Genomic DNA, 57,671 nt, shown 5'->3' on the forward strand with positions numbered 1-57,671 from the left:
AAAAGTGATAAGTTTGAAATGCAGCTTACTGTATCTGAGTCAAAATATTTAATTTTATTTCTGTCTGTTGAGAACGAAATCACCTGCCCGTTTTCATTATGATTAGAACAACATGCAAAATAGAGAGCTATCAATGGATTAGAAGTTATATCCAGCAGTCTTGTTGGTAAACCATAATGTTGCATTCGTACTAGTTTATCAATCGTATGATTGTCTTCCCTAAATTCGTTTGGCCTTGCAGTAAGTATTTCACGTACCAGGTTCGATTCTGAAGCAAGATGCCTGTAATTTCCGTTTTCATTTTTCCTGTAAAGAGAGGCTACAAGCTCATATGAACTTTTGGAATGCCCACGATAAAATGTTGCGAGACCATTCTGAGTATTATCTCTTATAAAACCCAGGTAACCCGAAATATCATCAATAATCTGATACTTTTGTTTCTTTGGATTTATTCTGGCTTTCAATCGGTTATTATTCTTATCCAAACCAAGCCTGTCGAGAACATAATTTAGATCCTTATCTTTTACCGCCCAGTGAGTACGGCTTAATCCGAAAGAACCAAGATCAAGGACTTCTTTATACAATGCCGTTTTGGGACTTTTTATTTCTCCAAAATCGTGATTAATCTTGAAATAGAATAAAATATCATCGCCATCTTTACTTAAATTGCTTATTTCGCCAAGTCTGACCCGGATGTACCTGTTATTATCATTATCATCGTCCTTCATGTAGGTTTCGGTCATGAACAACACCGGTAGCTTGGCGAGCGCCTTTAAAGTAGCAGTTCTTACTGGTATTAACCTGCTATATAACTCAGTGGGGGTGCCTTCGAGCATTCGGGACATCGAGAAGCTGTCTTTGCCTTCATTTAGAACAGGATTCATACATGGCCACCGGTCAAAAATGTCCGGTTCGCCAGCCATAATCAAGTTAAACATCGTAATCTCCTGAATTCACGAACAAAAGCCAGATTATTCTTATCATATTCTTTCATTCTCTATGAAAGTCACATCGGTTGTCCATGGTTGTTTGTCTCTCATAAGTCACAAATTCAATGATGTTTGTTTTAATCAATTCCGGCTGACCGATAGGCTGAAACAATCAAATTACATAATTTTGCCCCACACAAACCCACCACCATCTCAAAGGCACTTGAAACATGCCATTTCTAGCGCCTGGAATGCCACTAATTCCCACCTTTACAGTTTGTTTCGTGTTTTTTTTCATTTTTTTAGCCACACACCAAAACGGGCTGTTTAAATCCACAGGATGGACAAAGGCATCCTTTAGCCCAATACTGATGACGAACCCCAGGTTCACATTTATGTTAAATCTCACTCCGTTAGAGGAATTCCCAGATGGGTAATGTAGTTAAATTTAAATCAAAGCAGGTAACTGCTAAACGTGATCCGTGGTGTTCGCCGCTCACACTGGCTGACGGCACTCAAATTTCGGGTGGTGCCGCACGCGAAAAACGCCTGAAGGCTGTCGGTGGAGTGGAAGAGCTGCTGCGTCAGACACTGGCCAACGCGTCTCACATTGCATCCAAGACCGGCTAACCCCTTGATAAGAGGTAAAAAATGGGATTTTTTGATAACAATACGCTCACCGGCAACATCGCCCGCATTCAGGAGATGAAGCAGGGTAAAGCCGGGAACAAGAAAATCAGCGATACCTTCAAAAAAGAAGGTATGGAACTTGAACCTCACCATATTAAGGCGTTATGTGAGGCAGTGCCCCAGCTGAAGAAAAAAGTTCTCAGGAAGAAAACGGCACAGGCCGTGATTTCCGAATGTGCAGCCAGCAGTACAGAACACAGTTCAGGAGGTGATTTTGTTCCTGAAGGAACCTGAAACCCTTAGCCTGAAAGGCAAATATCAGCTGGTACAGTGATATTTGCCTTTACCCCACCAGGTCTTAGTTTCTTCTCTTGTTCTGCGTCAAAAGTGTTATAGATCCGCACGCCCTGCCCTGCCCCGTTTTTTCCTTAATTTCCTGGATATGCCCCCTGCCATTACCTCCGACCACAACATAAAGTGGCCCGCAGCTGCGCAAACCTGAATTAGTCAGGATCGGAGGATCTTTTTGTTGCGTCAAAACTCGATATATACAAAAAAGTTACGCAAAGAGGATCTGCCGTCAGGTATTTATTTTCCGTGCAGCGGCCAGAATGATGATGCACAATACTGTACAGAGACACAGTTATCCGTGCCTGAGCCTGCGAAAAAAATTTCGTATACGAAAATTTCGATGCGTGCGGATTTTAAATTCTGAGGAAAATTCAGGGCTATGACTCAGCAGAATTCACGTAGCGCACTGCGCGATTTTTCAGGCCATGTGGTGATCGGGGACCAGAACAACGCATCACTCTGGCATCAGACAGACTGGAACCGGGCAATCACACTTCGCAGGATGGTGATCACCAGCGGCGCGGGCCCGATGTATCTTCTCGCACCGGAAGTCTCTGCCCTCCTCTGGTATCTGGAAGATCTCCGGCAGCTGGCATATTTCTCCACGCTCTGGAACACCGGCGCCAGGCCGAACGAGGGTCTCGCCCTCTCCCGCCAGGATTTTGACATGAATGCAGTTCAGCCTTTCGTTACTCTCAGAACGCTGAAGCAGAGAAGCCGCGGACGCGGCAGGCCATCGAAGGATGAAGCTGTTAAACGCTCGGTACCGTTGTTCGATCCAGCGTATGTGAAGCTCATGCGCCAGTTCTTTGCCACCTTTCCTACTGCAAAATCTGCGCCACTCTGGCCGGAGTCACATGATACGGTTGGCCGGTGGCTTAAGCGTGCCGTTGACCGCGCAGCTCAGGATGGCGTCACCTTTACTCTTCCGGTCATTAACCCGAAAACGCTCCGTCACAGCTTTGCTGTACACCTGCTTTATAACCGCGTGCATCAGCGTGAGCTGCAGGAACTGATGGGTCACAAATGTGCTGAGAGTACCCAGGTCTATACGCGTATCTTCACTCTCGACATTGCAGCAGGTAATCACATCACCTTCAGCTTCGACAGCCAGTCGGCCGTTGAGGCATTACGTCTGGGCAGTCAGGACTCATCGCTACTTTCCGGGTAACTGCGGCAAAATTTTCGTATACGAAAATTTGTTCCGCTGCCGCAGTACTTCCCCTGCTTTCTAACTCATATACCCTGGTTGGTTCTGGATTTCATCCCGCCTGATGTTCTTCGTAGCCGGTCCTCTTACGCCTCGCTGGTTCTCATTTCGTCTTGCTACTTTTTCGTATACGAAAATTTTTAGGTCTCATCCTTCTCGTAGCCACATGCTCACGGACATATCAGGCTCATCGGTACCGGAAGGAATATTGTAGTGCTGGTTTTCGTGTACGAAATTTTCATCTGGCCAGATAAATTACCTGGCCAGTCAGATAATCATAAGGACAGGTTAAAAACCCCTGAGCCTGGGTTTTCGTATACGAAATTCCAGATGATCAGAAGGAGGTAAAAAACGGAGGGCAAATCGGTTACCGTTCGCCTTCAGCAGTGCAACACCTTTATTTACCGGCGAAACATGTATGGACTGCATTTCTTTAGGAAATTGCAGATGCTTACGTGATCGTTCCGCCAGGTAGTGTCGTTACCTCTATAAACTTTCGTACACGAAAATTTACTCGTACTCATCCTTTTGACCTGAGCCAGTGTGTTGATATTATAAAGGGCAGGGAGGCGCGCCCCCTGAATTTTCGTACACGAAAATTTTAGGGTTAAAGCAGGGCAGGAGGGGAGTGTGTATAGCTTACCGTTCACCTCCATCAGTTCAGCTCAATTCATCGTCAATCAAAATTGAACAGCCAGCAATTTCCCCGGTAGGCCAGGCACTGCCGATATCATCCGTCAGGTTGTGCATTGCCTCTTTGTATCTTCGTACACGAAAATTTGCGGATACTTCTCCATCTGACTTGAGCCTGTATGATGATTTTATGAAGGGAAGGGTCGCGGGCAAACCCCGTATTTTCGTACACGAAAATTTTCAGGAACTTAAGCAGGGGAAAGAGGAGGGCGAACAGGTTACCGTCAATCTTTTTCTGTGGGATACGTTTTTCGTCAACGAAAATTTATATAGCGCAACTTTCTCAATCTTCCAAGACTCTTCCGTATCCATGCCGCCTGGTTGAGCTGAGTGCTCTCAGCGTTTTTCGTATACGAGAAATTTCCAAAATTATTAACGTTCAGCCAGATCATTGGAAATCATAAAAATGAGAAAGTGTATTTTAGCGCTAGGAAAAGTGATTAAGTCGAAATGCAGATTGCTCCTTCAATCCCGTACAAAGCGGCTATCTCATACGTTAAAACCCTACTCTTCATTACCAGTCATTAATGCCGAACACAGGGATCATTAAAAAGTTCTGGTTCTGTAGCTGGCCTGATATCTGCTATGAGATTACGCCATTCGTATTTATGGATATCTATGCTTTCTGTCATTATCCAAAATCTGAGAGTAATTCTTCACTACTGATTAGTCTTCAAAATGAGAAGTCAAAAAGGATTTACAGCTTATAACGCCATATAATAGTTTTTTCATGGGCCATAGATTTGATTCATATGATAGATATCATCTGTAAACTGACAGACCAAATGACTTTTACCACGTTGCAGTTATCTGAATTTTTTAATTTTAAATTCAGCATCAGCTCTATTATCCGTTATACTGCCAACATGCCGGTGCTGCTCAAATACCTTTCCACGGGGGTGGTTTTGTTGATGGGTTGCCCGGCTTTTCTGTTTTTAGTGAGCTTCTGAACTAACTCAAGAAGATGAAGCTGGCAGAGTAAGACCTGGATTTTCGTATACGAAAATTTGGGAGTAAAAAAATTCTCCTGACCTGACTGGCCAGGAGAACGTGCAGTATCAAACTGAAGGTTTCTGAAGATTGGAGCTATCAGGTTCGTTTATCATATCCAACTGATTATCTTCACTATTTAGCTGTTCCTCAAACCACGAAACGTGTGTGTCTCCGTTCTCCAGCCGCAGTTTTTCAGCGGCATCTTTGTATGCCATATGACTGGTATAAAACATAACGACAGATGAGTCCCAGAATTCTTCCGCTGCGACGGCACCGTTTTCCGGAGAGATCCCCAGAAACACTTTATACTTCTCCTGAAGCACGTCCTCATTACAGATACCTCGTTCAGCGAGATCAGCGAGATACGGTGTAAGTGTTTCCGTTAGAAATTGCAGTGCCTCCCCGTTTCTGAATTTATCCGCTACCGCCAGATCTTCATCCTCGAGGTAATAATTAAAGACGTGTGGCTTATTAAGTAAATCTGCATATCTGTCATGAAGCTTAGATAAAAGCGAATCGACCCTTTCAACATTATCTGGAGACGTTGTTAGAGACGCCGGTTCCGGGATATCAGTCACGGTGTTCGGCTGAAAAAAGCGGAGGAAATTGATTCGAAGATTCTCAGCTACTTTAAGCCGTAGATCTGCAGCAGTTAATTCGTCACTAAGTTCATTTTGCAAACGTGCTGAAGCAAGAACAGGCTGAAAGTAATCTGCCGGTGTTACTGGTGAAGACATAAGTAATTCCTTACAGGCTGTGAAGTGTTATCACACTATACGTATTGTATGGAATTTATGCTATCTCGGGGTTAACAAATAACGGATCAACTACTGTCATCATCTGCACATCCTTCAGAACGCACATTAATCAGACTGGATTGCCCAGAATCACCTCCCTCATCAACAGGATCTACTCCATTGGCAGTTACGAATACTAAACAAAAGCTGGGGGCAGTTATCTGATGTACACCATAATTAACGTTCTGGTCATACCCGGCAACAGCCTCCCGAAGAGGGATGACATCCTGTTTACTGGCCATCTTCATGGATATGACATGCTGATATCGAGCAACCGTCTGACGGCTGAGTGAAGTAGCCGCTGCGATTGCAGTCAGGGTGATTGAAGAACCAAGCTCCGTCAGTCTGGCCACGGCCAGTCGAATCTTTCCTTCCGTACTACTGCGGCGTTTCTCATGCGTCCTGGTTGCTGACAGTCTTTGTCTTTCCTCGATGGGGAGCGATTTATCCAGCCCCATCGCACCACGATGGCATCGTGAATTACCGGTGTAGAAATCCCACGTCCACCGTGACACGCTTTTTACCGTGGCATTGACCTGTGAAAGGGAAAGGTTGGCACTGAAGCCCCTGGCGCGGAAATTGTTATGGTTATGCGCATAGGCTGCGACCTCCTGCTGGAAGCGCTGATAGCTCGAGGATTCACGCATTCTGGCCACAATTGAGTAGGCGTAATAACGCAGCTCTTCAAACAAGGTGCAGTGACGGGAATGTGCCACGCTGTCGAGGTCCGGACCCTTGCTCCAGCTCCTCTGTGGTAATTCAACATAGTCAGCAAGTTCACCCAGCTCGAACTCGCGATCATGAATCTCAGTAGTGTCCCACCAGGGGTGGAAAGGTGTCTTGGCCACAGGCCCGGAATAGGCGACGTCTGCATCGAGCTTTATGGCCATAGCACGATAGATGGCTTTCATGTACTGCAGGGGACGGCTGCGGGCATTCTCTGTTGTGCAGACTGGGATTATTGCGTAGTAGAGGTGAGCATGACCGTTTTCACGGTTTCTGACGATGAAGTTTGGTGCCGGCAGCCCCTGGTCGTCCCAGATGTTCGCATTCGAATGGTCCAGATCGAAGATCAACCAGGACACCATTCCACTGCGGTTAACCTGCATATAGGGATAGCGAATGGCATATGCCACCGGTCGGACAATAGCGGCCGTTTTGTTGTCACTGCATCTGGGCAGGAACGGCGCTTCGCTCAGCAACCGTCGTGCAGAAGAGGAGCGGGACCACGCAGCTGGCTGAACGCTCATGGCGTTACATCCAGTACGCATAAAATGATAGTCGCCAGAGGCGGGCAGACCGTAGAGCACATTTCAGACGAAAAAATCATCATAAATCCTTTTTTAGGTGCGCAGAAAACTTGCGAGCCTTCAAAAGAGGAAGTAAGATGACAACACGTGCCTACCAGAGCATTGTTGTTGTTGATTTGTAGTGGACGTTACCAGCGCCAACCACGCGTCTATCTTACTTCCTCTTGAATCGGCTCGACAAACTAGTTGTACAAGACTTAAATACAGGGACTTTGTGTTACCAGCACAAAGTCCTTTGTCTTTTCAGCCCTGGACTTCATCTTCATCGATTATCTTAACTTTTACTTTCCTGAGTTCTCCGGTTTGCGAGGACAATGTATCCAGCGCATGAGCTGTATTTCTGAAATAGCGGGGCATCTTGTTCGCAGTTGAAAGTCTGATCGTCTGATTGAAGACAGTCACAACATCCACAACCTTTCGCTTTCTCTCATCGGATCGATCCGTTGAGATAATCACGCCAGAAACGCCACCTGAGATCGCCAGTTCAGTAAAAACCTTTAACTCCATGATTTTACCTTCCTTTGCGACATTTACTAATCATTTATTATCAGTATACAATGCCCGTATCGCAAGGTATTTTTAGCAAATTCCCGATCTTTTCGATCTGGTAGAAAATGAGTGCAAAATGAACAGTTCGGTAGCCAAAAATCAACTCGCTTCCCTCCGTAACAACCGGATACTTCGCCGTGCAATAATTCCAGGAAAATATCATATCGCGGCCAAACTAATGGCCCGCTCTCTGAATATCCCGGTCGGTGAAATCTACGATCAAGCCGTTGAACAATTTCTGGCTGCCCCTCCGGCTAAAGAGGACTTCATTCTCGTCGGCAGAAAAAACAACCCACCCAAGGTCAGCTTCTGGCTCAGCTCACACCTGAGTGAAAGAGCAAAAGCACTGGCTGAGTCTCTCGAACTCACCGAGCACGAAGTGCTGATTACAGCTATCAACGACTACGCCAGGAAGCATAATTTTGATCGTATTAAGACCGGAAAAGGGACTCGGTCCTCTAAAAAGGTCTAAAATTTCACGCAGTACATATAGCATGAAATGCCCTACAGGATCCCGTACATTTTTCAGCTTTACCTCCTTTAACGCTTAATTGCACTTAGAGTACACTTTTTCCTTTCGATAAATGCACGTTAAGCGCATCCTGTAGCCGCCGGAAACAGCACCAGAAGAACTCCCCCCTGAAACACATACCTTGCTCTGTATGAAATACAGGGCAGGGGAGGTGTTGGACAACCCGAAACGGGGCGTCAGATATAGTTTCTTAGAAAATTATTGATAGAAAATAGCAGGGTTTCTTTTTCGCGTTAATTACATATAATACGCACTACATGTAACTTTTGCGGCCACGAGAAATTCCTGATGGATGATTCACAAAATTCGAAAAAACGCCCCACTGAACAGCATCAATTAACGAAAACGTCGGAAGAAATCTCAGATATTCAGAGACTTCTTGATGAGGCCCGCGAGGCCGTTCTGTCTTGTCGACGCTTATCCAGGGCATCATTGATAAATACCGTGACGAATCTCTGCCTGGTCGTTCTCGTTGCGATCATGTTCATGGTAATTCAGACGCAGAAACGTGAATATTTTGCTACAAACCCCCAGGGGGGAATTACACCACTTGTTTCTCTGGATCGCCCAGTTATCACCGATGAAGGCGTAAAGCTCGTTGCGCGCGACTCTCTCTATATGATTATGAATCTCAACTTCGATACGTATAAACAGGATATTGAAAGGGGGCGTTCTGGCTTCACTGATGAAGGACTGGCAAATATTCTCCAGGCCATGAAGGAGGCCGGAATATTCGACATCATGAAGAAGTACAGAGTTAACTCGCGTACAGAATTTGGCCCCGCAGTAATTACTGCTAAGGGCATCAGTAAATCAAAAGTGGCCTACTGGAAACTTGAATACCCCATCACGATCAGATTCGTTGGTCAAAGCTCAGTTACAAGGCCTATGAACTTCACGCTGCTGACAACTGTGAAAGCAGTCGAACCAAATGTAAATCCCGCAGGTGTAGCCATTTCACAGGGAATTACCCGGCCTGTAAAAGATTCGGCCGTTAACTGAGCCAGATAAACAAGGGTGGTAATAATGAATTACAAGATAGCATTCGTGGCCACGCTACTGGGGCTCATTTGTCAGCCATTGAATGCGGCTGTTTCGTCTTCTGGCAATGTGTCAATTGTGGCCTCAGTGGACCCCACCGATTCAGCGGTTCCTTTTCCTGATGGTCCTGGGGCAGATAAGGGTACCGGTGACCAGGCACAGATGCGTACCACATTGAACAACACAACACCTGAAAGCGCCACATCTTCGCGGCGTTTCCCGGATCAGACGTCTTACGAGCCTTCACAAGCCGATTCTCAGGCGGCAGGCGGCGCGCCCTCACGTTCAGGACGTGGCGGTAATCAGCAGGAGATGATGACAACCAAGCAGGCCCTGATGGAAGGAATTCGCCCGGGAAATCTGTCCCCGGAAGACATACGCGAAGCATTGTCCGCCAGGGATGAAATGAGCGCCAGTATGAACACTCCTGTAATAAATGCGGTTCCGCAGATCACATCTCAAACCATCAGTCTTTCTCCAGGAGATGCGACACCAGTAGTCCGTGTCGCTCCCGGGCGGCCGACATATATTGTGTTTGAAGATATCACCGGTGCGCCATGGCCACTTGAGTACCCGCCGATAAATCACAGCGGGGCAAAACGTTTCTATGTCAGTGGCTTTGAAGATAAGCCTTTCGTGACTATTCAGCCCCTGGTCACATACGGGAACGGCGATGTCGGAGTGATACTGAAAGACTTGCCTGTGCCTGTTGCTTTGGTGCTGGCTAATGCAGAGCCCTCTTCAGCTGACAAAGTGTATAAATATGACAGCCGGGTGAATATTCGAATCCCGCGTCGCGGCCCCCTTGCGCCAGTCAATACGATCACCACAGTAAACAAAATCGCGCTCTCGGATCCTGAGCTGCAGTCACTGCTCGATGGTATTCCACCAAAAGACGCCAGCAAGCTTAAAACAGACAACAAACGAGTCTCAGTCTGGCGCCGGGCTGACAAGCTGTATGTCCGTTCTGTACTTGAGTCTCGCACCCAGTTTTCTAAGACGCTTTCCTCTGCAGATGGAACCCATGTCTATGAAATGGAGATTTCTCCATTCATCACGATGATGGAGCAGGGCAGCACTATCACGGTCAAAGTGGAGTTATAGATCATGGCCAAATCAAAAATGATTAAATCCATAATGGGTGGTGACAAATCCCGGAACGCATATATCGCCGGTGGTTTTTTTGCCTTCATCCTCTTTGCAATTGCCATCATGTGGATTGTCTCTGTTAGCTCTAAGCCCTCGGAAGAGTCAAAATCCCAGATGGCAAGAATCACAAGCCGCCAGGATATTTCTACCGGCGAGAACAAGGCTTATACCAAGCAAATAGAAACCTTCAACGCCAGGAAAGCTGAGGAAGCGACGAAAAGCGGCTCAAGCTGGATTTCCATACCCGCGTACTACGACATAAAAATTGATACGCCAGCCCAGCAAAAAGCCAGTGCTCCGGTTAAGCAAACCGTGTTTAAAGAGCCTGAGACCTCTCAGGTAGCAACCGGAATGAAACCTGCCAATATTGCTCGTCAGGAAGCACAGGAGCTTCTGGCGCAGCTTTCTACCTCGTGGTCATACTCTGAACCGTCTGATGCACCAGTCAGAACTCCTCCTGAATATGCACAACGCATCATGCCAACAGTAACAACTAACGCATCACTGAACGCGGCAGCTCCCGTTGTGGCGCCCACAATTGCACCTTACCGTCTGTATGAAGCATTTAAAGTCTGTCCGGCAAAATCCCTGGTCAAGCTTGATACCAACACCAACTCAGCGGTGCGTGCAACGCTCATTTGTCAGGAACTGGCCAATGCAACGATCTTCGCAGCCGGGTACAAGTTGGTAGGTGAGGACATTGATATGACGTTCACACTCATGACCTACAAGGGTGAAACCTACAAAGTTCAGGCTAAACCTGTTGATCTCGATACTGGCCGGTCAATGTTATCTGCAGAGATAAATAACAACTACTTCCGCCGCATTGTTGTGCCGGCACTGGCCAGAGCGACTCAAAAAGTCGGGAGCCTTTATGAGAACCAGTCAAACAGTACAACCTATGTCAGTAATGGCACGGTAGTAACAGACAGTTCCGGCAAGGTTGATGCCGATCAGGTGAGAGGGACGTTCATCGGAGGTCTGGCTGAACAAACGGCGAAAGTACTTGAAGCTGATAACGCGAGAGTACCCCCTGTCCAGGCGACACGGGATGAGTCGACTTTTGGGATTCAGTTCCTGTCCCCGGTAATGAGCTCAGACACTTTGGATAAAAGCAAACAATCCGCCCCTTCAGTTCCGCAACAGCCTGCAGCACAACAGCAGATGGACAGCCAGCGGCAGGTACTGCAGCAGAGCAACATGCTGTCGCCTACTCCGGCTTCAGAAAATGGACCTGTTTTCGGATCTGGTTCAGTGCAAATCAATTAAAAAAATTTATCCCAAAATTATCATTTAATAGGTATTATTTGTAATGAAAGCAAACAACGGTCCCGATGATACCAATGATTTCGATGAAGCATTTATGACTGATGATATTCCGGAAGCTGAGCCGGTAGTTCCTGAAGAATTGGTAGCTACCAGACCAGGCAAAAGCCCTAAAAAGGGGAGTAATCTTGTCCGTTACCTTCTCTACGGTTTTGGTGGACTGGTGCTGCTTTTCATTCTGCTCGTCCTCTGGGCGACAGTAACAGCTGACAGTTCAGACACAGCCGGACAACAGCAGGCTTCTAACGAATCTAATATTGATGCGGCTGCAACCGCTCCGGCCGCTTTAGTTCCAGCAAAGCCGGTCGAGCACGAGCCTCAGGAAGATGATATTGAGGACGTAGCACAGCTCAGGGCGCAGCTTAAAGCTGCACAGCAAAACACAGCCATCAGGGATGAGAAGTATAAAGCCCTGGCAAGTGCGTACGTACAGCTTCAGGCTGATTACAAATTACTTCAGGAAAATCAGAACAAAAATATCGGGAGACCTTCGACTAATAAACCGGAATATGATGTCCTGCCGGTGCTTAAAGGTGTCTCTCTTGTCTCTGTTTATGATGGATACGCTTTTGTGAAGAAAGGGAACACGGTCTATTCAGTTAAAAAAGGAGATAAAGTCAACAATGCTATTGTGATTGAAATTGATCCTGTTCTCAGGAAGGTCATTACGGCCAAAGGAGTAATTCAATAATGGAAGAGATGTCGGTTGCGTTTATAAACCTTATAAACAATATAACTGAACCTTTCTGGCTTCTGCTCGGTGCAATAGGAGTAACGGTATCCCTCATATGGGTGGTAGGTCTAGGTTTTAAAATGAAGCGAGGTACAGCACCAGGGGCTACTGCTGTGACCCCCGGAGAAATTATAGGCGTACTGGTCATTGCTTCCTTTATTGGTAATTATGCAAGCTGGCTCAGCTCTTTTAGTCAGAGCGCAGGGCTTGGCGATATTTCATTTGGTGTGCTTTCGTATGTTGATGAAGGAGGGAATCTCGGTAAATTTGCGGGCGTTATTAACGCCGCTCTTACTTTCGTTTCAATGATGGGAGGACTTTTCGGAATGAAAGGTCTTTATCTGTTAAAACAAAAAACAAGTGGTGAAGGTAAAACTGGTGATCTGGGGATGCAAGCGGTAACTCACATAATCGGTGGGGGCTTTTTAGTCCAGATTGCTCAGTTACTATCAGCATTCGCAAACAGCATCTAAATATACCCAAAGGATAATTTCATGTTTAAAAATAGCAACTCAAAATTAAACGCAGCACTTAAAATTACTGCACTCTTTGTCATTACCTATCTGACCTTATCCGCGCCAGCAAGTGCGGCAACTACGTTACAGGAAATTTTAGGCAAAGCCAAAGATGTGCTTGTGAGTCTTAAAGATTTCCTCATCTACTTAGGTTACGTAATGGCAGTTCTTTGTATTATCGTGGGCGCATTCAAACTGAAAGCTAAATCAGATGGGGACCAGCAAGTAAAAGTTGCTCACGTTGTAATCCTTTTTGTTGCTGCCATTTTATTCGGTGGTGGTGCGTTTTGGGTTCAATCAACGGCAGACTCCGTTGGTGTAGAAATCTCTTCTGGCATTTAACTTTATTGGCCCGGATCTCACATATCCGGGCCTGGAATTTTTAACATGGCCAAACGACTGACAGCAGATGAATTATTCAGGGAGTTTGCCACAACGGATTCTCCTTTTGAAAAATGGCGTTTATTTAGTCATATCACAAATGAAGCCACTTTCATTTTTCTACCCAACCACCTGCAGAAGAACCTGTGCAATTTGCAGTTCGGCATTTTTGAAGAATTACATAGCAGTGACACCAAAAAAGTAAAAGCTGCTCAATCGCTGATGAAATGGCTTTTATCTCACCAGGCCATTGTCAGGGAACATTATGAGAGCGCAAGTCCGGCCGCGGTTTATCGCGCACTTAAAAGCATGACTCCAGAACAGATTGAGCAGGTGACTGAAGTTAACAGAAATCTTTTTCTGGTATTTAACCCGTCCCTTCTGACTTTCAAAAAACAAAAATTTTTCAACAAATTCCTTTTCTGGAGAAAATAAAATGGAAGGCTTCGCCCGATTTTTAGCCTCAGTAGCTTCATCAACATTTAACAAACCGCTGCCGGAATATTCAGGCTGGGACTCTGTCGTTCCGCTTACAAAACGTGACCTGGATAACGATACATCGCTGGAGAAACCCTACATTTTCACGACTGAACAAGGTGAGCTTATTACCTTTTTCGACCTGCAGGGCGTTTTCCAGATCGTAGGGAAGGACCATTTTGCTGAAATGCTCGATGAGCTTTGCATGAGTCTTCGCCCTCTATGCAATAAATATGGCATAGATTTCTGGATTTCCTATGAGGAAGATCCTGACCGCGCTTATGACGAACTTGCTCGCATCGTATCCCCACAAATTATGGCCAGTCGCAGAATGGGCCTTAAAGTTGAAGATATTATTCGTTCACGCATCTCCAAAAATGCAAGCCGCTGCCATTTCGAACAAAATTTTCTTGTAATGAAAACCGGTCTCCTTGCACTTGCCAAGGAGACGATGAAGGAAGAGATGGGTGAGAAATCCCGTAAGCGTAAGGCTATGAAATCCAGCTTAATTCCTAAATACGGCCAGGATCTCGACACAATCTACAAATCGCTGCGTACATTGCACATCACAAACGTGGAGCGGGTAATTGATAACTTCAGGCTCTGCGATAAAAGCGGGACCTCCGGCATAATGCTGCGCCGCCTCGATGTACATGAGGCTGCCAGACGTGTTCGCATTATGCTGGAACGAGAGCGCACCTCTCAGAACTGGGTACCGAAACTTATAACTGATGGTCCGACACCACGCGGCCGCCTGAAACACATTGATGACTTCATTCCGACCAAGCTTAAGTGGCAAATCTGTGTACACAACCCAACGATTATTGAGGGAACACCATTCATAGACACAGGTGAATTCGCGCATGCGAATTTGCACATGGAGCTTGCGCCGCAAGAAATTCGCCAGTTCAGCGAGCTCCTTCAGAACATGGATCGTACCATGCCCTTTCGCTGTACGTTCCACCTCTCGCCCCGTGGCCTGGATAGTTGCAAGCTCAGGGATATCACAACGCAGCTTGTCGGGTTCTTTGGACAACCAAAGAAAGTTAAAGAGTCTCTTGATTATCTGAAAGGGACTGACGAGCACGACCCGGTTATGGCCATGCAGTTCAATGTCTCAACCTGGGCACGTGATACGGATACATTAAAACGACGCGTCAGCACGCTGGACCTGGCGATTCAGGGATGGGGTGTTTGTTCAATGTCTGGTGCAACGGGTGATCCGGTAGCTTACTGGACTGCAACTGTACCCGGTTTTGCCAGGAGCAATCCGTCTACCGTAATGACACCGCCACTGCGGGAAGCAGCTGAAATGCTGCCACTTGCACGGCCGGCCTCACCATTTAATAACGGCTGGCTCCCGATGTGTACTCCGGACGGGAAAATTATTCCTCTTCATTCCTATTCGGATCTGCAGGATACCTGGATTCGAATTTCATCAGGCACACCGGGTTCAGGTAAATCCCTGAAAATGAACGTCACAAACTTTGCATTCGCGATCGCTCCGGGTTACTCCAACCTGCCTCTTATGCTGATGCTCGATGTTGGTAAAAGTTCGTTTGGCACGATCTATCTCATCAAAGATGAACTACCAGAACATCGTAAAAATGAAGTTATGGCCATTGAGCTTGAAAACAGTCGTGAGTACTGCACCAACATTTTCGACACACAACTCGGACTTCGCCAGCCACTGCCTCACGAACGTGAATTCATAAATAATTTCATCAAGCGACTCTGTGCTCATCGTAAAACCAATGAAGAAGGCGTCAGCTCTCTGCAAATCCCGCAAGGGGTTGAAGGCTTTGTATCCCAGCTCGTCGACATGGCTTACAAAGCCACGGAAAATCCTGAATCTCAGTTTCAGTACGAACCCGGCCGTGACATTAAAGTTGATGCTGCGCTGTCTGAGATGCGTCAGACATCCGAACGTGATGAGCGATGGTGGGAAACCGTTACCTGGTGGGAAGTGGTTGATATGCTTTTCGACGCTGGTCATCCTCAACTGGCAGCTTCTGCCCAGCGTTTTGCGGTACCGGAGTTCACGATGTTGACGAGCATTGCGGCATCAGAGCAACTCAGCAACCTGTACCCGGAATTAAGGGTCAGTGAAACCAGTGAAACTATTCAGCAGTATGTCATCCGTCATTTACGTGACGTAGCGACAACCTTCCCTATGTTCGCTGGCCGCACGCGTTTCGAAATATCTTCTGAAACCCGAATTCTTTCAGTCGAGCTCGGAAAGGTGCTGGCGACCAAAAAAGAACATGCAGGTCTGTTCTACATGCTGGCTCGGCATCTCGGTACCCGTAGTTTTTTCCTCGATACCGAAACATTCATGCCTCACTGCCCCGATCGCTACAAGGCGCATCATGAAGCACGTATTCTGGCCAACCGTGCTGAGAAAAAAATGATCGCTGCTGATGAAACACATAACTTTAGCGACGATCCTTTCACATCAAATCAGTTCGTTGTAGACGGCCGCCAGGGGCGAAAACTGGGTCTGGTCATTGAGCTGGTATCACAATACCTCAAAGACCATCATCCTCTAATTCGCGAAGCCGCAACTGACGTCTTTGTTCTGCGTGGCGGGAGCGCGAGTGATGAAAAAATTCTTCAGGAAGAATTTAAAGTCACGCCTGAAACAATCATTCGCTTACGTCGAGAATGTCGTGGCCCCGGGCCGAATGGCGCCAACTTCCTCGCATTCTTCAAGACCCAGCTTGGCAATGTCTGCCACATCCTAAATAACACGGCCAGCGCCACTGAGCTGTGGGCCTTCAGTACCAGCCAGAAAGACACAATCATTCGTGATGAACTTTATAAACGTTTTGGTACAGACGTTGCGCGATCACATCTTGTTAAACGCTTCCCTTCAGGCAGCTCCGCAAGCTACCAGGAACGCATCAAGGAGCGTGGGCTTAATCAGGAAAACCAGACCGTAGCGGGATATCTGATTGAGGAATTATCAAAAGAAATCCGGGAGGGAGCATAAGATGAATTTTCGTAAAAAATTACTGGTTCTGCTGGTCAGCGGAGGTGTAAGTGCAGCTGCATGGGCAGCTTATCCTGTAACAGACGCGACTCTTATTACTGTAGTGAAAACAGGATTCAATGCCCTTGCTATTCAGATTGGTTCATTCCAGACACAGATGGGCACCCTACTGACTCAAATCGGCTCTTCGATCAATCAGAACGGAAGCAAAGTGGCAACGACCGTTGAAGCTGCTGCAAAAGCGGATCGAGAATTTCAGACGGAGAAAAGCCGTCAGGAGCGCATTAACAAAACAAAGCATGACCTTGAGGTTTCCAGCAGTATTTGTAGTGAATCCGCATCAGGTGGTGCCACCTCGGTATCTGCCGGCAGCAGTGCAGCGAAGGGGACTTTACGCCCTGGGGGAGGCGGGGTAGCTAACACTAGCATCAACAATGCCGTAAACAAACCAGCAGTCAATCCGATCGCTGACGCTTCTCGTTCAGCTGCCGTTCACGCGAAATACTGTGACGCAATTGACTATGCGGCATACGGTGGATCTGACGCCTGCCCGGCAGTGAATACCAGTATGCCCGGTGCAGACAAACGTGTTGATTCCCTCATGACAGGGGCAGGTAAGGATGGGAAAAAACCTGATCTTACCTTTTCTCAGGAGCAGACCGACGTTGCCCGGATGTATATCCAGAACTCGACGCGCCGCTCGATAAGCAAAGACCTGACAAAAGCTGAAGCAAGCAGTGCGGCCGGGAAAGTGTACCTGGGCGTCACAACCCAAATGAATGCTTCCATCAGCGCTGCGGCTGACCCTCAGGAACGTATGCTTGCTGAACGCCAGCCACTTGATGAAACGAAAGAGCTGCTGCAGGAAGCCCTTCAGTCACCAAGCGCGAAATCCTATTTCGACGAAACCGCGTCAGACGTAGCCCGTTCAACGGGGAAAATGTCGAAAGCCGAATTCCTTCAATTCGAAGTGGGTCGCAGATATGCAAATACTGCATATCAAAAGGACCTGCAGGAGATGGACGGGGAAAATCTTCAGCGGGAAATCATCCGAGTAAATGCCCTCCAGAATTCACTGCTTCTGGAACTGCGTAATGAAATTCAGGCTGGTAATGTCGTGGCCGGACAGCAGCTCGCTTCACAAGTCCGGGCTGAATATGGTCCGTTACTCGATAAGCAGTATCAGGCGATCGGTGCACGCATGGGTGGAGAGTAATCATGAAATTGAAAACTATTGGCAAAGCCGTATCCTCTCCAATCTGGGTACCGTTACTTCCGCTTGTCTACACCATAAAGCGACTGCAGCGAACTCACGATGACAGCCGCGCCGTTATCAGTGATCTCCATGCCGACATACGGCAAAAGCTTGCCGCGCGCAAAGGCCAGGCCCGGACGGAGGACCAACAGGAAGACAGTGCAGAACTGTCGTTTGAAGAGGCTGTACAGCTTGCTGAAAGAAATGCGGCCATCCGTGGACAACAGTACAGTCTCGCAGAAGTGCGACAGATGCTGGTCATTCGGAAGCGAATGATCCTGGCGCTGGCATATTTAATTTTTCTGGGAGGCACGTTTACCCTGATTCGTACTTCCATGCTATTTGGCATGAGTATGTTAATTTTCTCAGCATCAATGATGTTGTTTGCCGTGCCGGCACAGTTCCGTATCTGGCAAATTGACAACCGGCGTTTAAGCAAAAGCGAGAGGGGGGGATTTGCTGATTTTCGGGCTGAAACAAACTGGGTGCGCGATACGCTTAATCCGCGCCTGAAATCACAGGTAAGCAGAACTCTTCTGACGGCTCTGCTTGTTATTTCCTTGGGCGCACCTATAGCTGGCCATGCGGAGAATCTAGATGATCTTACAACGGCTGCCGATCGCGGTACCGACATTAGCCGGCAGGCAATGGTGACGCTTTTTGGCCAGATCGTTAATGACCCTTTGAACGGTATACTCGAGGACGGAGGGGACAGCCTGGTCTCTCAGGTCCTCAAAGTCTTCAGCTCTACTCTCCTCATAGTCGGCACTGCCATGGGCGGTTATATCATTCTGAGGAAGACCAGCCAGACAGCGCATGATGGTGTATTTCTGGATAAGGACCAGGCATCAGTATGGATGCCTATCCGCGTCCTGGCGGCATTTTCACTCTTAACTCCACTACCTAATGGGTGGAGTCTGAGCGCACTGCTAATGCTTTACGCCGCGGCAAAAGTTGGTGTGGGCGGAGCGAATATTGCCACAGACCTCACAGTAGATGCGTTTATGAATGGTCAGTCGTTTGTACTGCAACCTGCAGCGCCTTCAACTGTCGAATTATCACGTTCTCTTTTTGAGGCGAACCTCTGCATGTTCGGCATCAATGCCAGCCTCGATAACCTCAATTCTGTTGGCGGCTTTTCTTCAGCAGGCGACTATATCAACCAGTCTGGCTTGGCCGGTGACAATGGTTTCATTCTCAAGTCCCGTAGCTATACGTGCGGTGGAGCGACTATCGCCGTGGAAGAAGATCAGTCATTACTGGCAAAGCTTGGCATTTCAGCTGATGTTGACATTAATGCGATTCGTGAAGCTCACGCTACCGGCCTTAATGAGATGCAACGAGCTCTGCGTGATGGCGCACAACAATTCGTAGACGGTGTGCTGGCCCGCCAGCAGAACGAAAACGCCAATCTGGTAAACGCGGAAGCTATCATCCAGAACGCCAGTCAGATTTACGAGAACAAGGTAACAGCGGCCATCAGGTCATCAAATATTAATAGCCAACTGAAAAACCTCACCAGCCAGGTCGGGGACACCATCAAGACTGAAGGATGGATGTCGTTAGGAAGCTGGTATCAAACTTTAGCCGTTGCGAATAATCGTATTGGGAATACAGCAGCCGCTAAAGGCTCGGCATTTGGTGCATCAACGGGGCAAGGCCCTGCAGTGGATGATGAGTATCGACTCGTCATGAGCGCATATCAGGCACAGCGCTCCGTAACTGACAATTCAAGTGCTGGAGTTCTAACAGCAAAATCATCATACGAAGCTAACAACATTACTGACGCATCAAGTTTTCTTGGATACGTATTTAATACAGCAGGTCAGTCTCTTACAACCAAACTGATCAATTTGTCACAAAATGACTCCGGACAAGTGAACCCAGTCATTGCTATGAAAAACCTTGGCGATTACGTCATAACAAGTTCAGAGGCAGGAATACTGAGCTTCGCCGCAATCAAAGCATTTATGGCTGGAGCAAACGAATCACTTCTTGGAAATGTTATTAACAAATTCTCAGGTGTAGGTAAAGCAATTGAGTCGTTAGCTGAGTCTCTGGGTGTTTATATTAACCTTAGCTTTATAATGTTAATTGGATGCGGGATAACATTAGCAATTTACATTCCGCTTATGCCGTTTTTAATATGGCTTGCAGCGTGCGTAAATTATTTCGTCATAATAGGCGAGGCCATTTATGCTTCAGCTTTATGGGCCTTTGCCCATTTGCTAGGCAATGGTGAAGGCATGGGGCAAAAAACTACCCACGGCTACATTTTCATTTTGAATCTAATGTTCAGACCAACATTAATGGTTGGAGGGTTTTTATTAGGCGGAGGTATCGTCATCATTGGCGGAACGTTACTAAACAAATTCATGCCCGCCGCAATGGCTAATGCTCAGTTTGATTCAATAACAGGAATAGCAACTCTTATCGGATATTTAGTTTTATATTGTGGAACAGCTATTGCTCTCGTGGGTTCTTCCTTCTCATTGATTAATGTTGTACCTGATCAAGTTATCAACTGGGTAGGAGGACATATGAGTCAAAGTCTCGGCAGAGATATGTCTGACAAAGCTGCACATTCAGTTAACGTTCTGGCTAATAAAACTGAAAGTGGACTTAATTCAGGGAGTAGACAACCGCGATCAAATCCTTCAGGCAATTCTAACGGTGGCGCACCAAAAAACAGTATAAAATAACAATCATTAAAAGGGGTATTTATTGCCCCTTCTTAAGATATGTGCTATTTTATAAGTAGTTAAATACCCTGAGGCCGCTAAAATGAAAAATAATTTAAAAACTGGCGTAGTGGAAAGAATTACAGGTAATGCTGTCACCTTGAAAGTGGGTGACAAGCGTGAATACATTGAGCTAAATGATGAAATTACATCAGGGCTATCTCTCGGCGATACAGTGAGAATTGTTTATACAAACGGTCGCATGGTTCGTGTATTTAATATTTCCACTGAAATACTATACGAAACAGACGTAAATCTGACCAAGTCCGGTTTCACGAAAAAACTAAGCCTGATTTTCATGATTACATCTGTGATTTGCGCCATACCGATTATCGGGGCGCTCGTAGGATTAGTGTTAATCGCTGGCATCATAGGCTCCTCCATTAAGTATGGAAACAGTGTACTGGCAAAGGTTACTGCACTGAGCATTGCCACTGCGATGGCCTATATAGCGGTTGCAACGACCTTGATGATAAATGGACATTTCCTGCTGTCATTTATTGTATGCACAGCTGTTGTTTACGTAGCGCTAACCCTAGCTTCAAAGATTCAAGATTCTCAAGCTTTGGCACTCAGCAAAGTTGCCGTTGCTGATGATCATTGTTTGAATTTCAAAGCAGTAAACTTATAATGTCGTAAATCCGTCGCACAATCGACGGTCGGGCTTGGAACCCCGTGATGCATAGAACAGTCCCCAGCAATGGCGGGCTGGGCGTGGCGCTACTTGTAGCGGCCGGTAGTGCATCCGGGTTCCAAACCATGTTCAGTTCGCCACCAATCCTGCTTGGAACCAGTTTTGGCGCGCTTAATGCACTAATATTTGGGACTGAAACCTATGCAAACACAAATCACCTGCGGTGATCACCGCAACTTCACCTTCTCCAATGACATCCACATCAAGGCCGGCTTCCACCTCACCGTATTCATTGCTGACAACTGCAGCATAACTGCAGGGGCTGAATCTTACATACAGTGCAGAAACAACTGCGTTGTTATAGCGGGAGACAACAGCAGCGTTGATACTGGCGCTTTTTGTAACGTAATCACTGGTTCGGATTCAACAGTGACCGCAGGACCAGGTTCATCCGTTGCGGCCGGAGAAGGAACCGAAATTCGCTTTCAGTGGTGGTGTGGGAATGACCTTGAAACCACGATCGGGAAAGTTGGAGAAAAGGGCCTGATGCCAGCTGTTAAGTACCTCATTGTTGATGGCCGCATAACAGCCATTAATTAAATAGCCTGACGCACTATCACCAGTTTGCCGTTCATGCAGTCAATTGGTAAATCGGGGGTCCCTCCGGGTTCCGATTTAGTGGTTGACGGCGATACCTTGAAAAACCCTTTTTATGGGGGGTAGAACCCGCAAGGAGGCTACCCCCATGCTGAGCCAATCATAGCCTTTCCATGCATCTGGCCAACAAAGCCACCATTACCAGACATTCCGGCGATAACTAATTTCAAAAAACCTGCCAGTGCTCCTGACAGTAACATTATCATTTGGTAATTTAGTACCAGCTGCTCACTGGTCATCATATGAAACCGCGATTAGCTTATCCTAACCTGTAAAATGGAATTATTTATGAATGGGAACATTGAATTACTTAATTACAGCCAAGAAGCGATAAAGTCTCTTAATGAAACAGAACGGAATGTTTCACGAATATTTCCCTTATCTGCTTATGTAATGCGGAAGGTAATAGACCTTATTTCAACAAGCACAAAATTTATATTACCTAACTGCGCTGATTTTATAGACGTCGAAAGTTTCAGCCAAACACATCTCGATTTAGCACGACTTCCATATCCGGTAGTAACCTTTGAAATCCCCTGGGTAAAAGATACTCCATTAAAGGAATACAAAGATTTCCCCAATACACTTTCAACCAAACGCATTGCCTTGTGCATCGATTATTCAGATGAGCATAAACATCTTTGCCCTGTCCCTAACCTCGATCCACTGCTGAAAAGCTTTCCGCAGGGTGGTGTATTAGTTTTCTCAATTTACTTTAACGACCGCGATAAATCGTGGGTTTTATGCCAGGGCGGCTCATTCGTTCCTTACGAAAACCATCTGGAGAAGCTAAGTGACGCAAAGCTCCAGTCACTACCAGCTTCTGTTCTGGCCACAGAACAACTTAAATCAGCTGGCCAACTACCAGAGAAAAACCTCACACAGTTTATCGTTGAGCCATTCATCGCGTTGCCGGAGTTCGCGAGTGAAATGGAGAGAGCCATGGGGGGACGGGATAAACTGTTCGCAGATATCATTCTGAATACTCGGGATGAAGTTTTTGCTTACATAGGTGCCTGTAGCCTTCTTAACTGCGCTAACGTCATCGTCGAACCTGTCAATGCAACCACACCGGATACATTGAGGAAACTCCCTCCATCCGCGCGTAAGAAGCTTAAGCCAGTGCCTAAGCCTAAGTTTGAATACAAGGTTCTTCAGATCTCAGATGAAAGAACGAGTCACACTAAATCTTGCGCCGGTGCAACAGATGCTGCAGAAGGAACCCCAAGGCGTACCCATCTCAGGAGAGGGCATATAAGGCGACTGAAGGAACGAGTGATCTGGGTCCGACCGGCGGTCATCAATCCGGGGAGCTCCGTAGGGGTTATCAATAAGGATTACCAGCTGAAGACGTCTTGATCCGGCATAGCCACCACATACGGGGTCAATGGGTGCTTAAATGGCCTATAATTGGGTACTGACTGGAGGTTCGTATGTGTGGCCGCTTTTCTCAATCGCTGAGCCGTGAAGAATATCTTAGCGTGCTTACAGGCGACGTCGACAGGGATATCCCTTTCGACCCAGCGCCTATAGCTCGATACAATGTCGCGCCTGGGACGAAGGTTCTGATACTCAACCAACGTGGTGGAGCGTTGCATATCGATCCTGTCATGTGGGGTTACGCACCGCCATGGTGGGATAAACCGCCATTAATTAATGCTTGCGTTGAAACAGCGTCCTCAAGCCGCATGTTCCGTTCTCTTTGGGAAAATGGCCGAGCTATTTGCTTTGCCGACGGTTGGTTTGAATGGAAGAGAGAAGGGGACAAGAAGCAACCATACTTCATTCACCGCGTAGACAGAAAACCGATCATGATGGCAGCCATTGGAAGCACTCCCTTTGAACGTGGTGATGAGCAGGAAGGTTTTTTAATAGTGACTGCAGCTGCAGACAAAGGGCTTGTTGATATACATGATCGGCGCCCCTTGGTTTTAACATACGAAGCAGCACAAGAGTGGCTTCGGCAGGATCTTAACGGCAAAGACGCTGCAGGAATCGCAAATGATGGCGTATTGCCCGCAGATGAATTCACCTGGCACGCAGTTTCACGCGCCGTGGGTAATGTTAAGAACCAGGGGCGTGAGCTGATCGAGCCAGTTCCCAGCTCAAATTGAAGTAGATAGCCATCCACACCTGATCATGCATGCAAGCTAATCCCGCGTTGCATAATTTCAATGGTGGGCTTCACCAATTAAAGTCAGCTTCACACCCGCGGCAGAAGCGAGCTGCGCCAAAGTCGTAATTGTTGGGTTGCCCTTTTCAGATAATGCACGGTATATACTTTGCCGGGCTAACCCTGTCTTCTTGGCCGCTTCACCTATACCGCCCTTCGCTTCTAACACACGGCGTAACGCAATGAGAAATCCGCCTAAACCGCCTTCTTCGTTGATCTCTTCGAGCGCGGTCTTTAGATAGAGCTCAGCATAATCAGGATCGGCGCGTAACTCTTCAATCATAAGTTTGTCACGGTCTACTGCCGGTGCGCTTGTGACCGCCTTGTTGGCGGTCTCCTTTTTACTCGCTACTGTCATTTTTTCGCCCTCGCTTTAAAGTCTTTGAGGTATTCAACTGCTTTATCTAAATCGGCGTCCTGCGTTTTTTTCGTTCCGCCGACGTATAAAAGGATGATTTCACCATCTTCTATCGAGTAGTACACTCGGTAGCCTGGGCCATAATCAATTCGCAACTCCCAGACGCCATCCCTTTCAAACTTGTGATCGCCAAAGTTACCCGCTTCGGCCCGGTCAATTCTGGTATCTATCTTCGCCGCGGCGATACGGTCTTTTTTCTTGAGCTTCGTTAACCAATCACTAAACGGTTTTTCGCCATTTTCATCTTGGTAGAACTGAGATTTGTACATCCAGTTTCCCCTTACTCCCTGATTCACTCCATTGTCACTTATAAGAGACATATAATCAAGTGAATGTAACTTAAAAGTGTCACTTTCTTTTAGCGCTTTGGTCCCGCCTTTTTTTCGTATACGAAAATTTCGTTCTCGAGTAGTGCGGCATGTATCCACCCAGCTACAGTCAGTCGGTCCAAAGCAGGAGACAGCTTACACAGGTTTTCAACATAACCTTCAGCAGGCAATGACTTCCCGGAACGCACCTGGATAGCTGCAACGCCAGCCCACTCACTTTCATCTCCGGGAACCCAGCCAGACTTAAGAAGCAGATTCAGCATTGCTTGTGCCGCCCATGCAGGTGACTTTCCTGTACTGGCCCAGTCTGTAAACGTGTTTCCCGGGAGCATACGAGGCTCATTAAGTAACCCGACACAAACAGCCTCATTAACAACCTGCTCAATGGCCAGAGCCGGTGATAACCCGCACCGGATTGACCACTGCTTTGCTATTTGCATGCGGAAACTGGCAGCAAGTTTTGAAAAATCTCGCATGAACTATTCTTCCTCCACTTCAATGCCATCTTCCAGCGTTATACCGTGCCAATCATCGGCCCAGCTGGTGAATCCCGGCGAATCAATGCTTGGCATATGCACGCTTGCAGTGTGATAGCCAGTGTCGCCATTAATGGTGGCAACGTGCTCTCCGTTGTATGCGCTCAGTGTGTCCAGAACGCTATAGAACTTTCCTCCGGCAGCTCGGAAATCCTTCACCGCTTTCTCGAGGCGTTTCCATGCCTTTTCCTGCGCCGGCGTAAGATCGATCAATTCCTGCAAAGTGGCCATGCTCACTCTCCTTCAAATTTGGTACCACGGAGCTGGAAATTAGCCCCTTGAATGACAATAATGCGCCCCATCGGGTCTGTCTGAAACTGTACCGCAGCGAGGACATGGCTCAGGCGGCAAAATTGATTTGCGACATAAATCCCAAATACCTTGCGCGTCAAATCCTGCGTCACACATATCGCTCATCGCGTCCAGTACGTGTGGCGGTATATCGTCCGGTACGGTAAGCGATGCCAGCGCGATTTCCAATTCGCGCTTATTCATCAGCGCTTCAATGCGGAGGCTAATGTTACGCTGCATATCTGGCTTTATTCGCGCAGCCTTTGTGGTGATGTGCGCGATTAACTGTTCTTTGGTGAACTCCATCATTCAATCTCCTATTTTCGTTATATAAAGCGTAAAGAGGGTGGCAAATACATACCACCCCGCGATAATTACATAAAATCAGGAACCCATTTAATTCCTTCGATCAGTTGCTCAGCACGCTTAGCTGCATCACCTTTTTTTAAAGCTATAAACTCGTCTTTGTTAACGCTGACGCCAGCCTGAGTAAGTTGGTCGATCATCCCTTCTTTCTTGAGACGACTCCATAAGTTTTGAGCTGTAGGTTTCCAGTACTCATGAATATCGAAGTTCATTGCAAATTCGAGTTTTTGAAGATTACTTTTCTTCTTGGGTTCGTACTGAGATACGGAACCGTCCAGCGTAGCAGCGACACAGAAAGCCTGTAGCTCGAGTAACTGGTCTATTCCTAATGACGTCAACAGTGTGAAATCGTCTTCCCAACCTTTAGGGAGTGATTCGGACCACTTGGCCTTGGCCATTCTAAGCTGTTTAACTGCCTCACCATCTTCGCAACCAGGGGCGGCTTCGATCATCGTGCGTGTTGTTTCCTGAATGGTGAAGCAAGCTGGATTCTGATGATAACCAGCGCTGAAAACTGACAGAGCAAGCTTCTGAACGGTCAGAGCCAATGCAATTTCCGGCTTTTGTAATAAAGCTGCCTGGACTGCTAGAGTGCGTTCACATGACAATGATCTGGCCAGCGCAGCTGAAACTTGCGTGACAGGAACCACCGTACCGTCAGTGTTTACTTTTACGGCTTTGTTTTCTTTACTGGCTTTATCAACAAGCTTCATCAACCCACGTGTAATAACAATATCGCCATGATATCCAATTGAAACAATGACGCCACGCTGTGATTTATATTCCTTGGTGAACTCGGCCGCATCCAGTATTTCGCTCTTCTGCTGTTCAAGCTCATTACGCTCTTTTGATAAAGGACGAAGGGCTTCCCATTTTTTTTCACCGCTGAGTTCTTCGGCCTCGTCCATTGCAAATTTAACATTTTCGAGCTTATCGTAAATAATATCTAACTGATTCTGCTGTTCTGTAGTAAAGGCATAATCTTCAAGCTGTGGTCGCGGGAATTCATAACGCTTTGAATCATCACCCCAACTCTCAAGACGCTCCTGACTACCGTACCAGCTCCATCCCTCATTATTAGCAACTTGCTCAGCGAGCACTTGCAATTTATTCAGTGCCAACTCCTGAACGAGGGACGGATTCAAAATATAACCACCATGGCTTTCATGTTGAGTGAAGAGATCATGTTTTATTTCACCACCTGCATCACGGTAAGCATCTATACCAATGACTTTGATATATTTGTTATCGCTAACAGGTTCCTCTTCATTCAAAGCCAGACGGCGCAAGTCCTTCGGACTCTTATCATAAGAACAATTTTCCCATGCTTTTAACTGAAGGTCGTGGTCATCAGTAATGCTCAAAGCAATTAACTGATTTAAGGAAATCTTATTATTCCTCAGTAGCTGCATTAACTCAGGAGCCATGTTAGCCAGCTTCATCAACTTCCTGACATAGTAGGCTTTATAGCCAAACTTGGCAGCAATCACTTCTACTGAGTCACCATTATTAGCAAGTTCGTTGATGGAGAAGATCAGGTCTGACAGATGCATATCAACACGGTCATTGTTTTCAGAGACTGAGACTACAAGCGCATCAGCTTTATCAATGAAATCAACGCGCACAGGATAATCGTCATCAATTGCACCAACACGATGGAGGTAATCAAGAGCCATAAGTCTACGCTGACCTGCGGCGACAAACCAACAGTCCTGCTCAACTTCGTCATCGCTGAACACGATTAAGTTTTGTAAAAGATTACGCGCTGCTATTGATCTCGCAAGACTAATAATACCGCGTTTAAAATTTAACGTATCAACATTGTGTTTGCGGGCATTAAGTGATGTCTGACGCAGTTTTTTATATGGTACAGTAGAAGAAACAATATTGATATTGCTGGTAGTGGAAGCGGTATTATTTAACATGTTAGCTCTCCTTTGAGAATGGCCAGTGCCGGAAGTGAACAACAATGAATCCACAATGGACGTTCATTTGTCATTTCAATAATGATATTATGCCAGGATAAAACATTAAAAACAACCAAATACAGCACAATAATTAATATTTATTTCAATGAAATAACCACTGAATAATTCAGAGCAGTTATATATATTCCTTTATTCAGTCAATAACTAAATCGGGGGACCCTCTGGGTTCCGATTTAGTTGTTTACTGAGGTTTTAGAAATAACCTATTTTTTGGGGGTGGTCGCCCACAGGGAGGCCACCCCCATACCAGACGGATTTAATCTTTTTATAACTTTGCAGTCGGAATTTCGTTCCACCTGGTAGTATATGCTGGCGACAGCATTTCTCGCTTCATCTGCCACTCAGGGGCAATGCCTCGCCCGGCAAACCAGACTTTGCCTTTACCGGAATGGTTGATCCCATCCAGAACCTTCATCAGCTCGTCACTGTGCTCCCGTGGCTGTACTTCGTCAAAAAGATTCAACTGGGACACTCCACTTGGAGTGAAGTCGTTCAACATCACGCCTGCTTTAGCATATCGATGCCCATCCATCCAGATACGGTCCAGAGCCTTCACAGCGGCGTTAATAATGTCACGCGTATCACGGGTAGGCAGGAGTAGTTTTTCGCTGGCCACGTTGCCGTAATACGTTTCGTTGACGGCGAAAGGTGAGGTTTTGATAAAGACCGAGATGTGCCGGCAGAACTGTTTCTCCCCCCGCAGCTTTTCGGCAGCGCGTTCTGCGTACTGGCAGATTGCCTGCCGCAGCGATTCGTAAGACGTTATGCGTTCCCCAAAGGAGCGACTACAGACAATTTGCTGCTTCGCTGGCGGGGCCTCTTCAAGATATATACAGGCCTCACCGTTCAGTTCGCGCACGGTTCGCTCAAGCACCACGGTAAAGTTCTTGCGCACAAAGGCCGGATTCATGCGCGCCAGCTGTAGCGCAGTTTTAACGCCATACGTGTTCAGCTTGTTTCCGATGCGGCGCCCGACGCCCCAGATTTCCTCCACCGGCTGCAGCGAGAGCAGTTTTTCAGTTCGCTTCGGATTGCCGGGAGTAAGGGCCAGCACGCCACCAAACTGCGGCCACTCTTTTGATGCCCACTGTGCAGACTTTGCCAGCGTTTTGGTTGGGCCCATCCCGACACCGATCGTCAGCCCGGTTCCGCTTAAGACGTGCTCTCGAACCTGCCGGCCGAACGACTCATAATCCATACACCCGTCGATGCCACAAATATCGAGAAACATCTCGTCGATACTGTATTGCTCGACGCGGGGGGCCAATTCTTCCAGATGTGCCATGACCCGATTGCTCATGCTGGCGTAAAGCTCGTAGTTACTGGAGAAGGTTAAGACAGGCTCAGGAAACTGCATAGCCTTCAGCTGGAACCAGGGGATACCCATTTTGATGCCAAGGCGCTTGGCTTCCTTCGAACGGGCAATCACGCAGCCGTCGTTATTGCTGAGAACCACGACAGGCTTTTCCCTCAGGTCAGGTCGGAAGACCTTCTCGCAGCTGGCGTAAAAGCTGTTCACGTCGGCCAGGGCAAACATCAGTCTCGCCCCCGTGTTTTGTGGATAAAGGCAGTCACCACCCCGAAAATCTGGAGATGCTCAGGATCTGGCCAAAGAGTAGGGTAAGCGGGATTCATCGCCTGGAGCCCCGGTCGGGGTTTCAGTAGCAATTTTTTTACGGTGAACTCGCCGTCGATTTCGGCTATGACGATATCGCCGTGCTGAGGCCGTTCAGCCTTGTCCACAATGAGCAGATCGCCGCTGTGCAGACCAATATCTCGCATCGAGTTTCCGATGGCCCGGACGAAGTAAGTGGAGCTGCGCCTCTGGATGCAATACTCATTCAGGTCCAGTTCGGACTCTGTGTAATCAGCTGCTGGCGAAGGGAAACCTGCCTGGCATCTTTCCAAGTAAAGAGGGAATGAAAGTCTTTCTGGTGTGAATGCTGCTGAATAGATCCGGAGCATAAGCCCTCCATAAAACACTGTATGTATAACCAGTATTATTGGAGTTTTTGGAATTCTTGCAAGTGTAGAATCCTGAAGTTGCCTCAAGACAATGTTTTTAAAAGCTTTAGAGTAATGAATTAGCTCAACAACCGGCGAAAGGTGGGTTAATAACGATTAAATTGGGGTGTACATCTATCTTTGAAGAGAAGGTTTTAAATGAGGAATATTGTCTTGCCGGATCACCGGCAAGACATAGTGGTTAGTCTTTTAGGGACTATTTTCGCCGCCAGGTGGTTCCCTGCGGGCCGTCTTCCAGAATGATGCCTATCTCGGTCAGACGGTTACGCGCCGCATCCGCCGCCGCCCAGTCTTTCGCCTGACGCGCTTCCAGACGCGCATTGATAAGCCGCTCGATCTCCGCCACTTCGCCGTCGTCCGCCTGCGCGCCGCTCTGCAGGAACGCGTCAGGCTCCTGCTCCAGCAGGCCGAGCACGGAAGAGAGCTTGCGCAGATGCGAGGCCAGGGCATTCGCAGCTGCCATGTCCTCTGACTTCAGGCGGTTCACTTCGCGCGCCATGTCGAACAGCACGGAGTAGGCTTCCGGGGTGTTGAAGTCATCGTTCATCACCTCAACAAAGCGCGCTTCAAACGCTTCACCGCCCGCCGCAGGCACAGATTTGTCGGTACCGCGCAGCGCAGTGTACAGACGCTCCAGCGCCGAGCGCGCCTGCTTCAGGTTCTCTTCGCTGTAGTTCAGCTGGCTGCGATAGTGGCCAGACATCAGGAAGTAACGCACGGTTTCCGCGTCGTAGTACTTCAGCACGTCGCGCACGGTGAAGAAGTTGCCCAGCGATTTCGACATCTTCTCGCGGTCAACCATCACCATCCCGGAGTGCATCCAGTAGTTTACGTACTCGCCGCCGTGGGCGCAGGTGGACTGCGCGATTTCGTTTTCGTGGTGCGGGAACATAAGATCCGAACCGCCGCCGTGAATGTCAAAATGTTTGCCCAGCTGTTTGCAGTTCATCGCCGAGCACTCAATGTGCCAGCCCGGACGGCCTTCGCCCCACGGGGATGGCCAGCTTGGTTCGCCCGCTTTGGACATCTTCCACAGCACGAAGTCCATCGGGTTACGCTTCACGTCCACCACGTCCACGCGCGCGCCGGCCTGCAGCTGGTCCAGATCCTGACGGGAAAGCGAACCGTAGGTTGGGTCCGTAGGCACGGAGAACATCACGTCGCCGTTGTCCGCCACGTAGGCGTGACCGCGCGCGATTAGCTTATCGGTGAGCTCAATGATTTCGTGGATATGGTGGGTCGCACGCGGCTCGCTGTCCGGGCGCAGAATATTTAAGGCGTCGAAGTCTTTGTGCATCTCAACGATAATGCGATCGACCAGCGCAACGAAGCTTTCGCCGTTTTCATTAGCGCGCTTGATAATTTTGTCGTCGATGTCGGTGATGTTACGAACGTACTTCAGGTTATAGCCCAGGAAGCGTAGGTATCGAGAGACGACATCGAACGCGACAAAGGTACGGCCATGGCCGATATGACAAAGATCGTAAACCGTAATGCCACACACGTACATGCCGACTTCCCCGGCATGGATAGGTTTAAAATCCTCTTTCTGGCGCGTCATCGTATTAAAAATTTTTAACATCTAAGATTCCATGTAGTACGTGTATGGTCTGGAGCACGTTAGTTTACCTAAAAATTAAAACGGGGACAGCATAAAATCCACGTAAAAACCCTCATTGCTCAAATGCAGTAACAAATTAGATCAACAATAAAAATTAGCTTTAAACTACGCTAAAACTATTTCATGGCAATGAATTAGATTATCAAAAAATCATCAGGAATTAGAATTTAGCACTCAAGCATTGGAAGTTAGAAAATACACAATCTTGCACTGTTATTAAAACGTATTATTTCAGACTCATTAATCATTACTTCTCCTCACCACTTATGGCTCCAAACATATGCCATGCAAAGCTGTAATGGAAGATTATGTTTAGTAGACATAAACTCTGCACAATGATCATCGTCAAAAACTGGTAGCCCATCGTTTACATTAAGAAGGTGAGGGTTTTCATTGCGCTCTTGCTCAAGAGTACTACTATCGAAAATACCACTTGAAGTAATACCGACCAAATCCATATAATGCCACTGTGCCGTTTCTAAATCATCAAGAGTCTTTTTAGGATTTTCAATTTTAAAAAGCAAAGTTTCCAGCTCATGTTCTGCCTGTTCTTTTTTCATCATTTTTTTCCGTTTAGTGTAAACGCCTCTGCTGCCTGACATTTATTTCAGGTGGTGGAGGGGTTGGACAAGAGAAACGCGTCAGTTCTGTTTATGTGTCAAGTTCCATCCTTGAATAAATAAGGGAAACTGATTTGTACATCGCTAACATCGTTATCAAACCATATATCAAAGAAGTCATGAGATTGTTCGTAAAAACCATGCTCACGATAAAACTCATCGTCGAGCTCTTTTTGTGTTGTAAAAGCATGTTGTATAAAAGTAATGAGTTGCACATTAGCCGGATCAACAAAACCCTTCACATATTGTCTACCTTCACGCTGAAAAGATTTTTGCCAGTCGTGAGAATCAGTAAAAAGTCGTTCAAGCGTAGCTAAGTCGGTTTTACCAGAAAAAAACAAGTCAGACAAAGAGCCGTAATTACCTACGTGTAAATCAACAAAACAATCATGAGTAAAATCAATTTTACTGAAATCCATCCCAACCCCCTTATATAATAATAGCCTGATCCGTCGAAGGCAGTCGACTGAACATAGAGCATTCAGTATTCAAGCGTTCTGATTGGATGGTATGTAGTAACAAGTTTTCCTCTCTGGACAAAAGAAAATCCCCCCAGCTGTATTCTTTCCAGACATCATGAGTCTCTTTACCAGGTTTATTTAAGAAGGACTCCATCTTCGGCTGGATTCTTACCGGAGCCAGATTTTCATAGGCGGAATGAACTCGACTTTTCCATCCATCGAATCCAACATTTAACATTATATCTTGTGAAACCATATCAAACTCATCATCTTCAATATAGGTCGTCACTCGATGCTTAATCATCCCCAAGTTTTCTATATCCCACTGGTAGTCAGCAGTAAACGATTTGAGGTGCTTATTAGTTTTAAGTAAAAGACCATTGATAGCCTTTCTGCCTTTTTTCATCCCTACCCAGATATTTTTATTGGGGTGTGGCCTGCCAGTTGACAGTGCATCACCTTCAAGTTTGAATCCCAGTTCAGAAATAACAATTGACTCAAGATGACATTTATTTGCCATCAGATGAAACAGAGACGGCACAATATGTATATACATAACTATTCTCCTTATTACGGCTGGATACTCACTTCGGGGAAACTGATAAGGTACATAGCGTTTCCACCCTTGCCATGACTGAACAATGGTTTTAAAAAATCTTCATTCACAAACTCAGTTTCAAATGTAGCAACATCATGAATGAAACATGTCATATAGACATATTTGTCTGTCTGAAATAACTGTTGCAAATCTTCACCGTGACGGAAAGAAAATTGGCACAGACGTTCATACAAATCCAACAGGACTTGACACTCATAATCAGGAACGAGTATATCAACTTCTGCCGCGCTTTCAGTCATAAGAGAAGAAGCAAAAATATCTGCACTGACGCGAACTTCCTTTACACACACTCTTTTATCAAAACGCTCACTTTCGATTTGATTAAACATACCAGCCCTCATTATTCATCGTCATAAGTTACAAGAAAAATCTCTTCCATTAGCCAAAAATCTATAACAGATTTATCTTTCTCAGTAAGCTGGTCGTATGTGATGGAATGCTTACGCGCCATTTTTAAAAGATCAAGACTGTTCGCAACAAATTCCTTTTCGTGAAAATTGATTTCACGTAGAACTTTAAAGTATTCGGTATTAGGATGATAAAAGGCATTTTCCCCTAATTCCGCCACCTCCTGTTTAATCCAGTCAGCAAGATTAACGATAAACTGTTCTGTTTTATCAGGGAGCCAGTCATTAGAATTTAAATCAATCGGGGTTAACGGCTCTACTCTTTTATGACACACAAGACAAACATAAAAATTTTTACTTTCATGCAAACGCATAGCCTTGCATTTATCACAATCACACAATCCATCTAAAGGCTCTGGACATTTCATAATAAAAACCCTCTTATTTATTATTCCGCCACTCCCACGGAGGAACAGGTTGGTTATCAGCCCACAGGCCGCACTTTTGTTTCTGTACTTCCAGCTGGAGACCGGGCAGTTCCTTATCACTGTTGTAGAAGTCATAGACCCATGCAGCTCCTGATAACACCAGCTCCCGGTTTACTTCCTTACCACCTGAGGTAAAAACACGACCTAGGACACGTTCGTAACGGTCTTTGCGGGTAGATACAACTGTAACTGGTTGCCCTGCGACTAACCTTCTAAGTTGATCAGAAGACCAACGGCCAAAAGGCTGATTCTTTTCAGGAGCGTCTATATTTAATAACCGGACCCTGACAGGCTTTTGTCCCTGTAATACCTCAATAGTGTCACCGTCAAGAACACGGACAACCTTACCCTGAAGAACGGAAGCATCAACTATGAATGGGAAACTAATCAGAAAGATAACACAACAGATTGAATACAGATTACTGCAAAGTTTAATCACGCTTGGCTACGCTCCAATTAATATCATACAATTCATGAATCCAAGTACATACAATTAGACTTCAAGCCGAAAGAAAGTACAGAATGGATAGTGATTTATGGCCGCTCGCGCGGCCAATGATTCTACTCAAATTCAAACCTGATTGGCACGAACAGTTTTGAATAAAACCCATTTATTCTTTAAATATCTGGTGAAACTAATTTCGATATATTTGTGTGTATAATGAGCAACAATCATTGTTGTTAATATTGAAAAGCACAATAATATCAATCCGTATTCACCCATATCTACACCACTATGTTTAAAGAGCTTTATGAATATGTTTTTAATATTCATATGCAACAAATAAACAGAATAAGATACACTACCCAGATATAAAAGGACTCGAGATTTAATCACATATCCAGCTCGTTCGAGTTGTATAACAGATAATACAAGCAAGAAAGAAGTCAAACCGTAACCCAAAACGCCATGCCCCGGCCACGTATGCGCTAATGCATTATATATAAAAATTACCACACCAAAAATTGATAATGTTAATGAGAATATATTTAAGCGATCACTCAATAGTGGGTATAAAAGACCAAGTGCAGCACCTGCAATAAATTCAAAAATAATTGGATGTGTAACCATTGAAAGATAAGCTGAATCCATAGTGAAGCCGTATCTTAAGTACTGCTCAGGAATCTCAAACAAGAACAGAGGGATTAGAATAACTAAAGTGATGAAGGTAATTGTTGCAACCCATTTTCTTGCACCAAATATAAATGATAGGGCAGCAATCATATAAAAATACATTTCGTAATTTAGCGTCCAACCCTGACCAATAGTTGCTCCTCCATAAATTGGTCCAAGAGAGTTACTCCCGTCATCCATGCCACCAATGGGGATAAAGAGGAGGGACTTAAGACTCGCTATCCACGCGTCTTTATCTGCTCCAAAACTGCTTAATGTCATGATGTAGTAGAGCGGCACGATTCGAACCAGCCTGTTAACGAAATAATCGACACCGGCAGCAAGTCCAGAGGATTCCCTGGGAATCGTGTAAGCGGCAATGAAACCACTAATGATAAAGAAGAGGTCAACACCCCAGGATCCCCCTGCAATCAGATTTCCTGCCACACTATCTGATGAGAGCCCGGTAAAGCCTTGGTGATGCAATAACATAACAGCAATTGCTGCAATACCCCGTAAGGCCTGGAGTGAGTAGACTGTTGGATTTTTCATTATGGATGGGTAAATACTGTACTGTGTTAGATCAGAAATTGCGAAGACATGGGCTTCACGCGAGAGTCATCTATCTGATATCGGCAGGTAAGAGAGAAAAATTAAATAAAAAATGTAAAATCACCAAAAATGAGACGTATCATTAATGAATCGTTCATTTTTCATCCTTCACCTGTAAGCTCTAGATAGCGTGCATAAACCTTTTTTGCGTATTTTTGCCTGAACGGAGCGTTCGCATTCTTGAATCCTGCATTGTACGCTCCAACAGATTCCCAATTGACTCCGTTAGCTGATATGTTCTTCGCCAGAATCCATGCACCTACGAAAATATTCTGGCATGGGTTTTCAATCAAAATGTCCCGGGTAACGCCCATTTTCCCAAGAAGCGGGAACCATGAGGAGTTTATCTGCATCAGACCCACATCCTCGCTAACAACCTTACCGTTTCTCTTGTTTTGCCCAATTGCACGTGGATTCATTGAGCTTTCCACTTCAGCAATTGCTACCAAAAGCCGATGGTCAATTTGGAAGCGATCTGCGGCCTGAACAAAACAATGCGTAAAATTGTTATTCAATTTTTGCGCCATTACTTCATATGGGAACGCAATCATTATGACTGAAGTTAAATAACACCATAAAATTCGCACAGCTGACCCCCAACAAAAACTGGAAATAAACAAGCAAGGAGTGGAACATCTTTAGTGTATCTGCAGGTGATAGCAACTAAAATAATACAGACTGCCATGTAAGAGGCTGCTATATCTGGAGATAACCATAACCCTACAGAAGGAATCACATACCAGTCACCGCTTGCAATACATTTACCCCGATTACTGATATACGAAACCAAATATATAACGAGAGCTGGGAGACAGAACAAGGCTATACTCAGAAGCCCCTCGTCGATGGGTTTTGTGAAGCCAAGTAAGCTTATCCAGATCATAGAATATATAAGTATGTCGGGCACCCAACGCATAACGAGGTCCGTATAAGCAACACAGGCGAAAGCGAAGACAAAAACCGATAGAAAAAGGTTATCAGTTAAGTTATAAATCAGTATTACAGACATGAACATCAGTACTGAAACGAAAGGGTATGATTCAGTTTTGACCTCCTCACTTTCTAATAATTTGTTATCCTCAATAACCTTTATCTTTACTGTTTGATAAACATATGGAAGATGTTCTGCAAATAGCTTTCCCAAAACTGCCAAAGCGATCGAGTAGATTCCAATCCAGAGCACCTTCACCTCACATAAACGATGTTATTATTTCCAATGAACCCGGGTTTTGAAACCTTACCGGAAACTGTATTTATGTTTGTAGCATCCGTTACGCCAACAGCAGAACTGAAATCCGTTGTTTTGAGCACTTCATAAAAAACGCCTTTACTGGCCGGCATATAAACATAGCCAGTCTTATTACTGACATACATCTTTATACTTGAGTTTTTAGGCAACCACGACGGTAAAGGAACTGACGCGGTGACGTCTCCATTAACACCGCTGTTAGCTTGATAGTAACTATCAAAGGCATATACATAGTTCATAAACTGACCGCTTTTAGTCTGAATATCAGTTGATTCTAAAACCTCAGCCCTTTCTGTATTAACGATACGCAGACCACTTAATGACAAAGCTAAGATAAAAAAAGCGACTACGGAATAGTTCATAAACCACCTACTGCGCTTTAATGATATATATTACAGCTGCGTTTATCGGTCGGGTTTCATCACCACCGGCTTCCTCGGAAAGAGAATCCGTCAGAAATGATTGATAGCTCCCTCCCCACGCAATACCTGTAACACCATGCGGAGCTTGGGGGTTAGACCTGACTCGCTCAAGGGGGAGCTGATGACGGTGTTTTTTAAATTCGTCGGACTGGATACTCAGCAACCCGCGTCCTGAATCAGGATCACGTCCTAATCCACGGTCAAGGCCACGTAGAAATACCCCACGAAAATCAGGTACCTTCCCGGAAGGATAATATGAAGCCAGTTCGGTATATGTTGAAGTGCTGAATGACTGTCCATTACACTCGAGCCACCCCGCAGGAATTGCCGCGGTTCCCCAAATGGCAATTGTACCAACAGGTACACCAGAACTCTTTGCCCACACTCGATTAACACAAGAAACTGTCTGTCCGGTACTGTCTCTGCCCATATACCCATTCACTGGGCAGGATTGTCCAACAACCACTTGTTGTGAAGGGAAGAAATATTGCCCCTGGATCACACTCGCGCCGGTTATCTTTCCAGACACATTCGCAGCACCACTAACGTCCGCAGTACCTGCAGTTAGTGCGCCCGTAACCCTCGCAGTAGCCGCAGTAAGCACCCCGGAGATATTCCCGGTAGTTGCATTTACAGTTGTGGCATTGACAGTAGCAGCTGTCGCTGTGTTAGAGATTGCTGCATTGGTACCACGAAACGTTGCCGTGTTTGATATGTCATTCCCCCCCATATTCAGGGAGGTATTCATGGTATTCAATTCAGGGTGGCCTGGAACCGCCTTACGATAGAGATAATCGTTCGAAACGGCACCATTCTGATAGAAACCGGCAATTACTATGTGACCATCACCCGGATTAAATCCACCAAAAGCAGAGAGGCTCGTGCTCCAGGCACCTAAAGCTCCCTTAGCAACACCACTTTCAATGTACCCACCTGTTGCACCAATACGTGTTGCAATCTTTCTTGCCTGGCTAAGTGATAGCTGAACTCCACCAGTAAGGAATGTCATGGTATGGAACTTATTAGCCGTAGGTTCAAAGATCTTGGTTGCGTAAGTTGCCGAGAAATTATTGGTAGGAGAATAACCGGATGGCAGATAACCAGCGGAGACAAGCATCGGTACTGTTAAATTGTATGGTACTGTTGGCGTTGCAGTTGCTGAAATGGTAGCGGCATTATCAAGAATATACTTATTTACTGCATTCTGAACGGTCAAGGCCTGCCCGGCCGCAACACTATTTCTGTATTCATCAATTACTGTTTGAGTGATCGGCCTGACGAAGAATGTAAGAATAAGGAATATCATACCAACTGCGATACCAATATCGGTAACGTTTGATATACCACGTTTCAATGAACGTCTCATATTATGGCCTCAGTTTATTCATATTAGAACGTAAGTCATCACGTAAAGCGGAGTAATTACCTGTTAAAATTTTCGCTTTTATGGTATCTGCTGATCCTGAATTACGTAAATCAAAACCTGTTATATCAACATTCCGTGAAAAAACTTTCTCATCACGGATCACAGTAGTCATAACCTGATGTGCAACGATATAAAGAGTACTTGCCACATTTGCTTTTGCCCCTGGATTTAATTCTTCACAAAACATGACATAACGCTCAATCGCTTCCTGTATTGATGCTGCATGGATGGTAGAAACTACAAACATACTTAAACTTGCTTTCAGAACTTCATGAGCCGTTATTCCATCTCGAATCTCCCCCAACAGAAAAGATGACGCCCCCATCCTGAATGCTTTCTTTGTTGCGCTTGCATAGGTTTCGTTGCCGCTCACCTCAAGTTGCATGCAACGACCTTCGCCATGACGCCCCTTAAGAAGCGTTTCTGCGGGGTCTTCAATGGAGACGCCTAAATCCCCAGTTACCTCGATACGTCTTTTTAGAATGGCCGCAGCAGTAGTTGTTTTACCGGAACCCATGGCGCCAGCGATGAGAACCAGCCCTGTTGCATTGTTTTGATCAATAGAGTTTCGTAGCTTTGTTGATAGTTGAATATCTTTCAAATTACGAACCCCGTCCGGGGTTTGGCGAATAACAAAATTCTCGCCACCAAAGAGATCTACTGTCACCGTGACGCGATATAACCGCATATCATGAAGCAGTGAAAATTCTGTTCGTCCAGAATCACGATAAAAAGACAGGCATCTTTCGGTGAGTATTTCGCAGTCTTCTATTAAATGACCTGGAACTGACACGAGGATTTTGTCAGCTCCAGTAAGGCCCTTAATTTCTGCATAATCTTTACCAATATACAAGTCAACAAAATCATTATCTCTTAAGCGCTGCATTTAAAGTCCAAAGCCGCCCGAAGGCGGCTAGAAAGTGATTAAGATTTAGTTGTGAAGACCACTGTATTGGTAGCACCAGTGCATGCTGTGGTTGCAGCAGCTGCTGTCACTTCACCAGTAATAGTCTGATTATTTATCTTTGTTGAGGCCATATCTGAAGTACCAACACCCTGCGCAACCTTAATACACTCTTTTGCCGAGAGTAAAGTGTCCGTTACAGTAAACCCAACGCCGTTCCCTTTTACTGTAACAACGCCACCTGCGCGGTTGTAAATTTGGCCATTTGATACAGTAACGTTGCCAGGCACAGCTCCAGACGCGATTAAGGCAGCAGAGTAATCAGTAGTGCCATATCCGCCACTGGAACGCAACTGACGTGTCTCGTTTAATAATGTGCTGACCAATGTTACCTCGCTTGTTGCTGATATCTTGAAGTAAGCAACAACTGCGGCTGCAAGGACAAGACCGATGATAACAAGCTGACCTCCTAATGAGCTGATGAAGTCAGTGATATTTGCAATACCGCGTTTAGGGCTTTTCATAGAGTTCTCCATTTTTATGAACAATTGGGATTAAAAGAATTTATGCATAGAGTGATGCATAGTGTTATTAAACAAAAGAAGCAGCAAGTAACAGCAAAAGGCATTGTGATATCTAACGTGCCATTACATATACTATTGACACCTTTACTTGACTCTTAAGATGGTTTTTAACCATCGGCTTTAGTTAAAGAAAAAAGCTCTTTGTATAAGATCAAACATAATAATTATTAAAAAAGAAATGCCAGCGCCACATCCTAACATGCTGGCTATCCTCATACGGTCACTTGTTTGTTCAACTCCTTTTATAGTTTTATCTAACCATTTTTCTGCGAATCGTTTTAAAGACCCCTCTCGATTTGTAGTTTCGAATAAGCTTTGCATCTTGATAATTGCTTCTTCACCAGGAAAATCAAATCCAGTAACATCTAATGCACTACCCAGATTTGGTTCCCCGTTCGCTATCTGCTCAAGAGTTGCTGCCAACCTTTCTTCTAACCAGCGTGACTGACAGGAGTCAACCATTTTAGAAAGAGCATCCTCCATAGTGATGCCAGCAGATAACATTGCATTCACATTCATGATAAAAGTCGCCCCCTGCAGCCGGCTATAAACTGAATACGGAGGAATTTTTTCGAAATAAAGCCTTATATTACCAGACCAGTTCGAAAGGCTTTTGTAAACCAAATAACTAACTATTAAAAGACATAGTATAAATATGTAAGAGTAATTTGTTATACCTATATACAGATAATAGACCATTAGCTGAGCATCACTCCATTGATTTAATGGCACCGTCTGTTTCAATATAGGGACAAGTAAAATACAGAACAAAGATAGAATACCTAACCCTAATGACAACATATATGTTGTTATCATTACGGAGCCTCTTACCGCAGATACAATCCTGTGAGTACCATCTGCAATCAACATAGCATTAAGAAATCCATCTGCTATTTTTCCTGCTGTATCACAGGATTCAATGATGCTGAGTTCCTGATCTGGTATCCATTCGCGCAATGATTGAGCGAGAGAATAACCTGCGCTGAGATTATCTCGGCACTCAATCAAAATACGCCCCATTGGGTTTTTAGGTTTTTTCCCGCGACGCGTATAGTTCTCAATCAACTTATTAAATATTTCAAGAGCCGGTAATCCATCAAGTGTATACTGCCGAAAATTGTCATACAGCTCAATCCTATCATTCGCGCTCAAAGTTAACTGATATATGAAACGATCTAATCTATTCATTGAATTTGTCATCCCTGTCAAGGTTGCAAACCGATTTATGCGCAATCACAGGATCAACTACACCATCATTGATTAATCTCTTTACGTTTTGACAGAGTGTTACCCCCCCGTTTTCACGCCAGTATTTCCATGCAGCAATTTTCCCTTGCTGGTCATAGAGACGCATAAACTTGTAATCTGTCTCGATAACTTCGAAAACTCCAGTCCTACCTTTGATTCCGGTATAGTTACATTTAGAACAACCGCCCGGGTTCTGAAGATAAACAGTGTCTATGTCAGTGTATTTATCAATCACCTCTGTAAAAATCGGATCAATATTTATTTTATGGTCCGTATATTTGATTTTACAATGAGGGCACGATAGTTTTACCAGCCTTAGTCCAATCAGGCATGTAATCAGAGTTGCATCAGTTAATAAATCCTGGTCTACCCCAAGCCGTCGGAGGCGCTGAATAATATCGATGGGATGACTGGTATGAATTGTTGTTATAACAGAGTGACCTGTCTGAGACGCTTCAACGGCACCAGTAGCTGACGTACTGTCCCTTACTTCACCCACATATATCGAGTCAGGGTCTAAACGCATTATGTTGGCCATCGCTTTTCCCCATGCTGCTTCAACAAGTTGGTTGTCGCCACGGTCGCCAATCATCAGGGGGGTCTGGAAAGCGCCACTTATCGGGGACTCTATAGGATCCTCAATTGTGAGCATATTCATCCCTGGGTTTTCAGCAGTATAGATCTCGGCCATACACTGGCTTAGCGTTGATTTACCATGACCTGTTGGACCACTGGAGAAGATAGCCCCCGCTGGCTTTGCTAATACACTTCTAATGATACGTTGCTCATTTTCCGTAAGACCAAGCTCAGCCAGTGTAAGTGACTTTTTCCTACGGTTAATCAAACGAACTACAACTATTATTTTTCCTGAACCGCCCGGGCGGGTTGCTACGCGACCGGTGCTCAAACCGAATCCCTGGACAAATTCTTCTTTGATCTTTGCATCTGAGGATTTGTTATAGCTCAGTGTGGGGGTTGTTTGTTCATTACACATCGTGTTGTAGAGAGTCTGGACAACTCGTTTTCCACCTTCAGCTGACATCTCAAACTCATGCATCTGACGCAAGACACTGTCAATTCGAAAAAGGACGTGAGTGAAACTGTGCTCCACTCTAAAATGAATGTCTGATGTTCCCCGTGCTACCGCGTCTTCGATAATCTCAAGGACCTTTTCCTGAAGACCTTTTTCAGATTGCTCAGTCTCTGTATTTTTTTCAAAAGTGTTAAAGAGATGTCCAATCTTTTCAATATCCTGACGGTTCGTGTAGGAAACCTGGTGATTAATCCCTGCTTTCCGCAGCTGCTTCCTTAAATGATAAAATTCTGTTTTACCATCAATTTCAGGAAGTACATGCAACGTGTGCTCGCCACTCTCTTTTTCCAGAAGCAGTCTTGCATTATCTTTCACCAACTCTGAAAGTTCCCCTACTAAATCCTTTAATGGGACCAGGGAATGTGTATTTTCATTTACAGTAAGCATGTTTTTCTCTACATTAACTTAGAGGGATAATTTTTCCGTCAGTGATTTGACGTACAGACACACCATTCATATTTACTGAATGAACTTGATAACGTCCCCCTGGTAACATCTCACCGACTGTCACTGAGCGAGAAGAACCATTTGATAAAAGAATGACAGCCTTTCTTCCATTTATTTTAATTAATGAGGGGAGGGGGTCACTTACCTCTTGATGTTTGTTTTGCGCCACTGGTGTAGACGATTGCGACACTTCCTCTTTACTAACATTATAACTTTCAGCATCTTGTTTGGCTTTATTTAAAGCGGCTTTAACTTCAAAGATGAATCTTTCTTTTTGTAACTTATCAAGTTCACCAAAACTTCCAGGCTCCGCAGATGTAACGCCACACCATAATAAAACTGGAAGTAATGATAATTTAATAAATTTAGCGCGCCCCATAAATAGCTCCTTTCATTTTATACTGAACAGTTTTACTGGTTTGGTCGAACGTATACATGATGCTGAAGAGTCTCATACCCTGAAAGTCATCTTTCTCAAAGATAAGTCCCGGGTCTACAATTGTTTCCACCTCGAAAGTGTATTCCTGCCAGTCTTGTGTCGGTAAGTCCTCACCATATTCATTTTTTTTAACATCCACTATTTCAACTGGATTAAATGTTGCTTCAACATTTACACCCTGAAAAAGCGATATTGCTTTTACCAACTGATCGTTGATTGACAACATGGGGTCATCGCCATTTGGTGCAACATCATTTTTTATCTTAAATCCAACAATTGAGGTTTGATTATAAAAAAAGTCCGTGTTGACACCATACTTTTGTTTAATCGCCTCAATCACATTCTTAGTTGTTACTGCTGAATTCTCGGGACGGGATAAATTTATCTTCATACCGTCCGATTCGCACTCCATAGTTGTGGGAATCCATCCTTCGAGTGACAACGGTATCTTATATCGTAAAAGAGTACAGGAATCGATAAACTGCTTTATTGCCGGGCTCTTAATCCATGGATGTTTAAATTTATCCAAGGCCGCCTGGTATCGAGCTTTTTTATTGATTTCTTCTAGCTTTGCCTGTTCAAGGGCAATTATTTGTCTTTTGCGCTCAGCGAGACGTTCCTGATATTGCGTAATAAAAAGGGCCACTACAATTAACATCACGACTGTAATGGCCAAAGCGAGCAACTGATTTTTAGTCATCCCCAAAGTGAGTGGTTTTAACTTAAAATCCTTTGACAAATTCTTCGGCGATAATAACTCATTCAGATCCAGATGATCGGTAACCCAATCAAATACTGTTTGATCGCCATATACTGGTATAGTTAAATCTGAATGACTACCACGGAGTTCCGATTTCAGATCAACAACAGTTTGATGTATGTCTTCAAGGGAATATATTTCATCAGAAAAAGGGTGAATCCCACCTTTTTCTGTTTTTCCGATTAAAGTGAATCTTTCTCCACCATCAGGCCCTTCGCCCAAGGAAATAACAGCAATACAGCAACCTTCAAGAAGAGAAGCTAAAGAAACAATGAGCGAGTAGGAACCACGCAATTTATGTTTCGTTTTAGGAGCAAACCCAGCTTGCCATGAGTCACTTTTTCTTAACGCAACGACATCAAGATTTCGTTGTTTACCAATCCGTCTAACTTCTTTCATGATATTGACGGATTTGCGAACTGGCTCCCATTGAAGCCCTACTACAAAGCGTCTTTTATGAAAGTTCAGGATATGTATTCTGCTTTCTTGAATTTCCCCTGATGCACCTTTTTTTATCCTCTTTGCGGATTTCAGCTTATCTAACATATGGCGTCACCGTAATCACAAAAGATTGTTTAGTTTTCGCGCCAGATAATGCGCCCCCGAACAAGATATTGTTTGGTGATCCTACACCTTGTTTATTTGAATCATTGGTATTTTGTTCAAAGCCGTTCATTACCAAAGTCTGGCCTGCTTTTAACCAAACTCTTTGCTGTATAGAGCGAGTGTCAATATCTGGAGCTTCTATTTTCTGACTATCGGATGTAATCGTTCGTAGTTGTTTAAGACTTGAAATGTCCATAAACATATTCATCATCAATACATTAGATTCTTTCAGAATTTTTGGCAGGATTGTAATATTCGTGCCAGTTGTCACACTACCAGGTGTGAGCGTTTGGGTTGGAACAGTGTTATCGCCGGTTGCATAAGCTGTGGTTGAAACGTCTTTAAGATATGTCGTTTGCTGTCCGACAAGCACAGGCGCAGCGGCCATGTTCGTCGTCATGATAGTGTTTGTTTTTACATCGGAAACTGTCGCTTGTTTGGACAATGCATCCAGCAGGAAGGATGAGCCAGCAGATTGTGCAGCAGAACCAGTCGCAGTATCCAGTACATTGAATCCACCTGAAATTGCATCACTGGACATACCGCTGTTAGTGTTGGCTAAAGTGATCCCGTATTTCCCGTTTAACGATTTCCATACCAGATTCCAGTCAATACCAACCATATCTGATGCATCAGTATTTACTGTGTACGTAACCACTTTAAAGATCACTTGTCGGCTTAACGTGCTGTTCTCAGCATCGAGGTATTCACCGATATGGTTTACTACTTCTGGTACATCCGTAACCATTAATGTTCCGGTGGTTGCATTCAGACTCAGACGTCCAGTTCCAGGTGTAAGCATGCTTTGGACGGTAGCTTTAAGATCGGCGTAAAGGTTATTGCCCATCTCAACATCTGACGACATGGTTGAACCGCCTGACCCGGATACACCCGCTCCCGATCCGCTTCCACTATTACTTCCATCAGTACCTGTCGCATTAGATAGCCCGCTAGTGACGGTTCCCTTCAAACTGTACTTGGCATCAGCAGGTTGAATGTCGAAACGACGAGTTTCGAGGTAATAAAAAACAATTGCATCCTGGTCATATTTCCATGAAATCCCAAGTCGACCTGCTACCTGGTCCAGAAGGCCACCAAGCCCACCGGAATAGCTGATGTCAGTGATAACATTATTAGAAGCGGATACGGCCGGAAGCTGAGTTGCGCCAGGCTCACTACCGAATGCCGACAGTGGCTTCATACTGTCCCCAATAACTGGCGAAGGTACAGACGAAAGCCGCTGTGTCGGTGAACCTGAAGTTGAACCACCTGAACTCAGATAAGCTGTCGCATCAGGAGTAACGCGTACACGGATACCACATTGTTCTGTGATATCCTGGCTAAATTGGAAAATATCCTGCGACCGGATGGTTTTATACTGAACCTGACAACGAGTAATTTTTGCCGGAGCATCGAACTTTGGTTTAGAAATCGGTACAGGATTTATGTATTGGTCATTTTCGAATTGTACGACAGGTAGATTATCAGACATTTGTTTAATGAGGGCAGACGCTTTTACGCCTGTATCATCTGCATCTTTTTGTACCTGATTCATTCGCTGTACAGCACAGCCGTTAAGTAATAAGGAACAAACAGTAATTGATAGAATTTTTATACGCATTTTATTTGGTGTCCTTGATAAGGATAACGCATTGCTCGCGGTACCCGCTAACATATAGAGGGGACTGTGCTTTTTGATAGAGCGTGAAAAGTTTTGTCGTTGCTTCTTCAAAACTTCCGGTAAAAATAAGAGGGTAATCAATCCGATAATTGGTATCCGTTTCCCACTGAACGGTCCATTTCTTGTCTTTATCTTTCAAGCACTCGGTTTTTACCGCCCATTCGATAAAGCCTTCTTTCAAAGTAGTGCCTTTTTCAATTCGCCATGATTTAGGTTTTATGACTACAGGCAAAGAGGAAGCAGTAGGGGACTGCTGAATTGTAGGATACGCAGGCGCAGGTTTAGAGGTATTGTTGGTTTGTGATGAATATAAAATTTCAATCTGACGATCATTTTTTCCATACACCGCCTTGAGACCATTAGCGCTTAGCATCCTATCAGCTACTACTTGCCAACGATCTCCAGCTTCCCAGGAAACAGTACCTTTAAATCCAGAAGCTACAGACGGTGAAAGACGAACGCGCCACCCTGCAGGTGCGATTTTGTTCATCGCAAGTAACAATGGAACATCCCTGCCTGACTCTCTAACGCTGACTGCCCTCTCATTAGAAAGGATACGCTCATCCACTATGTGTAATTCAGCTCCTCCGGTCGGAGTTGATTTAGACACCGGCGACCAGGGATTTACTGTTTTGGCAATTGCAGGAACAGGAGTTACAGGTTTTGCTTGTGCAACTGGTTTTGGAGGCGGTAACTCTTCAGTAAATCGAATCCACCCGCTTTCGTTTTCCAGCTCTGTTACTGGTGCGGAATGGGCGCTATTTAAGGCCAATAGACTGTTTGCGGCCACAAACGCGGTAAAAAGTTTTCTGTTAGTCATATCTGGTTATTTCCCGTTGAAGCATTGGCTCAAACATTCCCGTCTTCCACGCTACCGCCAAGCCTTACACTTGCATGTAGACCTAAGAAACCCAGCGCATCAGTAAAATTGAGTGTTGCTACGCACCGGAGAGAACAAAATCCATATAAAAAATTGCGTTTTGATTATCGCACAAGAAATCTAAGAATTTCAACTTATACGTATTAGGTGTAACTACGCATACATACAAACTATGCCATCAAGGCCCAGATTGTGGGGTTACTCTCCACCTCTATTGAAGACCGAGCTACGTTCTCTTTTTTTGCTCCTTCTATTTGTTGACACAAAGAAATTACGTATAATACGCACCATGTGTAATTCGGAGATGTGCACCATGTTTAGAATCAAACTCTTAGTCTGTTCGCTGGCACTCGCCTGGGCAGGTGCAGCTAGCGCAGACGCTCCATATGATGAGAATCCAGCCCCCTCTTTTAATGAGATCCTGAATGGATTTAATAATTCTGAAGGGGACACCGTTAGGATTACGGTGTTACGTGATATGGGAGAAACTATTGGCTTTAGAACTGGTCTGGTTTGGGAAGCTCAAAACATTGCTAAGGGGCTCAAGAGAAAAGAATCAGTGCTGGACAGGCTTTTTAACTTTGGATCTTTAATGACCAAAGATAGCTCTTTACCCCCGGTGATAGTTGAAGCAAATGATCTCGCTTCTGTTTCAAAGGACCAGTTTAGAACGGCCAATAAAGCATTCAATATTGTCAAGCCAGAGGAGTTTGTATCGGTTCCCCCAACCTGGCGTGATTACCTTTTCACAGGGCTATTACAACAGTCAGAAGTCATCTATCCCTCAGATGACGCACGCCCAAAGACAAGCGCTGAGAAAAATGCCTGGGAGACATCACTCAGAAAAGGTTGGAACGATGGTGTTGCGCAGGCACAAAGTATTCTCGATGAGAATTTCAGTCGTCTGGGACGTGACTATAACGGAATGATGCGTTTTAACGCCTTACTTCGAATGGGCATGATCTCTCGCACTGAAATAGCATCGAAGGTTTACACCGTATCACCGGAAAGTAACAAAAACAGTCTCACAATCGGTGAAAAGCATCGAGAGATTATGAAAAAGGCGCAATTCGAAGTTAATCCAGATAAGTGGAAGCCAGTTATAACCAAGTCTTTGCCAGCTGAGGGCCCAGCTCAATACCAGTACGGAGGCAGATAGTGCATAACTCACATTCCAGTTTCCCCTTCGATTTTCCTAATGGTGAGATTTATCCAGAAATAATGAAGAGTTTCTTTGTTCATTGCTGGAGACATAGCGTCTCAGATGTAACCATTCAGGGCGGTGATTACATCTGGGTAGAACTTCATGGGCGTCTGGTAAAAGCTTCAAATATGCTTATCACACATTCTCATCTTTCAGAGCTCATAACTCTCTTATGGGGCGCAGATATTGTCACCACTGTCGTAAGCGGAGAAGAACAAGACAGGCCACTTTCAATCACTGGCGAACAATATGGGCTTGATAGAGGAGAGTCCATTCGACTCAGAACTAACTTTGTTCAGGGGCACGTGGGTCGTGGATTATCGATTCAAATATCAGCTCGCGTCATTCCTTCAGAATTACCGACTCTGGAAAAATACCCAATCGAAGAAGAGTTTGTTCGTGAACTCTTTGCGGCTGACGGCCTAAACGTCATTGCCGGACCTACCGGAAGCGGAAAAACTACCACTTTGACGGCGCTGTATATGGAAATTGGAATGAAGATGCCAGACCGAAAGGTCATTCTCTTCGAACAGCCTGTCGAGTTCATTCTTGGTGGATCAAAATGGGTAGGACTTCAGCCTTGTCAGAGTGAAATCCCCCGGGACATTGCTTCTTATGCTGCGGGTATCCGCAACGCTCTGCGACGTGCACCTAAGGTCATAGGAATCGGGGAGGCCCGAGACAAAGAAACCTATCTCGCCGGCATCGATGCTGCAAAGTCAGGGCATCTTTTAAACTTCACATCTCACATTAACAAAACTGGAGAGATATTCAGCCGAATTATCCAGGCTTTTCCAGTCGACCAGCAGTCTTCAATTGCTCTCGATCTCTTATCGGTTTTGCGTGTTGTAATTGTACAGAACCTTTTCAAATCGACAGATGGTAAGCGAGTAATGCTCCGCGAGGGTCTTGTGTTTACACAAGAAATACGAAGCCAACTGGAAGATATTCATTACAGCAAGTGGCCTCGATGGGTCGAAAACCACTTACACAGCAATAATGCCACCATTATAGATAAATTATGGGTTCTCTATAAAGAAGGTGTTGTAGATAAAGACGTCTTTATCTCTAAGGCTTCTTATCATGAGTTTGCTAAACGTTCTGGAGGTGTTAATAATGATTAATAAATGGCGTAATAATGTCAATCCTACCCTATGCGGCATACCATTTTCTGGTTTGTTCGCATATCTCCTATTGATTTATTACTGGAGTTCAGTTTTGTTTTTGTTAATCACTGGACTCAATTTTTTCTATGCCTACTTGCACTGGCGCGGATATTCTGTTTCCGGTATATATTACAGTATAATGAGCAAAATACGTGGAAATATTATTTACTCACGTCCCTGGTGGTTCCGTGAAAAGTGGAGAGGGGACGATGATACATTTTGAGTTGAGTACTCTTGAGCTTGAACATGGCAATTACGATCTTGCTTTGCAGGAAATTAAAGCGCAGGCGAATGAAGGAAATCCCTCCGCTATCAAATTACTAGCAGAGATATATCGCCATGGCATTGGAATTCAAAAGGATGAATCAGAATGCCAGAGATTGCTTCATCTTATTGAACCCACAATATCACATTAAATAACAGGATTATTATGAGTACTCTAAAAAACATGCTGATCATTACTGCCTGTGCGTCCTTACTTTCGGGATGCGCGCTTATGGGAAAAAAAACCGAACCCGCAAGTTCAACTGAAGATGTGATTAACAAAAATATTGAACTTGCAATCTCGTCAATCCAGAAAACGCAAGCTGAACTGTACCAGTATGGCGCCATAAATGAAAAAGCCGTAGGTATCACCGGTGGCATCTATCAAGACAACGTGCGCATTGATATGAACTGGAATGGTGATGCGTATGAGCTGTTGGCACAAATGGCCAAGCAGCGCTCATTCACGTTCCGATCTTCTGGTTCAAGACTTCCCTTACCTGTTTCATTAAAAGTTTCTCGGGCACAGTACAAAGACGTGCTGGACAGTATCCAGACGCAGATCGGTTACCGTGCCGCCATCATTGTTGATAACGCTTCTCGAACGATGACACTCAACTACAACACACCTAATCTTGAGGCCTCGTCTACTGCGAAAGTTATTCGCACCGGCACTGCATCATCAGCTCCACATCCAGCTGCATCACGAGTAATTTCTACGCCCTCAGAGCCCAGCAGTACTGTCCCTCCTGCGAAAGGCGGTATTAGATTGTTCAATGGTGGAGGTTCTGCCATCCCGCAGGAGCATGAAGCGGTCAGAATAGGCGAGAAATGCACAGAAAAAGGTGTGTTAAGCAGAGACAAGCAGGGTAGGGCAATGTCCTGTAATAATGGGCGGTGGAGAAAATTATAAAGTGCCTTGATATGATGATGTACCTAACATTCTTTAAAAATAAAAGCCGGAATTGCCCGGCTTTTGATATATTAATTCCATATATTTTTTACATTATCTTTTGCATCGTTTACTTTTGAATCAACTGTGTTATTAACGCCATTCATTAGGTCGCTAATATTGTTGTTAATACCTCCAATAACATCATTGTATGAGTCGGAGATTTTATCTGAAGCAGTCTTACAAACCTGGTTCATTATGTCAGACCAGATTGATCCAAGGTCAGGGAACGTAGGCATCGTCACTACGCCGGTGACGGCGCTAATGCACGTTCCTATCACCTCGGATGAGTTTTTGAGTGCGTCTGTTTCAGAATTAATCTTCGCGATTGCTGATTCGTAAGCACTCTGAGCACCTTCTGCTGCTGCTGTTCCACTCCGGCAGGAAGCACCATAAGAACAAGACGAAATCAGTAGGCCTGCTATGATGATTATCTTTTGAATTTTCATGGTAAGCTGATAGTTATATTGTTGAATGTATGGTTGAATAACCGAATCCGTTGTTGCAACGCTTACATTTTATACGTACCAAACGTAAATACCAGTTAAAAATTAGCTGATAAGAGGATTAAATGGCAAAAGAGATTGTCACTGGGAAGGATCTTGAGCGCTGGCGCTATGACCACGGCTTCGTCGTTGGTACTGCGGCCGAGTGTTTCGGCATCCAACGAGCCAAGTGGGAGTCGTTGGTACGCAATGATGAAATTATCACCAACGCAAGAATCCTCAACCTTTTCCATATTTATACGCAGTTCCCCGAAACCATTCCCGTCGCGCCAAGTTTCGACTACGTTGGCCTGTTCAATGAACTGGGTTTTGCTAACAACACTCGTGACAAGAAAGAGTTTGCTCGTCTCTTCGGTATGTCCATCCCCGGTACGTACCGGATCATGGATAAAAACTCTGCGCAGCGTGATATCGAAGCATATGCACAGGCTCTGAAGCGTACTGGTGCAAAAGGTAAAGATCTCCTGTTTCTTATGAGAAAAATTTCTCAGAAGTCAGAAACTGTCATTGAAGCTGGAGAAGAAGCTATGAAGGAGAAAGCCAGCAAGAAAAAAGTGAAAGGGGATGCAAAATAGCCATTCGTAAACTATTCCTGCCCCGCGAAGTCAAACGATAAGCGGGGATAGTTTACCCGTAAGTCGATTGCATGCAGGAAAGCCCTTTTTTTTAAAAAAAAATTTGAACTGTGTAACGTTATTACATTTGCGTTAAGTCATATTCCTAATATCACATCTGACCTGTTCCCCTTACCTAAACGTCCAAGGCGTAACTACCTCTTTTGTTTTAAACGCAAGCCCGTAGTCGAACGTAAGATCTTGTTTGTGTGTGACGGTAATTTATTGATTAATTCCATTCAATATGTATTATCCGTAACACAAGCATATAAAATATTGACCGCGGAGACGTCAAATGAAACAAGATGGACAAAGGCATATCAAGCTTACCACAGCATTCTTCTACGACACTGAAGTCGAGCCAGCAGTGATTAATCTAAGAGATACCACTTTGGCGACCGGTATCCCCGGCCTTCTGAGCGGATATTTCGGAAGTTTTGCTCAAACAAAGGGATTCAAACCTGTAAAAGAAATTGCAGACTCCCTTGGAAAAAGATACACAATTGTTGATTTCACGCTTTCATGCAGTGAATTTACCGAGACCGAAAGCCCTCCACCGGGAATGATGATAAATCTCAAACAACTGACCAAAGCAAGGCAGGTGCCACTTTCTCACGAAATATCCGAAAGCAGCCCGGAACTTATTAGCAGCATTAAAATGCACGGAAGCTTTGAAAAAGCTCTTATTGATAATCCACTGTTCCTCCCTGAAATGCTGAACCATCTTGGCCGCTTCCGCGACTCTGTGATTATTCATTCCATAAAGCCCAATGCCTCTCCGACGCTGACTGTGGCAAGTATAAGAATAGATCAGGTGAAAGCCAGACTTGTCAGCGCGAGTTGCCGCTTCAGTCAGAACACGAAAATTGTGTGGGAATAATGATGGTTTGACATCACTCAACCCCGGAGTTACCGGGGTTTCGTTGGACAATTATGCCGCTTCTTTCAGATTTACCTGGAACCAGTTGATCCGCTCACCTACCCGCTGGAGCTTCAGCAATGCAGTTTCCCTTGGCTTAAGATATTCGAGCTTGGATTTCTCAATCTGAAGTTTGTTTGCTGCGCGCTGCCAGTCACCCGGTGCCATGTTCTGAACCAGAAGTGTACCGGCTGAATTGATAAAATCCTCGCTGAAATGACTTGGACTTTGGCTGGCCAGCACCAGTGAAATACCAAATTTTCGCGCCTCGTTAGCGATGATGTTTATTGGGTTCGAGCTTTCTTCATCACAGAATTTTTTCGCCTCATCGAGGATGATGACGTGGCGAACCTTGCCATGACTCTCACCACGCTGCATTTCTTCATGAAAGATGGCCATCATACGACTGTAAACAAACATCTTCAGCTCATCCTCTGAGCTGGCTAGGGGTTTGATATTGTATCGCTGGATACGACCGCTGAATGGCGGTTCGTTTGCGTTAAACAGGCCTAAAGCTTTAACGTTCTCCAGTCGCGTTGAAAGTGAGCGCAGGGTGTCTACTGAATCATATTTGAGGATTTCATCAAACTCGCTCCCGGTGCGCGTCTGGTTCAGTGCATTTTCATATTCCTTAAGGGCATTCTCTTTCGCTTTTTCCAGCGCCTGCTGCGTTTTCTCAGTGTCTTCCCTGATATTCCTTTCCTTTGCCTTATCCAGCGCCCTGGCAGCCCGCATAAAGCCTTCAAAACCTCTTAGTGCCAGATTAGCCTGATTGTTCTCATCGAGCCCAAATAAGCCGCTTTTGAGCTTCTTGGCAATAAGCCGTTCCAAATCGGTTAGCGTCGGGTAGCACTGGGCCAGTACACTCCATTCACGCTTATTATAAAGATCCTGACACTCCGATTCTGGGGCATTACGTTTTACCCAGCTGGCCGGCTTTTCCTGATACATACGCTTAAGCGCATAGCAATCCATTACCAGCTGGCGTAACACTGCTGCCTGCTGCTCACCCAGTTTGCGGTTCGTGCTCATTATCTCGATGATATGATTCGCCGATTTACGCAGACCGCCGTAATGTGGATCAGGGTTTACCACGAAAGGGTTATAGCCGTAACGAGTCGATTCACTGAAAAGGACTTCGCTGGCACCAGGAATTTCGATATCACCATGGTAATCAAAGATAGAAATTCGCGTTTGCGGATCAGAAGCAAACGCCTCAGCGAACCGGCGAATCTGGTAAGTTTTGCCTGAACCTGATGTACCGGTAATACCAACATGGCCATTGGCCAGTTGCCCCAGGTTCCAGATAAATGGCTCCTTGATACCTTTTCTAAGCTGAAAATCATTAAATCCTACGGTGAATTGAGTAGCCATGCTTTCTCCTTTATGAATGAGTTATGCTGCTTCGCGCATGGCGGTCAATGCCGCCTGAAGTAGCCTTTTCTTCTGACCTTCAAGGGTCAGTGATTTGGAAACAGAGAAGGTTTCGGTGTCGTCGCTATAACTGCTACGCAGCTCTTCCTCAATCTGATACTCAACATCGACAATGGCGCCATTTATCGAGCAATCGGTGTTAGCGGTCGTGATGCCGGCAAGCAGAAGGGTGGCCAGAGGAAGTTCTGATGAAGCGATGATTTTTTCCGTTTTGTACCCTTCGAGAGATACAGGAGGATCTATTTCGATAAACTGGTTAATTCGGGGGCTGAGTTTTGTATGTTTTTCATTATCCGGGATGTAGAAAGCTGCCATCTCGATTAATGAATCTTTGAAGATGAGGTAGCCTTCGCCTGAATTTAATCTCTTAACGTCTGTAATGCTGATGCGATTTCGTGACTCAACACGTAAATCCTTTCTCGCCGACCAGGTACCGACAGTACCTGACTGATAATCAAACCCAGAAAGAGTTGAGAAATATCCCTCACCGGAGACCTTTTGAATCAGCGAGAAGGTATCGTCTCCGTCTTCCAGGGCCAGGCAGTATTTGAACTTCGTATTGGCAAGCAAGGAAGCCGTTTCTTCACCTGCGGAACCCCTTTTCAGTCCCTGGATGTCCTGAACGGCCGCAACCATCATGAAGCCGAGCGATCGCGCCTGGGCGTACATGACAGCCAGACCGGAAGCATAATAATAAGCAAGTTCGTCGGTAATAATTATCGACGGTACCGGCGAAGAAGTTGGCCTGGCCTGAAGAATCTCGGCCTTAGTGCCCTCATACTTGGTACCAAGATTTTCGGCCATCATTAACCTTATACAGCTGAGCACGAGCTTGCCGAGAGCCTCAGCTTCCTGGGAGGATTTTTCCAGAGAGGGTATTGAGATAACCAGCACCCGGTTATTAAGTAACACATCGCTAAGATCAATATCAGGATGCTTAACGTTGTAGACGAAGCCGTATGACTCGATCATCATCTGCAGAGTACGCTGGAACTGAGAGGTTAGATAACCATGTTGGGTTCTTACTTCTGAATTCCATTTTTGTGGTTCGTCAATGAGGCTGAAGTCAAACGACAAACCAGTTTTCAGGTAGTTCGCAATAGGCGAGTATGCGGCATAAGGTAAAAGTCCGGCTTCCCCTTCCTTGTAGAGTGTCAGCAAATCCTCAAGGCCAAGATACTTCTGAATGGCATGGATGCCGGAGGTAAGATCCCCGCGCAAATGTTTATAACGCAGACATCTGATGATGGCATCTACCAAGTTAACAGCCTTCTCCTGCCACTGTGCCCCACTTCCGTCTGCCTTTGGAAGTAGTGAAGTCATTAGCTGAACCTGAAAATCTGCGGTCCCGGAGAAAAATGGATTAAGTGAGTTCGATCGGGCGCCGTTCTGAGGGTTAAAGTAGGATTCGCCCATACGGCGATATTTTTCTTCTTCCAGAAGATCGAGGTAAGGGTCACGCCCTGCAGTTAGCAAATTGAGATGGAGGAAGTCGTCATCCCGACCCATACGTCGGCACAAAGACCAGATAGTAAAAGGCAAACTGATGTCTGCTTTGCCATCCGCATACACAGCTCCTGAACCCCAGCACAGCGAGTTATAGACCATGCCATAAAGTGATTCAGATTTCCCCGAGCCTGTTGTACCTGCCAGAAATACGTGGGTTCGGCAGTCACTGTTAGTGGACCAGATCTCAGACCCCATGAGGTATTTTTTGTTTGTCCGTAAGACTCCCCAGTAGAGTATGCCGCCTGCGGTTGCATACTTAATTCTTTCGCGTGTTCCCCGGAATATCCAGGTCTTCCATTCTGACCTGACCGTGTAATACTCAGAAATATCGTATCCACCCACGTCTTTAGGGATACGCATTGGGGCCCGTGTTTTTCTGTCCAGTAAAATGGCCCAGAAGATGAGCGAGGTAATAAGCGAAACGGGCCAGATGGCGACCAAAATAAACTGCAAGACAACTCTGCCTATCAGCAGCAGGCGGACGTTATTAAGATCGAGAAGCCATTCATAGACTTTCTCCTCAAATGAGCGCGTGTCTCTCCGTAATTTACTGGAGTCAATTTCGTGTTGGCTCATAAATTATCCTCTAGATTTAGCGTAATTCCGCACTCCTTACGGAAGGCATCAACGAGTAACTGGCGAAGATAGGGAGCATGTTTAATCGAACGGCAGACCTCCTCTGCCCTGACAGCTGCTTGTTTCTTCTGCTCAATCGTTTCGATTTTGTAGTTGCGTGTGGCGTACTGCAGTAAAAGAGAACTCAACGGCACCGCAGCAAGCAAAGCATTCTCCCATGACAACAATCCGTTCGTTCGAATGTAATCCTCGGGATCCATTCCCTCGGGCATAAACAGGAAGAAGACGTCATGGCGATCGGATATGACATCCAGCAAACGAGGCAGAAGTTGACGTATACCTGCGCGACCACCTTTATCAGAATCCATGCAGAAATAGAGCCTGGTGGCCATCTTACAGATGATCATCAGCTGCTCGACTGTTATCGCTGTACCCATTCCGGCCACTGCACGAGATTCACCCTCCTGGTGCAGGGCGATAACGTCAAAATAGCCTTCGACGATAATGGCGGCCCCCGTTTTGCGAATAGAGGCAGACGCCTTATTCAGACCAAAAAGTAGCCGTGACTTATTGAAAAATGGGGTCTGGGGCGGATTTAGATACTTCGGGGATGAGTCCCAGGAGTGGATTTTGCGACCGGAAAATCCGGTCAATCGTCCGCTAACCGAATACACGGGGATGGTGATTCGTTGGCGCAGGCGTTCATACACACTTCCATCGCCTGATATCGCCGTGATACCCGTCCCGAGGAGATCCTCCTGGGTAAACCGTTTCAACATAGAGGGTGCTATCCCACTTGCCACAACACCCAATCCCCACTCCTTGCAGGTTTTGTCTGTTATACCGCGGGATTTTAAATAGTCGGCAGCCGGTGGATTTCGACTC

At 45.5% G+C, this 57,671-nt stretch carries 60 protein-coding genes (1 of these 60 running past the window's edge); 24 read left to right on the top strand and 36 right to left on the bottom strand.

Annotated features, from left to right (window positions below):
- The coding region (locus INF77_RS21945; protein WP_193543102.1) for an FRG domain-containing protein at window positions 1-938 on the bottom strand (938 nt) is incomplete at its 3' end.
- Between the two features lie 420 nt (window positions 939-1,358).
- Here INF77_RS21945 and INF77_RS21950 point away from each other — a divergent pair.
- From INF77_RS21950 to INF77_RS21960, 3 genes are all read left to right on the top strand, one after another.
- Complete coding sequence (locus tag INF77_RS21950) at window positions 1,359-1,559, top strand: hypothetical protein (protein WP_063425406.1); 201 nt, start codon at window positions 1,359-1,361, stop codon at window positions 1,557-1,559.
- A 21-nt stretch (window positions 1,560-1,580) separates the two neighbouring features.
- Window positions 1,581-1,853, top strand: a complete 273-nt coding sequence (locus INF77_RS21955; RefSeq protein ID WP_063425408.1) for a hypothetical protein — start codon at window positions 1,581-1,583, stop codon at window positions 1,851-1,853.
- A gap of 436 nt (window positions 1,854-2,289) precedes the next feature.
- Window positions 2,290-3,081: a tyrosine-type recombinase/integrase gene (locus INF77_RS21960; RefSeq protein ID WP_193533017.1), complete on the top strand. Its 792-nt coding sequence runs from the start codon at window positions 2,290-2,292 to the stop codon at window positions 3,079-3,081.
- A gap of 1,790 nt (window positions 3,082-4,871) precedes the next feature.
- On the opposite strand, the gene INF77_RS21965 is transcribed toward INF77_RS21960, so the two are convergent.
- The 3 genes from INF77_RS21965 to INF77_RS21975 form a co-directional block, all read right to left on the bottom strand.
- Window positions 4,872-5,543 carry a hypothetical protein gene (locus INF77_RS21965; protein ID WP_193532972.1) on the bottom strand — a complete coding sequence of 224 codons (672 nt, stop codon included), beginning with the start codon at window positions 5,541-5,543 and terminating at the stop codon, window positions 4,872-4,874.
- A gap of 86 nt (window positions 5,544-5,629) precedes the next feature.
- Window positions 5,630-6,853 (bottom strand): replication initiation protein, encoded by a 1,224-nt coding sequence (locus tag INF77_RS21970; protein WP_193532971.1) that lies wholly within the window; start codon window positions 6,851-6,853, stop codon window positions 5,630-5,632.
- Window positions 6,854-7,156: 303 nt separating this feature from the next.
- A complete protein-coding gene (locus INF77_RS21975) occupies window positions 7,157-7,420 on the bottom strand; it encodes a hypothetical protein (RefSeq protein WP_193532970.1) in 264 nt (87 codons plus the stop codon).
- 118 nt (window positions 7,421-7,538) lie between these two features.
- Between INF77_RS21975 and INF77_RS21980 the strand changes: the two genes are divergently transcribed.
- The 15 genes from INF77_RS21980 to INF77_RS22050 all read left to right on the top strand — a co-directional run bounded on the left by INF77_RS21980 (window position 7,539) and on the right by INF77_RS22050 (window position 24,009).
- Window positions 7,539-7,934 (top strand): hypothetical protein, encoded by a 396-nt coding sequence (locus INF77_RS21980; protein ID WP_063929425.1) that lies wholly within the window; start codon window positions 7,539-7,541, stop codon window positions 7,932-7,934.
- 348 nt (window positions 7,935-8,282) lie between these two features.
- Window positions 8,283-8,996: a DotI/IcmL/TraM family protein gene (locus INF77_RS21985; protein ID WP_063425417.1), complete on the top strand. Its 714-nt coding sequence runs from the start codon at window positions 8,283-8,285 to the stop codon at window positions 8,994-8,996.
- A gap of 24 nt (window positions 8,997-9,020) precedes the next feature.
- A complete protein-coding gene (locus tag INF77_RS21990; RefSeq protein ID WP_193532969.1) occupies window positions 9,021-10,139 on the top strand; it encodes a DotH/IcmK family type IV secretion protein in 1,119 nt (372 codons plus the stop codon).
- 3 nt (window positions 10,140-10,142) lie between these two features.
- Complete coding sequence (locus INF77_RS21995) at window positions 10,143-11,453, top strand: DotG/IcmE/VirB10 family protein (RefSeq protein WP_063425421.1); 1,311 nt, start codon at window positions 10,143-10,145, stop codon at window positions 11,451-11,453.
- A gap of 43 nt (window positions 11,454-11,496) precedes the next feature.
- Window positions 11,497-12,201 (top strand): hypothetical protein, encoded by a 705-nt coding sequence (locus INF77_RS22000; protein ID WP_063425423.1) that lies wholly within the window; start codon window positions 11,497-11,499, stop codon window positions 12,199-12,201.
- Window positions 12,201-12,716 carry a conjugal transfer protein TraQ gene (gene traQ / locus INF77_RS22005; RefSeq protein ID WP_063425425.1) on the top strand — a complete coding sequence of 172 codons (516 nt, stop codon included), beginning with the start codon at window positions 12,201-12,203 and terminating at the stop codon, window positions 12,714-12,716. The genes INF77_RS22000 and traQ overlap by 1 nt, the downstream gene beginning before the upstream one ends.
- A 21-nt stretch (window positions 12,717-12,737) precedes the next feature.
- Window positions 12,738-13,100: a DUF6750 family protein gene (locus INF77_RS22010; RefSeq protein ID WP_063425427.1), complete on the top strand. Its 363-nt coding sequence runs from the start codon at window positions 12,738-12,740 to the stop codon at window positions 13,098-13,100.
- A gap of 45 nt (window positions 13,101-13,145) precedes the next feature.
- The gene (locus INF77_RS22015) at window positions 13,146-13,574 is read left to right on the top strand and encodes a hypothetical protein (RefSeq protein WP_063425429.1); all 429 of its coding nucleotides are present in this window, start codon (window positions 13,146-13,148) and stop codon (window positions 13,572-13,574) included.
- A gap of 1 nt (window position 13,575) precedes the next feature.
- The gene (locus tag INF77_RS22020) at window positions 13,576-16,608 is read left to right on the top strand and encodes a hypothetical protein (RefSeq protein WP_063425431.1); all 3,033 of its coding nucleotides are present in this window, start codon (window positions 13,576-13,578) and stop codon (window positions 16,606-16,608) included.
- Window position 16,609: 1 nt separating this feature from the next.
- Entirely contained in the window at window positions 16,610-17,824 is a 1,215-nt protein-coding gene (traW, locus tag INF77_RS22025; RefSeq protein ID WP_063425433.1) for a conjugal transfer protein TraW, read from the top strand.
- 2 nt (window positions 17,825-17,826) lie between these two features.
- Window positions 17,827-20,565 (top strand): DotA/TraY family protein, encoded by a 2,739-nt coding sequence (locus INF77_RS22030; protein ID WP_063425435.1) that lies wholly within the window; start codon window positions 17,827-17,829, stop codon window positions 20,563-20,565.
- A gap of 82 nt (window positions 20,566-20,647) precedes the next feature.
- A complete protein-coding gene (locus INF77_RS22035) occupies window positions 20,648-21,235 on the top strand; it encodes a hypothetical protein (protein WP_193532968.1) in 588 nt (195 codons plus the stop codon).
- Window positions 21,236-21,439: 204 nt separating this feature from the next.
- On the top strand, window positions 21,440-21,838 hold the full coding sequence (locus INF77_RS22040; RefSeq protein WP_063425439.1) for a hypothetical protein: 399 nt from the start codon (window positions 21,440-21,442) through the stop codon (window positions 21,836-21,838).
- Between the two features lie 345 nt (window positions 21,839-22,183).
- Window positions 22,184-23,254: a hypothetical protein gene (locus tag INF77_RS22045; RefSeq protein ID WP_063425441.1), complete on the top strand. Its 1,071-nt coding sequence runs from the start codon at window positions 22,184-22,186 to the stop codon at window positions 23,252-23,254.
- A 74-nt stretch (window positions 23,255-23,328) separates the two neighbouring features.
- Complete coding sequence (locus INF77_RS22050; protein ID WP_063425443.1) at window positions 23,329-24,009, top strand: SOS response-associated peptidase; 681 nt, start codon at window positions 23,329-23,331, stop codon at window positions 24,007-24,009.
- A gap of 57 nt (window positions 24,010-24,066) precedes the next feature.
- On the opposite strand, the gene INF77_RS22055 is transcribed toward INF77_RS22050, so the two are convergent.
- The 28 genes from INF77_RS22055 to INF77_RS22190 form a co-directional block, all read right to left on the bottom strand.
- Complete coding sequence (locus tag INF77_RS22055) at window positions 24,067-24,426, bottom strand: DNA-binding protein (RefSeq protein ID WP_063425445.1); 360 nt, start codon at window positions 24,424-24,426, stop codon at window positions 24,067-24,069.
- Complete coding sequence (locus INF77_RS22060) at window positions 24,423-24,755, bottom strand: type II toxin-antitoxin system RelE/ParE family toxin (RefSeq protein ID WP_063425447.1); 333 nt, start codon at window positions 24,753-24,755, stop codon at window positions 24,423-24,425. Before INF77_RS22060 ends, INF77_RS22055 begins: the two co-directional genes overlap by 4 nt.
- A gap of 89 nt (window positions 24,756-24,844) precedes the next feature.
- Window positions 24,845-25,291, bottom strand: coding sequence for a hypothetical protein (locus INF77_RS22065; protein ID WP_063425449.1), 447 nt, complete (start codon window positions 25,289-25,291; stop codon window positions 24,845-24,847).
- Window positions 25,292-25,294: 3 nt separating this feature from the next.
- Window positions 25,295-25,582 (bottom strand): hypothetical protein, encoded by a 288-nt coding sequence (locus tag INF77_RS22070; protein WP_045336812.1) that lies wholly within the window; start codon window positions 25,580-25,582, stop codon window positions 25,295-25,297.
- A gap of 39 nt (window positions 25,583-25,621) precedes the next feature.
- Entirely contained in the window at window positions 25,622-25,951 is a 330-nt protein-coding gene (locus tag INF77_RS22075) for a hypothetical protein (protein WP_193532967.1), read from the bottom strand.
- A 65-nt stretch (window positions 25,952-26,016) separates the two neighbouring features.
- Complete coding sequence (locus tag INF77_RS22080; protein ID WP_193532966.1) at window positions 26,017-27,933, bottom strand: ParB/RepB/Spo0J family partition protein; 1,917 nt, start codon at window positions 27,931-27,933, stop codon at window positions 26,017-26,019.
- A gap of 328 nt (window positions 27,934-28,261) precedes the next feature.
- Entirely contained in the window at window positions 28,262-29,533 is a 1,272-nt protein-coding gene (locus tag INF77_RS22085) for a Y-family DNA polymerase (RefSeq protein WP_193543103.1), read from the bottom strand.
- Entirely contained in the window at window positions 29,533-29,961 is a 429-nt protein-coding gene (gene umuD, locus INF77_RS22090) for a translesion error-prone DNA polymerase V autoproteolytic subunit (RefSeq protein WP_063425457.1), read from the bottom strand. Before umuD ends, INF77_RS22085 begins: the two co-directional genes overlap by 1 nt.
- A 256-nt stretch (window positions 29,962-30,217) precedes the next feature.
- A complete protein-coding gene (gene cysS, locus INF77_RS22095) occupies window positions 30,218-31,603 on the bottom strand; it encodes a cysteine--tRNA ligase (RefSeq protein ID WP_193532995.1) in 1,386 nt (461 codons plus the stop codon).
- A 296-nt stretch (window positions 31,604-31,899) separates the two neighbouring features.
- Window positions 31,900-32,205 carry a hypothetical protein gene (locus tag INF77_RS22100; RefSeq protein WP_227414032.1) on the bottom strand — a complete coding sequence of 102 codons (306 nt, stop codon included), beginning with the start codon at window positions 32,203-32,205 and terminating at the stop codon, window positions 31,900-31,902.
- A 95-nt stretch (window positions 32,206-32,300) separates the two neighbouring features.
- Window positions 32,301-32,681 carry a hypothetical protein gene (locus tag INF77_RS22105; RefSeq protein WP_193532994.1) on the bottom strand — a complete coding sequence of 127 codons (381 nt, stop codon included), beginning with the start codon at window positions 32,679-32,681 and terminating at the stop codon, window positions 32,301-32,303.
- A 10-nt stretch (window positions 32,682-32,691) separates the two neighbouring features.
- Entirely contained in the window at window positions 32,692-33,279 is a 588-nt protein-coding gene (locus tag INF77_RS22110; protein WP_063425465.1) for a DUF6012 family protein, read from the bottom strand.
- A gap of 14 nt (window positions 33,280-33,293) precedes the next feature.
- A complete protein-coding gene (locus INF77_RS22115; RefSeq protein ID WP_193532993.1) occupies window positions 33,294-33,671 on the bottom strand; it encodes a hypothetical protein in 378 nt (125 codons plus the stop codon).
- An 11-nt stretch (window positions 33,672-33,682) separates the two neighbouring features.
- On the bottom strand, window positions 33,683-34,117 hold the full coding sequence (locus tag INF77_RS22120) for a hypothetical protein (RefSeq protein WP_193532992.1): 435 nt from the start codon (window positions 34,115-34,117) through the stop codon (window positions 33,683-33,685).
- Window positions 34,118-34,130: 13 nt separating this feature from the next.
- Window positions 34,131-34,586, bottom strand: a complete 456-nt coding sequence (locus INF77_RS22125; RefSeq protein ID WP_370529668.1) for a thermonuclease family protein — start codon at window positions 34,584-34,586, stop codon at window positions 34,131-34,133.
- Window positions 34,587-34,748: 162 nt separating this feature from the next.
- On the bottom strand, window positions 34,749-35,843 hold the full coding sequence (locus INF77_RS22130) for an acyltransferase (protein WP_074163157.1): 1,095 nt from the start codon (window positions 35,841-35,843) through the stop codon (window positions 34,749-34,751).
- Between the two features lie 161 nt (window positions 35,844-36,004).
- Complete coding sequence (locus INF77_RS22135) at window positions 36,005-36,430, bottom strand: lytic transglycosylase domain-containing protein (protein WP_227413999.1); 426 nt, start codon at window positions 36,428-36,430, stop codon at window positions 36,005-36,007.
- 35 nt (window positions 36,431-36,465) lie between these two features.
- Complete coding sequence (locus tag INF77_RS22140; RefSeq protein ID WP_193532769.1) at window positions 36,466-37,086, bottom strand: prepilin peptidase; 621 nt, start codon at window positions 37,084-37,086, stop codon at window positions 36,466-36,468.
- Between the two features lie 2 nt (window positions 37,087-37,088).
- Window positions 37,089-37,514 carry a type IV pilus biogenesis protein PilM gene (pilM, locus tag INF77_RS22145; protein ID WP_063425475.1) on the bottom strand — a complete coding sequence of 142 codons (426 nt, stop codon included), beginning with the start codon at window positions 37,512-37,514 and terminating at the stop codon, window positions 37,089-37,091.
- Between the two features lie 7 nt (window positions 37,515-37,521).
- Window positions 37,522-38,940: a shufflon system plasmid conjugative transfer pilus tip adhesin PilV gene (pilV, locus tag INF77_RS22150; protein WP_193532768.1), complete on the bottom strand. Its 1,419-nt coding sequence runs from the start codon at window positions 38,938-38,940 to the stop codon at window positions 37,522-37,524.
- Window position 38,941: 1 nt separating this feature from the next.
- Entirely contained in the window at window positions 38,942-39,886 is a 945-nt protein-coding gene (locus tag INF77_RS22155; RefSeq protein ID WP_063425479.1) for an ATPase, T2SS/T4P/T4SS family, read from the bottom strand.
- A 38-nt stretch (window positions 39,887-39,924) separates the two neighbouring features.
- On the bottom strand, window positions 39,925-40,428 hold the full coding sequence (locus tag INF77_RS22160; protein WP_063425481.1) for a type 4 pilus major pilin: 504 nt from the start codon (window positions 40,426-40,428) through the stop codon (window positions 39,925-39,927).
- Between the two features lie 180 nt (window positions 40,429-40,608).
- Entirely contained in the window at window positions 40,609-41,676 is a 1,068-nt protein-coding gene (locus tag INF77_RS22165; protein WP_063425484.1) for a type II secretion system F family protein, read from the bottom strand.
- Window positions 41,669-43,216: a GspE/PulE family protein gene (locus tag INF77_RS22170; protein ID WP_193533042.1), complete on the bottom strand. Its 1,548-nt coding sequence runs from the start codon at window positions 43,214-43,216 to the stop codon at window positions 41,669-41,671. Before INF77_RS22170 ends, INF77_RS22165 begins: the two co-directional genes overlap by 8 nt.
- 13 nt (window positions 43,217-43,229) lie before the next feature.
- Complete coding sequence (gene pilP, locus INF77_RS22175; protein WP_074163155.1) at window positions 43,230-43,655, bottom strand: type IV pilus biogenesis protein PilP; 426 nt, start codon at window positions 43,653-43,655, stop codon at window positions 43,230-43,232.
- Window positions 43,642-45,021 carry a type 4b pilus protein PilO2 gene (pilO2, locus tag INF77_RS22180; RefSeq protein ID WP_063425312.1) on the bottom strand — a complete coding sequence of 460 codons (1,380 nt, stop codon included), beginning with the start codon at window positions 45,019-45,021 and terminating at the stop codon, window positions 43,642-43,644. Before pilO2 ends, pilP begins: the two co-directional genes overlap by 14 nt.
- Window positions 45,011-46,702 (bottom strand): PilN family type IVB pilus formation outer membrane protein, encoded by a 1,692-nt coding sequence (locus INF77_RS22185; protein ID WP_193532937.1) that lies wholly within the window; start codon window positions 46,700-46,702, stop codon window positions 45,011-45,013. The genes pilO2 and INF77_RS22185 overlap by 11 nt, the downstream gene beginning before the upstream one ends.
- A 1-nt stretch (window position 46,703) precedes the next feature.
- Window positions 46,704-47,582 (bottom strand): toxin co-regulated pilus biosynthesis Q family protein, encoded by an 879-nt coding sequence (locus INF77_RS22190; RefSeq protein WP_193532938.1) that lies wholly within the window; start codon window positions 47,580-47,582, stop codon window positions 46,704-46,706.
- A 373-nt stretch (window positions 47,583-47,955) separates the two neighbouring features.
- On the opposite strand from INF77_RS22190, the gene INF77_RS22195 reads away from it, so the two are divergent.
- The 4 genes from INF77_RS22195 to INF77_RS22210 all read left to right on the top strand — a co-directional run bounded on the left by INF77_RS22195 (window position 47,956) and on the right by INF77_RS22210 (window position 51,189).
- The gene (locus tag INF77_RS22195; protein WP_193532939.1) at window positions 47,956-48,801 is read left to right on the top strand and encodes a type IV secretory system conjugative DNA transfer family protein; all 846 of its coding nucleotides are present in this window, start codon (window positions 47,956-47,958) and stop codon (window positions 48,799-48,801) included.
- Window positions 48,801-49,970 (top strand): plasmid transfer ATPase TraJ, encoded by a 1,170-nt coding sequence (traJ, locus tag INF77_RS22200; protein ID WP_063425320.1) that lies wholly within the window; start codon window positions 48,801-48,803, stop codon window positions 49,968-49,970. The genes INF77_RS22195 and traJ overlap by 1 nt, the downstream gene beginning before the upstream one ends.
- A gap of 194 nt (window positions 49,971-50,164) precedes the next feature.
- On the top strand, window positions 50,165-50,428 hold the full coding sequence (locus tag INF77_RS22205; RefSeq protein ID WP_154819489.1) for a sel1 repeat family protein: 264 nt from the start codon (window positions 50,165-50,167) through the stop codon (window positions 50,426-50,428).
- A 14-nt stretch (window positions 50,429-50,442) separates the two neighbouring features.
- A complete protein-coding gene (locus INF77_RS22210) occupies window positions 50,443-51,189 on the top strand; it encodes a DotD/TraH family lipoprotein (RefSeq protein WP_193532940.1) in 747 nt (248 codons plus the stop codon).
- A 71-nt stretch (window positions 51,190-51,260) separates the two neighbouring features.
- On the opposite strand, the gene INF77_RS22215 is transcribed toward INF77_RS22210, so the two are convergent.
- Window positions 51,261-51,677 carry a hypothetical protein gene (locus tag INF77_RS22215; protein ID WP_045336896.1) on the bottom strand — a complete coding sequence of 139 codons (417 nt, stop codon included), beginning with the start codon at window positions 51,675-51,677 and terminating at the stop codon, window positions 51,261-51,263.
- Window positions 51,678-51,799: 122 nt separating this feature from the next.
- Here INF77_RS22215 and INF77_RS22220 point away from each other — a divergent pair, with 122 nt between their 5' ends.
- Complete coding sequence (locus tag INF77_RS22220) at window positions 51,800-52,309, top strand: hypothetical protein (RefSeq protein ID WP_045336894.1); 510 nt, start codon at window positions 51,800-51,802, stop codon at window positions 52,307-52,309.
- A 334-nt stretch (window positions 52,310-52,643) separates the two neighbouring features.
- Window positions 52,644-53,228 carry a hypothetical protein gene (locus tag INF77_RS22225; protein WP_063425328.1) on the top strand — a complete coding sequence of 195 codons (585 nt, stop codon included), beginning with the start codon at window positions 52,644-52,646 and terminating at the stop codon, window positions 53,226-53,228.
- A 51-nt stretch (window positions 53,229-53,279) separates the two neighbouring features.
- On the opposite strand, the gene INF77_RS22230 is transcribed toward INF77_RS22225, so the two are convergent.
- The 3 genes in view from INF77_RS22230 to dnaG are tightly spaced (at most 21 nt apart) and all read right to left on the bottom strand, a layout consistent with a single transcriptional unit that may run on beyond the window.
- Window positions 53,280-54,641, bottom strand: a complete 1,362-nt coding sequence (locus INF77_RS22230) for a helicase HerA domain-containing protein (RefSeq protein WP_193532941.1) — start codon at window positions 54,639-54,641, stop codon at window positions 53,280-53,282.
- Between the two features lie 21 nt (window positions 54,642-54,662).
- Window positions 54,663-56,786: a type IV secretory system conjugative DNA transfer family protein gene (locus tag INF77_RS22235; RefSeq protein WP_193532942.1), complete on the bottom strand. Its 2,124-nt coding sequence runs from the start codon at window positions 56,784-56,786 to the stop codon at window positions 54,663-54,665.
- On the bottom strand, window positions 56,783-57,671 hold the 3' portion of the coding sequence (gene dnaG / locus INF77_RS22240) for a DNA primase (RefSeq protein WP_193532943.1). The gene runs 371 nt beyond the window's last position; only the last 889 of its 1,260 coding nucleotides appear in the window; the start codon falls outside the window, past its right edge — the gene reads right to left on this strand; the stop codon is at window positions 56,783-56,785. The genes INF77_RS22235 and dnaG overlap by 4 nt, the downstream gene beginning before the upstream one ends.

Origin of the sequence: Enterobacter cloacae complex sp. P1B (genome assembly GCF_014982345.1) — a bacterium.
Classification (GTDB): domain Bacteria; phylum Pseudomonadota; class Gammaproteobacteria; order Enterobacterales; family Enterobacteriaceae; genus Enterobacter; species Enterobacter bugandensis.

Bases quoted from the DNA above. Each gene is read 5' to 3' on its own strand.
- INF77_RS21950 (WP_063425406.1), top strand. From the start codon at position 1,359: ATGGGTAATGTAGTTAAATTTAAATCAAAGCAGGTAACTGCTAAACGT.
- pilP (WP_074163155.1), bottom strand. From the start codon at position 43,655: ATGGGGCGCGCTAAATTTATTAAATTATCATTACTTCCAGTTTTATTA.
- INF77_RS22135 (WP_227413999.1), bottom strand. From the start codon at position 36,430: ATGGCGCAAAAATTGAATAACAATTTTACGCATTGTTTTGTTCAGGCC.
- INF77_RS22060 (WP_063425447.1), bottom strand. From the start codon at position 24,755: ATGTACAAATCTCAGTTCTACCAAGATGAAAATGGCGAAAAACCGTTT.
- INF77_RS21990 (WP_193532969.1), top strand. From the start codon at position 9,021: ATGAATTACAAGATAGCATTCGTGGCCACGCTACTGGGGCTCATTTGT.
- INF77_RS22120 (WP_193532992.1), bottom strand. From the start codon at position 34,117: ATGAAATGTCCAGAGCCTTTAGATGGATTGTGTGATTGTGATAAATGC.
- pilM (WP_063425475.1), bottom strand. From the start codon at position 37,514: ATGAACTATTCCGTAGTCGCTTTTTTTATCTTAGCTTTGTCATTAAGT.
- INF77_RS22080 (WP_193532966.1), bottom strand. From the start codon at position 27,933: ATGTTAAATAATACCGCTTCCACTACCAGCAATATCAATATTGTTTCT.
- INF77_RS22225 (WP_063425328.1), top strand. From the start codon at position 52,644: ATGAAACAAGATGGACAAAGGCATATCAAGCTTACCACAGCATTCTTC.
- INF77_RS22195 (WP_193532939.1), top strand. From the start codon at position 47,956: ATGTTTAGAATCAAACTCTTAGTCTGTTCGCTGGCACTCGCCTGGGCA.
- INF77_RS22165 (WP_063425484.1), bottom strand. From the start codon at position 41,676: ATGAATAGATTAGATCGTTTCATATATCAGTTAACTTTGAGCGCGAAT.
- INF77_RS21980 (WP_063929425.1), top strand. From the start codon at position 7,539: ATGAACAGTTCGGTAGCCAAAAATCAACTCGCTTCCCTCCGTAACAAC.
- INF77_RS22230 (WP_193532941.1), bottom strand. From the start codon at position 54,641: ATGGCTACTCAATTCACCGTAGGATTTAATGATTTTCAGCTTAGAAAA.
- cysS (WP_193532995.1), bottom strand. From the start codon at position 31,603: ATGTTAAAAATTTTTAATACGATGACGCGCCAGAAAGAGGATTTTAAA.
- INF77_RS22235 (WP_193532942.1), bottom strand. From the start codon at position 56,786: ATGAGCCAACACGAAATTGACTCCAGTAAATTACGGAGAGACACGCGC.
- INF77_RS22030 (WP_063425435.1), top strand. From the start codon at position 17,827: ATGAAATTGAAAACTATTGGCAAAGCCGTATCCTCTCCAATCTGGGTA.
- INF77_RS21970 (WP_193532971.1), bottom strand. From the start codon at position 6,853: ATGAGCGTTCAGCCAGCTGCGTGGTCCCGCTCCTCTTCTGCACGACGG.
- INF77_RS22045 (WP_063425441.1), top strand. From the start codon at position 22,184: ATGAATGGGAACATTGAATTACTTAATTACAGCCAAGAAGCGATAAAG.
- INF77_RS22050 (WP_063425443.1), top strand. From the start codon at position 23,329: ATGTGTGGCCGCTTTTCTCAATCGCTGAGCCGTGAAGAATATCTTAGC.
- INF77_RS22130 (WP_074163157.1), bottom strand. From the start codon at position 35,843: ATGAAAAATCCAACAGTCTACTCACTCCAGGCCTTACGGGGTATTGCA.
- INF77_RS22100 (WP_227414032.1), bottom strand. From the start codon at position 32,205: ATGATGAAAAAAGAACAGGCAGAACATGAGCTGGAAACTTTGCTTTTT.
- INF77_RS21965 (WP_193532972.1), bottom strand. From the start codon at position 5,543: ATGTCTTCACCAGTAACACCGGCAGATTACTTTCAGCCTGTTCTTGCT.
- INF77_RS22190 (WP_193532938.1), bottom strand. From the start codon at position 47,582: ATGACTAACAGAAAACTTTTTACCGCGTTTGTGGCCGCAAACAGTCTA.
- INF77_RS22185 (WP_193532937.1), bottom strand. From the start codon at position 46,702: ATGCGTATAAAAATTCTATCAATTACTGTTTGTTCCTTATTACTTAAC.
- INF77_RS21955 (WP_063425408.1), top strand. From the start codon at position 1,581: ATGGGATTTTTTGATAACAATACGCTCACCGGCAACATCGCCCGCATT.
- INF77_RS22015 (WP_063425429.1), top strand. From the start codon at position 13,146: ATGGCCAAACGACTGACAGCAGATGAATTATTCAGGGAGTTTGCCACA.
- INF77_RS22055 (WP_063425445.1), bottom strand. From the start codon at position 24,426: ATGACAGTAGCGAGTAAAAAGGAGACCGCCAACAAGGCGGTCACAAGC.
- INF77_RS22170 (WP_193533042.1), bottom strand. From the start codon at position 43,216: ATGCTTACTGTAAATGAAAATACACATTCCCTGGTCCCATTAAAGGAT.
- INF77_RS22010 (WP_063425427.1), top strand. From the start codon at position 12,738: ATGTTTAAAAATAGCAACTCAAAATTAAACGCAGCACTTAAAATTACT.
- INF77_RS22160 (WP_063425481.1), bottom strand. From the start codon at position 40,428: ATGAAAAGCCCTAAACGCGGTATTGCAAATATCACTGACTTCATCAGC.
- traW (WP_063425433.1), top strand. From the start codon at position 16,610: ATGAATTTTCGTAAAAAATTACTGGTTCTGCTGGTCAGCGGAGGTGTA.
- INF77_RS22215 (WP_045336896.1), bottom strand. From the start codon at position 51,677: ATGAAAATTCAAAAGATAATCATCATAGCAGGCCTACTGATTTCGTCT.
- INF77_RS22115 (WP_193532993.1), bottom strand. From the start codon at position 33,671: ATGTTTAATCAAATCGAAAGTGAGCGTTTTGATAAAAGAGTGTGTGTA.
- INF77_RS22040 (WP_063425439.1), top strand. From the start codon at position 21,440: ATGCAAACACAAATCACCTGCGGTGATCACCGCAACTTCACCTTCTCC.
- INF77_RS22110 (WP_063425465.1), bottom strand. From the start codon at position 33,279: ATGTATATACATATTGTGCCGTCTCTGTTTCATCTGATGGCAAATAAA.
- INF77_RS22065 (WP_063425449.1), bottom strand. From the start codon at position 25,291: ATGCGAGATTTTTCAAAACTTGCTGCCAGTTTCCGCATGCAAATAGCA.
- INF77_RS22085 (WP_193543103.1), bottom strand. From the start codon at position 29,533: ATGTTTGCCCTGGCCGACGTGAACAGCTTTTACGCCAGCTGCGAGAAG.
- pilO2 (WP_063425312.1), bottom strand. From the start codon at position 45,021: ATGTTAGATAAGCTGAAATCCGCAAAGAGGATAAAAAAAGGTGCATCA.
- INF77_RS22210 (WP_193532940.1), top strand. From the start codon at position 50,443: ATGAGTACTCTAAAAAACATGCTGATCATTACTGCCTGTGCGTCCTTA.
- INF77_RS21995 (WP_063425421.1), top strand. From the start codon at position 10,143: ATGGCCAAATCAAAAATGATTAAATCCATAATGGGTGGTGACAAATCC.
- traQ (WP_063425425.1), top strand. From the start codon at position 12,201: ATGGAAGAGATGTCGGTTGCGTTTATAAACCTTATAAACAATATAACT.
- INF77_RS22020 (WP_063425431.1), top strand. From the start codon at position 13,576: ATGGAAGGCTTCGCCCGATTTTTAGCCTCAGTAGCTTCATCAACATTT.
- INF77_RS22035 (WP_193532968.1), top strand. From the start codon at position 20,648: ATGAAAAATAATTTAAAAACTGGCGTAGTGGAAAGAATTACAGGTAAT.
- INF77_RS22220 (WP_045336894.1), top strand. From the start codon at position 51,800: ATGGCAAAAGAGATTGTCACTGGGAAGGATCTTGAGCGCTGGCGCTAT.
- INF77_RS22155 (WP_063425479.1), bottom strand. From the start codon at position 39,886: ATGCAGCGCTTAAGAGATAATGATTTTGTTGACTTGTATATTGGTAAA.
- INF77_RS22000 (WP_063425423.1), top strand. From the start codon at position 11,497: ATGAAAGCAAACAACGGTCCCGATGATACCAATGATTTCGATGAAGCA.
- pilV (WP_193532768.1), bottom strand. From the start codon at position 38,940: ATGAGACGTTCATTGAAACGTGGTATATCAAACGTTACCGATATTGGT.
- INF77_RS22105 (WP_193532994.1), bottom strand. From the start codon at position 32,681: ATGGATTTCAGTAAAATTGATTTTACTCATGATTGTTTTGTTGATTTA.
- INF77_RS21985 (WP_063425417.1), top strand. From the start codon at position 8,283: ATGGATGATTCACAAAATTCGAAAAAACGCCCCACTGAACAGCATCAA.
- INF77_RS22075 (WP_193532967.1), bottom strand. From the start codon at position 25,951: ATGATGGAGTTCACCAAAGAACAGTTAATCGCGCACATCACCACAAAG.
- INF77_RS21960 (WP_193533017.1), top strand. From the start codon at position 2,290: ATGACTCAGCAGAATTCACGTAGCGCACTGCGCGATTTTTCAGGCCAT.
- umuD (WP_063425457.1), bottom strand. From the start codon at position 29,961: ATGCTCCGGATCTATTCAGCAGCATTCACACCAGAAAGACTTTCATTC.
- INF77_RS22070 (WP_045336812.1), bottom strand. From the start codon at position 25,582: ATGGCCACTTTGCAGGAATTGATCGATCTTACGCCGGCGCAGGAAAAG.
- INF77_RS21975 (WP_193532970.1), bottom strand. From the start codon at position 7,420: ATGGAGTTAAAGGTTTTTACTGAACTGGCGATCTCAGGTGGCGTTTCT.